Annotated in this window: 49 protein-coding genes (1 of these 49 cut by a window edge); 22 read left to right on the top strand and 27 right to left on the bottom strand. The window is 68.0% G+C overall.

The annotated features are described in order from the left end of the window. The 3 genes in view from fdhF to JC881_RS15085 are tightly spaced (at most 39 nt apart) and all read left to right on the top strand, a layout consistent with a single transcriptional unit that may run on beyond the window. Nucleotides 1-1,770 carry the 3' portion of a formate dehydrogenase subunit alpha gene (gene fdhF, locus JC881_RS15095; protein WP_198786527.1) on the top strand. 1,107 nt of this gene lie to the left of the window's left edge, so the window shows 1,770 of its 2,877 coding nt (coding positions 1,108-2,877); its start codon lies off the left edge, out of view; it ends in the stop codon at nt 1,768-1,770. Between the two features lie 24 nt (nt 1,771-1,794). After that, the gene (fdhD, locus tag JC881_RS15090; RefSeq protein WP_198786526.1) at nt 1,795-2,676 is read left to right on the top strand and encodes a formate dehydrogenase accessory sulfurtransferase FdhD; all 882 of its coding nucleotides are present in this window, start codon (nt 1,795-1,797) and stop codon (nt 2,674-2,676) included. Nucleotides 2,677-2,715: 39 nt separating this feature from the next. Beyond that, a complete protein-coding gene (locus tag JC881_RS15085; protein ID WP_198786525.1) occupies nt 2,716-3,024 on the top strand; it encodes a formate dehydrogenase subunit delta in 309 nt (102 codons plus the stop codon). Between the two features lie 12 nt (nt 3,025-3,036). Here JC881_RS15085 and JC881_RS15080 read toward each other — a convergent pair whose 3' ends face one another. The 7 genes from JC881_RS15080 to JC881_RS15050 all read right to left on the bottom strand — a co-directional run bounded on the left by JC881_RS15080 (nt 3,037) and on the right by JC881_RS15050 (nt 12,495). Continuing rightward, entirely contained in the window at nt 3,037-3,357 is a 321-nt protein-coding gene (locus JC881_RS15080) for a hypothetical protein (RefSeq protein WP_198786524.1), read from the bottom strand. A gap of 105 nt (nt 3,358-3,462) precedes the next feature. Further along, nucleotides 3,463-7,545, bottom strand: coding sequence for a translocation/assembly module TamB domain-containing protein (locus JC881_RS15075; RefSeq protein ID WP_198786523.1), 4,083 nt, complete (start codon nt 7,543-7,545; stop codon nt 3,463-3,465). An 11-nt stretch (nt 7,546-7,556) separates the two neighbouring features. Beyond that, nucleotides 7,557-9,497 carry an autotransporter assembly complex protein TamA gene (locus JC881_RS15070; protein WP_198786522.1) on the bottom strand — a complete coding sequence of 647 codons (1,941 nt, stop codon included), beginning with the start codon at nt 9,495-9,497 and terminating at the stop codon, nt 7,557-7,559. Nucleotides 9,498-9,570: 73 nt separating this feature from the next. After that, nucleotides 9,571-10,758: a vWA domain-containing protein gene (locus JC881_RS15065; RefSeq protein ID WP_198786521.1), complete on the bottom strand. Its 1,188-nt coding sequence runs from the start codon at nt 10,756-10,758 to the stop codon at nt 9,571-9,573. 18 nt (nt 10,759-10,776) lie between these two features. After that, the gene (locus JC881_RS15060) at nt 10,777-11,364 is read right to left on the bottom strand and encodes a GNAT family N-acetyltransferase (RefSeq protein ID WP_198786520.1); all 588 of its coding nucleotides are present in this window, start codon (nt 11,362-11,364) and stop codon (nt 10,777-10,779) included. Nucleotides 11,365-11,392: 28 nt separating this feature from the next. Next, nucleotides 11,393-11,644, bottom strand: coding sequence for a hypothetical protein (locus tag JC881_RS15055; protein WP_093442654.1), 252 nt, complete (start codon nt 11,642-11,644; stop codon nt 11,393-11,395). Continuing rightward, entirely contained in the window at nt 11,641-12,495 is an 855-nt protein-coding gene (locus JC881_RS15050; protein ID WP_198786519.1) for an AAA family ATPase, read from the bottom strand. The genes JC881_RS15055 and JC881_RS15050 overlap by 4 nt, the downstream gene beginning before the upstream one ends. A gap of 162 nt (nt 12,496-12,657) precedes the next feature. On the opposite strand from JC881_RS15050, the gene JC881_RS15045 reads away from it, so the two are divergent. Continuing rightward, nucleotides 12,658-13,353 carry a c-type cytochrome gene (locus JC881_RS15045; RefSeq protein WP_198786518.1) on the top strand — a complete coding sequence of 232 codons (696 nt, stop codon included), beginning with the start codon at nt 12,658-12,660 and terminating at the stop codon, nt 13,351-13,353. 67 nt (nt 13,354-13,420) lie between these two features. Here JC881_RS15045 and pcaG read toward each other — a convergent pair whose 3' ends face one another. Together pcaG and pcaH are read right to left on the bottom strand one after the other, a co-directional pair. Next, nucleotides 13,421-14,032, bottom strand: a complete 612-nt coding sequence (pcaG, locus tag JC881_RS15040) for a protocatechuate 3,4-dioxygenase subunit alpha (protein ID WP_198786517.1) — start codon at nt 14,030-14,032, stop codon at nt 13,421-13,423. Nucleotides 14,033-14,043: 11 nt separating this feature from the next. Next, nucleotides 14,044-14,769 carry a protocatechuate 3,4-dioxygenase subunit beta gene (gene pcaH / locus JC881_RS15035; protein WP_198786516.1) on the bottom strand — a complete coding sequence of 242 codons (726 nt, stop codon included), beginning with the start codon at nt 14,767-14,769 and terminating at the stop codon, nt 14,044-14,046. Between the two features lie 104 nt (nt 14,770-14,873). On the opposite strand from pcaH, the gene JC881_RS15030 reads away from it, so the two are divergent. Further along, nucleotides 14,874-15,857 (top strand): LysR substrate-binding domain-containing protein, encoded by a 984-nt coding sequence (locus JC881_RS15030; RefSeq protein WP_198786515.1) that lies wholly within the window; start codon nt 14,874-14,876, stop codon nt 15,855-15,857. Here the strand turns inward: JC881_RS15030 and JC881_RS15025 are convergent, their stop codons facing one another. Next, complete coding sequence (locus JC881_RS15025; RefSeq protein WP_007838777.1) at nt 15,858-16,292, bottom strand: DUF1841 family protein; 435 nt, start codon at nt 16,290-16,292, stop codon at nt 15,858-15,860. A 195-nt stretch (nt 16,293-16,487) separates the two neighbouring features. Then, the gene (locus JC881_RS15020; protein ID WP_198786514.1) at nt 16,488-16,748 is read right to left on the bottom strand and encodes a hypothetical protein; all 261 of its coding nucleotides are present in this window, start codon (nt 16,746-16,748) and stop codon (nt 16,488-16,490) included. 61 nt (nt 16,749-16,809) lie between these two features. On the opposite strand from JC881_RS15020, the gene JC881_RS15015 reads away from it, so the two are divergent. The 7 genes from JC881_RS15015 to JC881_RS14985 all read left to right on the top strand — a co-directional run bounded on the left by JC881_RS15015 (nt 16,810) and on the right by JC881_RS14985 (nt 29,513). Next, nucleotides 16,810-20,478, top strand: coding sequence for a hypothetical protein (locus JC881_RS15015; RefSeq protein WP_198786513.1), 3,669 nt, complete (start codon nt 16,810-16,812; stop codon nt 20,476-20,478). Nucleotides 20,479-20,573: 95 nt separating this feature from the next. Beyond that, the gene (gene pal / locus JC881_RS15010) at nt 20,574-21,077 is read left to right on the top strand and encodes a peptidoglycan-associated lipoprotein Pal (protein WP_198786512.1); all 504 of its coding nucleotides are present in this window, start codon (nt 20,574-20,576) and stop codon (nt 21,075-21,077) included. Nucleotides 21,078-21,187: 110 nt separating this feature from the next. Then, nucleotides 21,188-24,271, top strand: a complete 3,084-nt coding sequence (locus JC881_RS15005; protein ID WP_198786511.1) for a UDP-N-acetylmuramoyl-tripeptide--D-alanyl-D-alanine ligase — start codon at nt 21,188-21,190, stop codon at nt 24,269-24,271. 20 nt (nt 24,272-24,291) lie between these two features. Further along, on the top strand, nt 24,292-24,546 hold the full coding sequence (locus JC881_RS15000) for a hypothetical protein (protein ID WP_233101807.1): 255 nt from the start codon (nt 24,292-24,294) through the stop codon (nt 24,544-24,546). Nucleotides 24,547-24,636: 90 nt separating this feature from the next. Beyond that, entirely contained in the window at nt 24,637-26,451 is a 1,815-nt protein-coding gene (locus JC881_RS14995) for a peptidase domain-containing ABC transporter (protein WP_198786509.1), read from the top strand. 156 nt (nt 26,452-26,607) lie between these two features. Beyond that, the gene (locus JC881_RS14990) at nt 26,608-27,924 is read left to right on the top strand and encodes an HlyD family type I secretion periplasmic adaptor subunit (protein ID WP_198786508.1); all 1,317 of its coding nucleotides are present in this window, start codon (nt 26,608-26,610) and stop codon (nt 27,922-27,924) included. Next, entirely contained in the window at nt 27,921-29,513 is a 1,593-nt protein-coding gene (locus JC881_RS14985) for a TolC family protein (RefSeq protein ID WP_198786507.1), read from the top strand. The genes JC881_RS14990 and JC881_RS14985 overlap by 4 nt, the downstream gene beginning before the upstream one ends. A 161-nt stretch (nt 29,514-29,674) precedes the next feature. On the opposite strand, the gene JC881_RS14980 is transcribed toward JC881_RS14985, so the two are convergent. From JC881_RS14980 to JC881_RS14905, 16 genes are all read right to left on the bottom strand, one after another. Next, nucleotides 29,675-31,105 (bottom strand): sigma 54-interacting transcriptional regulator, encoded by a 1,431-nt coding sequence (locus JC881_RS14980; protein ID WP_198786506.1) that lies wholly within the window; start codon nt 31,103-31,105, stop codon nt 29,675-29,677. A gap of 44 nt (nt 31,106-31,149) precedes the next feature. Next, a complete protein-coding gene (locus tag JC881_RS14975; RefSeq protein WP_198786505.1) occupies nt 31,150-33,195 on the bottom strand; it encodes a TadG family pilus assembly protein in 2,046 nt (681 codons plus the stop codon). Between the two features lie 14 nt (nt 33,196-33,209). After that, nucleotides 33,210-33,728, bottom strand: a complete 519-nt coding sequence (locus JC881_RS14970) for a TadE/TadG family type IV pilus assembly protein (RefSeq protein ID WP_198786504.1) — start codon at nt 33,726-33,728, stop codon at nt 33,210-33,212. Beyond that, nucleotides 33,725-34,198 (bottom strand): TadE/TadG family type IV pilus assembly protein, encoded by a 474-nt coding sequence (locus JC881_RS14965; protein ID WP_198786503.1) that lies wholly within the window; start codon nt 34,196-34,198, stop codon nt 33,725-33,727. Before JC881_RS14965 ends, JC881_RS14970 begins: the two co-directional genes overlap by 4 nt. A 35-nt stretch (nt 34,199-34,233) precedes the next feature. Then, entirely contained in the window at nt 34,234-34,680 is a 447-nt protein-coding gene (locus JC881_RS14960) for a DUF3613 domain-containing protein (protein WP_198786502.1), read from the bottom strand. Beyond that, the gene (locus tag JC881_RS14955; RefSeq protein WP_198786501.1) at nt 34,677-35,678 is read right to left on the bottom strand and encodes a hypothetical protein; all 1,002 of its coding nucleotides are present in this window, start codon (nt 35,676-35,678) and stop codon (nt 34,677-34,679) included. The genes JC881_RS14960 and JC881_RS14955 overlap by 4 nt, the downstream gene beginning before the upstream one ends. After that, nucleotides 35,675-36,658 (bottom strand): type II secretion system F family protein, encoded by a 984-nt coding sequence (locus JC881_RS14950; RefSeq protein ID WP_198786500.1) that lies wholly within the window; start codon nt 36,656-36,658, stop codon nt 35,675-35,677. Before JC881_RS14950 ends, JC881_RS14955 begins: the two co-directional genes overlap by 4 nt. Further along, a complete protein-coding gene (locus JC881_RS14945; protein ID WP_332875243.1) occupies nt 36,655-37,659 on the bottom strand; it encodes a type II secretion system F family protein in 1,005 nt (334 codons plus the stop codon). Before JC881_RS14945 ends, JC881_RS14950 begins: the two co-directional genes overlap by 4 nt. Next, complete coding sequence (locus JC881_RS14940; protein WP_198786499.1) at nt 37,652-38,968, bottom strand: CpaF family protein; 1,317 nt, start codon at nt 38,966-38,968, stop codon at nt 37,652-37,654. The genes JC881_RS14945 and JC881_RS14940 overlap by 8 nt, the downstream gene beginning before the upstream one ends. Nucleotides 38,969-38,974: 6 nt before the next feature. Continuing rightward, on the bottom strand, nt 38,975-40,264 hold the full coding sequence (locus JC881_RS14935; RefSeq protein ID WP_198786498.1) for an AAA family ATPase: 1,290 nt from the start codon (nt 40,262-40,264) through the stop codon (nt 38,975-38,977). A 32-nt stretch (nt 40,265-40,296) separates the two neighbouring features. After that, the gene (locus JC881_RS14930; protein WP_198786497.1) at nt 40,297-41,733 is read right to left on the bottom strand and encodes a type II and III secretion system protein family protein; all 1,437 of its coding nucleotides are present in this window, start codon (nt 41,731-41,733) and stop codon (nt 40,297-40,299) included. Nucleotides 41,734-41,776: 43 nt separating this feature from the next. Further along, on the bottom strand, nt 41,777-42,772 hold the full coding sequence (gene cpaB, locus JC881_RS14925) for a Flp pilus assembly protein CpaB (protein ID WP_198786496.1): 996 nt from the start codon (nt 42,770-42,772) through the stop codon (nt 41,777-41,779). 81 nt (nt 42,773-42,853) lie between these two features. Further along, complete coding sequence (locus JC881_RS14920) at nt 42,854-43,351, bottom strand: A24 family peptidase (protein ID WP_198786495.1); 498 nt, start codon at nt 43,349-43,351, stop codon at nt 42,854-42,856. Between the two features lie 8 nt (nt 43,352-43,359). Beyond that, nucleotides 43,360-43,536, bottom strand: coding sequence for a Flp family type IVb pilin (locus JC881_RS14915; RefSeq protein WP_198786494.1), 177 nt, complete (start codon nt 43,534-43,536; stop codon nt 43,360-43,362). A gap of 424 nt (nt 43,537-43,960) precedes the next feature. Next, on the bottom strand, nt 43,961-45,472 hold the full coding sequence (locus tag JC881_RS14910; RefSeq protein WP_198786493.1) for a L,D-transpeptidase family protein: 1,512 nt from the start codon (nt 45,470-45,472) through the stop codon (nt 43,961-43,963). Then, nucleotides 45,439-46,530, bottom strand: coding sequence for a nuclear transport factor 2 family protein (locus JC881_RS14905; RefSeq protein WP_198786492.1), 1,092 nt, complete (start codon nt 46,528-46,530; stop codon nt 45,439-45,441). Before JC881_RS14905 ends, JC881_RS14910 begins: the two co-directional genes overlap by 34 nt. A 198-nt stretch (nt 46,531-46,728) precedes the next feature. Between JC881_RS14905 and JC881_RS14900 the strand changes: the two genes are divergently transcribed. The 10 genes from JC881_RS14900 (at nt 46,729) to JC881_RS14855 (ending at nt 56,674) form a co-directional block, all read left to right on the top strand. Then, complete coding sequence (locus tag JC881_RS14900) at nt 46,729-47,691, top strand: LysR family transcriptional regulator (protein WP_198786491.1); 963 nt, start codon at nt 46,729-46,731, stop codon at nt 47,689-47,691. Nucleotides 47,692-47,818: 127 nt separating this feature from the next. Next, on the top strand, nt 47,819-48,340 hold the full coding sequence (locus JC881_RS14895) for a hydroxyquinol 1,2-dioxygenase (RefSeq protein WP_198786490.1): 522 nt from the start codon (nt 47,819-47,821) through the stop codon (nt 48,338-48,340). Between the two features lie 29 nt (nt 48,341-48,369). Further along, on the top strand, nt 48,370-49,377 hold the full coding sequence (locus JC881_RS14890) for a hydroxyquinol 1,2-dioxygenase (protein ID WP_198786489.1): 1,008 nt from the start codon (nt 48,370-48,372) through the stop codon (nt 49,375-49,377). 83 nt (nt 49,378-49,460) lie between these two features. After that, nucleotides 49,461-50,924: an aldehyde dehydrogenase family protein gene (locus JC881_RS14885; protein ID WP_198786689.1), complete on the top strand. Its 1,464-nt coding sequence runs from the start codon at nt 49,461-49,463 to the stop codon at nt 50,922-50,924. Between the two features lie 50 nt (nt 50,925-50,974). Further along, complete coding sequence (locus JC881_RS14880) at nt 50,975-52,228, top strand: ABC transporter substrate-binding protein (protein ID WP_198786488.1); 1,254 nt, start codon at nt 50,975-50,977, stop codon at nt 52,226-52,228. 1 nt (nt 52,229) lies between these two features. Further along, the gene (locus JC881_RS14875; RefSeq protein ID WP_198786487.1) at nt 52,230-52,949 is read left to right on the top strand and encodes an ABC transporter ATP-binding protein; all 720 of its coding nucleotides are present in this window, start codon (nt 52,230-52,232) and stop codon (nt 52,947-52,949) included. Beyond that, entirely contained in the window at nt 52,946-53,665 is a 720-nt protein-coding gene (locus tag JC881_RS14870) for an ABC transporter ATP-binding protein (protein ID WP_198786486.1), read from the top strand. The genes JC881_RS14875 and JC881_RS14870 overlap by 4 nt, the downstream gene beginning before the upstream one ends. Next, nucleotides 53,658-54,521 carry a branched-chain amino acid ABC transporter permease gene (locus JC881_RS14865; protein ID WP_198786485.1) on the top strand — a complete coding sequence of 288 codons (864 nt, stop codon included), beginning with the start codon at nt 53,658-53,660 and terminating at the stop codon, nt 54,519-54,521. Before JC881_RS14870 ends, JC881_RS14865 begins: the two co-directional genes overlap by 8 nt. A gap of 5 nt (nt 54,522-54,526) precedes the next feature. Then, the gene (locus tag JC881_RS14860) at nt 54,527-55,534 is read left to right on the top strand and encodes a branched-chain amino acid ABC transporter permease (RefSeq protein WP_233101805.1); all 1,008 of its coding nucleotides are present in this window, start codon (nt 54,527-54,529) and stop codon (nt 55,532-55,534) included. A gap of 135 nt (nt 55,535-55,669) precedes the next feature. Then, nucleotides 55,670-56,674, top strand: coding sequence for a Bug family tripartite tricarboxylate transporter substrate binding protein (locus JC881_RS14855; protein ID WP_198786483.1), 1,005 nt, complete (start codon nt 55,670-55,672; stop codon nt 56,672-56,674). The last annotated feature ends 233 nt before the right edge of the window (nt 56,675-56,907 follow it).

Raw genomic sequence — 56,907 nt, 5'->3', positions numbered from 1 at the left:
GCCCGCGTGTGCCATTCGCCCACGGGCTACGGCCTGAAGCAGACGCTGGGCGAATCGGCCGGCACGCAGACCTTCAAGTCGGTGGAGAAGGCCGACGTGATCATGGTGATCGGCGCCAACCCGACCGACGGTCACCCGGTGTTCGCCTCGCGCATGAAGAAGCGCCTGCGCGAAGGCGCCAAGCTGATCGTGGTCGATCCGCGCCGCATCGACATCGTGAAGTCGCCGCACGTGAAGGCCTCGCACCACCTGCAGCTCAAGCCCGGCACCAACGTGGCCGTGGTCACCGCGCTCGCGCACGTGATCGTGACCGAAGGGCTCACGGCCGATGCCTTCATCGCCGAGCGTTGCGACACCGCCTCGTTCGCCGCCTGGAAAGACTTCGTGGCGCAGCCCGAGCAATCGCCCGAAGCCACCGAACAGGCCACGGGCGTTCCGGCCGCCGAGATGCGCGCCGCCGCGCGCCTGTTCGCCAGCGCCGCCAACGGCGCGATCTTCTACGGCCTGGGCGTGACCGAGCACAGCCAGGGCTCCACCACCGTGATGGGCATCGCCAACCTCGCGATGGCCACCGGCAACGTCGGCCGCGAAGGCGTGGGCGTGAATCCGCTGCGCGGCCAGAACAACGTGCAGGGTGCGTGCGACATGGGCTCGTTCCCGCACGAGCTGCCGGGCTACCGCCATGTGTCGGACAGCACCACGCGCGCCTCGTTCGAGGCGGCCTGGGGCGTGACCATCGACCCGGAACCGGGCCTGCGCATTCCCAACATGTTCGAGTCCGCCATCGGCGGCGCCTTCAAGGGCCTGTATTGCGAGGGCGAGGACATCGTGCAGTCGGACCCCAACACGCAGCACGTGGCCGCGGCCATGATGGCGATGGAGTGCGTGGTGGTGCAGGACATGTTCCTGAACGAAACCGCCAAGTACGCCCACGTGTTCCTGCCGGGCTCCTCGTTCCTGGAGAAGGACGGCACCTTCACCAATGCCGAGCGCCGCATCTCGCGCGTTCGCAAGGTGATGCCGCCCAAGGCGGGTCTGGCGGACTGGGAGATCACCGTGAAGCTCGCGCAGGCGCTGGGCTACCCGATGGACTACAAGAGCCCCGAGGACATCATGGCCGAGATCGCGGCGCTCACGCCGACCTTCCATGGCGTGAGCTACAAGCGGCTCGATGAACTGGGCAGCATCCAGTGGCCCTGCAACGACGAGGCGCCCGACGGCACGCCCACGATGCACATCGACACCTTCGTGCGCGGCAAGGGCCGCTTCATCGTCACGCAGTACGTGGCGACCGACGAGAAGGTCACGCGCAAGTTCCCGCTGCTGCTGACCACCGGGCGCATCCTCTCGCAGTACAACGTGGGCGCGCAGACGCGCCGCACCGACAACAACCAGTGGCACGGCGAGGACCGGCTGGAGATCCACCCGCACGATGCGGAGGAGCGCGGCGTGAAGGACGACGACTGGGTCGGCATCCAGAGCCGCGCGGGCGAGACGGTGCTGCGCGCGACGGTGTCCGAGCGCATGCAGCCGGGCGTGGTCTACACCACCTTCCACTTCCCCGAGTCGGGCGCCAACGTGATCACCACCGACAACTCCGACTGGGCCACCAACTGCCCCGAGTACAAGGTGACGGCGGTGCAGGTGATGCCGGTGATGCAGCCCTCGACCTGGCAGCAGGAGTACAGCCGCTTCAACAAGACGCAGATCGACCTGGCGACCGCCGGTGCGTTGCCGGAAAAGCGCAACGAGACGATCTCCGCGAAGTAAGCAGGCCAGCAAGAAGCCTCACTCATGGACATCGCCACCCTGCCGGCCGCCGAAGGCGCCGACACCTTCTGCGAAGGCGCGCTGCTCTTGCCCGTGCACGGCGTGCGCGGCGGCGAAGCCTACGCGGTGCAGGACTGGGTGGCCGAGGAAGTGCCCGTGGCGCTGGAGTTCAACGGCATCTCGCACGCGGTGATGCTCGCGACGCCGCTGGACCTGGAGGACTTCGCGCTCGGCTTCTCGCTGAGTGAAGGCATCCTCGATGCGGCGCACGAACTCTATTCGGTGGACATCGCGCCGTCGGAGCTCGGCATCACGGTGCGCTTGCAGGTGTCGAGCGCCGCGTTCACGCGCCTGAAGCAGCGGCGCCGCACGATCGCGGGCCGCACCGGCTGCGGCCTGTGCGGCACCGAGAGCCTGGCGCATGTGTCGCGCGAACTGCCGGTGCTCGGCGATGCCGCCGTGGCGCTGGAGCGGCAGGCCATCGCGCGCGCGATGTCGCAGTTCCAGTCGCTGCAGACCTTGCAGCAGGCCACCGGCGCGGTGCATGCCGCGGCATGGTGCTCGGCCGAAGGCGAAGTGATGTGGCTGCGCGAAGACGTGGGCCGCCACAACGCGCTGGACAAACTCATCGGAGCGCTCGCGAGCAACGACGTCGATGCATCGACCGGCTTCATCGCCGTCACCAGCCGCGCGAGTTTCGAGATGGTGCAGAAGACCGCGATGGCGGGCGTGCCGCTGCTGGCCGCGGTGTCCGCACCCACCTCGTTCGCGGTGACGACGGCGGAACGCGCGCGGCTCACGCTGGTCGGCTTCGCGCGCCAGGACGACCTGGCCGTCTACAGCCACCCGGAGCGCGTGACGACGGCCGGGCTTGAATCTTTATCGACCGGACGCCGCGCGCACTGAAGCGAGCGATCGGCAGTTTCATTTTTTAAAAGGCAGTGCATGCACGACCACGATCCGACGGCGCAACTGGTCAAGATGGCCAACCAGATCGGCAGCTTCTTCCAGGCCCAGTCGCCCGACAACGCGACCATGGCCACGGACGCGATCGCCGCGCACCTGAAATCGTTCTGGGCGCCGAGCATGCGCCTGCAGCTGATCCGCTCGCTCGAGGCGGGCGGCGCGACGCACCTGATGCCGATCGTGGCGTCGGCGGTGCGCAGCCACCGCGCGAACCTGATGCCGGGCGGGGCGCCCGACGCGGCCGACAGGAAAGAGCAGTTTCCGCAGGGCGGGGGCGACGCGGGCTAACGGCCCGTCGGACTAGGTCGGGCTCGTGTGCCGCGTCTGCTGCTGCTCGGCATACGACTTGAGCAGCGCCTCGTAGCAAAGGCACAGCGGCATGGCGATGAACACCATGCCCGCCACATAGATCACCAGGCTCATCACGGGAAATTCCTCGCCGCCCCAATGCGGGATCGAGGTGCCGATCGCCAGGAGCGCGATGGCCGCGATCACCGCGTGCAGCACGCTGCGCACGCGCGTGATCCGTTGCGATGCCGGCGGGTCGTACGTCTGACGGTCCGATGCCAATGCCGAAACCGGAACCGGGCTGTGACCGCCCTTGTCTCCATCATTTTTCATCGTCGCTCCTCGGTGAAGGCGTCGATGAATTGTTAACTCCGTATTTGGCCGGGTCAAGATCGAAGTCCCTTGCTTTTGGAACTGCGTTCTGGCCCGGAGCAGGCCTTAGTCGTACTTCAACGTGTAGATCAAATCGACCCCGCTGGTCTGGCCCGCCTGTCCGCGCAGCGTGAGGCGCTGCGTGAGGTCGTAGAAGATGAAGAGCGTGCCGAAGGTGCCGCCGATGCTGCGTTCGTAGGTCACGTAGAAATCCTTCGACAGCCGCTTGCCCAGCGTGACCGCCGACTCGCGCAGGTCGCCGCCGGTGCCGGGGCCCTTGAAGCCGAGCTCGTCCAGGCCGAAGCGGCTTGCCAGGCTCCCGCCGCTGCCGCCCTTGCCGATCTTGCCCAGCACCGCGAGCGCGGCCTGCTGCAAGAGCGCCGACTCGCCGCCGCTGGTGGCCGATGCGCGCCCAAGGATCACCCACGAGAGCGTTTCCGCATCGGAGAGGGCGGGCTCCGAATAGAGCTTCACGCGCGGCGACTGCGCGCTGCCCGAGATCTGCACGCCCGCGCGCTGCGAGATGTTCGGGCGGATCGCCAGGATGTCCAGCTGCGGGTTGTCGAACGGGCCGTTGAAGCGCGCCAGGCCGGTTTCCACATCGAGCTGCTGGCCGTAGGCGCGGTACTGGCCCTTGACGGTCTTCACTTCGCCCGTGATGCGCGGCGGTGCATTGAGCTTGGTGCTGCGGATTTCCAGGTCGCCTTCCAGGCGCGTGGTGATGCCGCGGCCCTGCACCGCGAAGTCGTCGCCCAGGTCGAAGTTCACGACGATGTCCGGCGGCTTGGCGGTCTGCGGCTTGGCGGCCTGCGCATCGGCACGGGCCGATTCGCGCTGCGCCGTCTCGGCCGTTTCGCGGTCCTTGGCGGCCGAGCGCACCACCACGTCGCTGCCCAGGCTGGGCGCGGTTTCATCGGGCAGGATGATGACGGCGCGGTCGGTCTTGAGCTTGCCGCGCACGGTGAACTGGCCTGCATCGAGCCGCGCCTGCAGGTCGCCCGAGAGCGTGACCTGGCGGTCGGTGCGCACCAGCACGCGCAGCGCGCGCAGATCGCCCTGCAAGGCCATGCGGATGCTCGGCGTGGCGGTGCCCGGTGCAGCGCCCCAGCTCATGTCGCCGCGCGCCGAGAGCGAGCCGCCGTCGGTGTTCGCCTCGCTCGCCGCGGTGCTTCGGTTGCCGCTCTGGCCGCCGATGCGCGCCGAGCTGCCCGCGCCGCCCTTGAGCGTGAACTCGGTGATCTCGATGCGGTCGCCGCCCAGCGTCGCGCGCAGGCGCCCGTCGCGCAGGTCCAGCCCTTCGACCGGTGCGCGCAGCGCGAGCTTGTCGGCGCCGAGCGTGCCGTTCCAGCGCGGCGCGGCGCGGTTGCCCGAGAGCGCGGCGTTGGCGTCCAGCGTGCCGGCGATGCGCCAGCCCGGCGGCGCGAGCATCGACCACACGCCCAGGTTCGGCAGCGTGGCCTTGATGCTGCCGCCCAGCGGCGCATCGGGCGCCCACTGCCAGCCGCCCGCGCGTTGCGTGACGCGTGTGTTCATCGCGGCGTCGATCTTGCCGGCGCGTTCGCTGTCCCATGCGAGCGTGGCGCGCACCGCATCGCCTTCGGCATCCAGGCGCAGCTCGGCCTGGCGCAGGCCCGCCGGTGTGCTGGGCGCTTCCGCGCCGCCCGCCGAGGCGGAGTTCATCGTGCGTTCGCTCGCGGTGCCGGTCCCGGTGCTCGTGATGCGGGTGACCAGCGCGGCCTCGCCGGCCAGCACGCGGATGTCGCCGCTCTGGCGCGCGATGCGGGCCTTGGCGCGCAGGGTGTCGCCGGCGTCGATGTCCCAGTCGCCGTCGAACATCAGGTCGCCGCTGATGCCCAGCTCGCTCAACGTGGAGCTCGCGCCGAACGCGCCGGCCCAGGCCATCGGCAGGCCCTGCATCTGGCCCTTGGACTGCACGCGGAACACCTTGTTCGGCGCCGCGCCGCTCTGGCTGAAGCGCAGCGGCTGCCAGTCGATGCGCACGGTGCCGGGCACGGGGCCGCGCAGCGTGGCCGAGGCGGCCGAGGCTTCGATGTCCAGGCGCGCAGGGCTGCCGCCGGCGCGGATGGTGGCGGTGACTTCGCGACTCAGCTCCACGGTCCACGGGTTGCCGGGGCGGGTGCTGTCCTGCGCCTGCAGGCGCAGGCTGGCGAGCGCGGCGCGCCACTGGTTGGCGCCAGCGATGCCGCCGCTCGCGCGGGTGTCGAGCGTGATCTTCTGGGTGCCGGTGGTGGCCTCGCCTTTCAGCGTGAGCGCGGCCTGCGCGAGGCTGCCGGCGAGGTCGGCCTGCAGTTCGCGCAACTGCACGGCGGTGGCAGCGGCGCCGGCTTGCGCGGCGGGCAAGGTGAGGTCCAGGCGCGGCACGGAGAGCGCGGCCTTGAGCGTGGGTTCGGCGATGCCGCGCTGCGCTGGCGCGTTCGCGTTCTCGATGCGGCGCTGGATGGTCCGCCAGCCGCCTTGCCAGCTCGCATCGAGTCGCGCCGAGCCCTTGGCCGTCGCGCCCGCGAACACGCCCGAGAGACCGGGGAGGCCCTCGACCCAGCGCTGCAGGGTGTCGGCGTCGTCGATGCGCGCCTTGATGTCGCCCGCGCCCGCGTCCGGCGCGATGCGGCCTTCGAGCTGCGCGCCGCCGCCGGGCAGCACGAGGTTCAGCTTGCCGCTCGCGGCCTCGTCGGCCACGCGCACCTGCAGCTTGCCGTCGACGCTCGCGCGCTGGGCTTCGATGCGCAGCGTGCGCAGGTCGAGCACCTGGTCTTTCCACTGGCCCTGCGCGAGCGCGCGGTCGAGCGCGAAGCCCGGCAGCGACTTGCTGCCCGCGCCGCCTTCGGCCTTGAGCGATGCATCGAAGGTGATGGTGTCTTCACGCTGCTGCGCGGTGACCTGCCCGCTGACGGGCGCGCCCGCGAGTTCGCTGTGCAATGCGCCCGGGCGCACGCTGCGCACGGTCGCGCGGATCTGCCACGGCGCGGGCGCGGGGCTCCAGCGGCCTTCGGCATCGATGCGGCCGCCGCCGGCGCGCACGGTGGCTTCGGGGATGGTCCAGTTCGTGCCGTCGAAGCCGACGCGGCCCCGCACCTGTTCGACCGGCAGCTTCGATTGGTCCCACGGGCCGGGCAGGGCATTGCGGATGTCGGCCGAGGCCTTCCATGCGGAGGCGCCCGCGTCCGCATCGGGCTCGACCGAAACGGTACCGGTCAGCTGCGTTTCGGGCGCGCCGGGCCAGAGGCTCGACGCATCGACGTTGCTCAGATCGGCCTTGGCATCGATCACCGGTTGCGGCAGCCACGGCGCGATCTGCGCCTGCAGCCTGGCTTCCATCGGCGCATCGGCGTTCTCTTCGGCGGGCTTGAGTTCGGCGGCGACCTGCAGGCGCGCCGCGGTGCCGGCGAGCGTGCCCTTCACCGTGGCCTGCGCGATCACGTCGATGTTGTGGTCTTCGGCCAGCGGCGCTTTCACGCGGCCGTCGAGCGCCGCATCGATTGCCATCGGCGCGGGGCCCTGCAGCTTGACGCGTGCGCTGTAGTGGCCGTCGGCGATGTCCACGCCCTTCACCTCGAGCGCGTGCTCCGCGTTCTTGTAGGCGTAGCTGCCGGTGAGGTTCGTCGCCTGCAGCACCGGCGGGCCGGCCCAGCGCACTTCGTCGATGCGGAAGGGCACGTCCACATCGACGGGCAGCACGAGCTGCTCCAGCGGCTTGGTGGGCTCTTCGCTCGGCGGGCCGCGCTTCTCGATCAGCACCTGCTTCGCGTGCACCTCGCCCAGCTGCACCTTGCGCTGGAAAAGGGGCGCGAGCTGCCAGCCGATGGTGGCGTCGTTCACCTCGACGGCGATGCTTTCGCTCTGGTACTTGAGCCAGCCGATGTGGCCGCCGGTGCGCAGCGACCCGGTCACGTCGCGGCTCTCGAGCGTCTGGCCCGCGGGCAGGCGCTGCGCGGCCTGCGCGAGCGCGAAGGCGAGCGAGGTGTTCGAGCCCAGCCACCACCACGCGCCCGCGCCGAGCAGCAACACGGCCAGGAAGAGGCCGGCGAATGTCCATGCGAGCGCACGCATCGCACGGCGCGCGCGTGAGCGCCTGGCCTTGACCGCAGGTGGCGTCGGCGTGGGCGTGGTGATGGCTTCTTCGTTCGGCATCGGGCTGCGGGTCAGAAAGTGAAGCCGAGGCGGAAGTGCAGGCGGAATTTCTTCGTGTCCACGCCGTAGGCCAGGTCGGCCTGCACCGGCCCGACCGGGCTGCGCCAGCGCGCGCCCACGCCCACGCCCACCTTGGGCTTGAGCTCGCCGGGCTTGTCGGCCACGGCGCCGGCATCGGCGAACACCACGCTCTCCCATTCGGTGAGCTTGTTGTTGTAGACGAAGGGGCGCTGCCATTCGACGCTGGCCACGCCGAGGTAGCGGCCCGAGACGATCTGGCCGTCGGCGCGCACGGTGCCGATCTGCTTGTAGCTGTAGCCGCGCACGGTGGTGTCGCCGCCGGTGAGGAACATCAGCGTGGAGGGGATCTGCGCCGAGTCCTTGGCCGACACCGCGCCGGCCTCCACGCGCAGCTGCAGGCGGCTGCGCCGCGCGCGTGCCTCGGTGTCCTCGGCCGAGCCGAGCGGCAGGATCCCCAGCCCGCGCACGTAGGTGCGGGTGAAGGGCGTCCGCTCTCCCGTGAGGGTGTAGCCGGCCGCCAGTTCGAGCGCCAGCGCGTAGCCGCGCGTGGGGGCCGAGTTGTTGTCGAAGTAGCGCCCGGTCCAGCCCCAGTTGGCGGTGACCGCCGAGGCCGAGGGCGGCGCGTTGATGCCGCGGTTCTGCGCGTAGTCGTACTGCAGGAAGTAGCTGCGGTCGATGTGGTCGCTCGATTTGTTGCGCCCGCCGCGCAGCCGGCCGCTGTCCACGATGTAGCTGCCCGATTCCTCGCGCTTGAGCTCGGCGCCGGAGAACCAGCGCCAGCCCTTGTCGTCGGGGATCGCGTTCCACTCGGTGCCCAGCGACTTGATGTCGTTGTCCACCGAGAGCCGCGAGACCGCGCGCCAGCCCAGCAGCGGGATCTGGTTGTGGATGTGGTCGATCGACAGGCGCGGGCCGTTGTCGGTGGTGAAGCCTGCTCCCAGCACCACCTTCTGCAGCGGCGCCTCGCGCAGTTGCGCGATGACGGGCGCGGCCAGCGGGTTGCCGCTTTCGGTATCGAGCGTGAGGAACACCGAGTCGTAGTAGCCGCTGCTGGCCAGGCGCTGCTGCGCATCGAGCAACTTCTGCTGGTCGTAGTCGGTGCCGGTGGGCAGGCGCGCGATGCGGCGCGCGCCGTCGGGGTCGTAGCGCGAAAGGCCCCGCAGCATGAGCGGGCCGAATTTGTACGCGGGCCCCGACTGGTAGGTGACGCTCAGGCGCGCCTCGCTGCGGTCGGCATCGACCTCGGCGCGGCTCACCTCGATGTTGCCGGTGGGGAAGCGCTTGGCCGTGAGGCTGCGCAGCGCGGTGGTCTTGGCGTCGTCCCAGGCCTGCTGGGTGAAAGGCAGGCCCGCGCGCAGGGCCCAGCCGGTGCGGATCGAGTCGCGCTGCGATTCGGCAGTGGCATCTTCTGCGATGGCGCCGGCATAGCTGATCTGCACGTTGCTCACCTTGGTGGGCTCGCCGGGCGCGACGGTGATGACGATCTCGCGCGGGGCCTTGGTGCTTGCGGGCGTCTCGTTGAGTTCGAGTGTCAGCGTGGGGGTGAAGTAGCCCAGGGTGCCGAGCAACTCGCGCGCGTTGCTCTCGGCGGCGACCATGAGGCGGGAGATTTCCGTCGCACCGAGGTCGTCGAGCTCGCGGTAGCGCTGGATTTCGAGATGAAGGGTGAGGTAGTCGCGCACCGCCTCGGGCCCGCGCACGTCGACGGTGAAGGCGTCGCGCTTGTCGGCTTTCTTCTCGTCCTTGCCATCCTTGCCGTCCTTGGCGGCGGGCGTGCTGTCGGCATCGCCGCTGCGCACCAGGCCCGCGACGGGCTTGCCTTCGGTGCTTTCTTTTTTCGGCAGCAAGCTGCAGCCTTGCAAAAGAAGGACGCCACAAAAAAGCAAAGCCGGCCACCACGCCGGCGAAGAAACGGAAACCACCCTGACCATGGGCGGATTCTGACAGCAAGAATTGCCGGTTCCTGAAGCTTCCGGATACAGGTCGTTCAGTCCTGCTTGCGCATTACTTGGAGAGCATGCGCATCGCGTCTTCCAGCCCGCGCAGCGTGAGCGGGTACATGCGGTTGGACATGAGCTGCTGCATCACCGCGATGCTCTGCCTGTATTGCCACACGCCCTGGGGCTCGGGGTTGATCCACGCGAACTTGGGAAAGGTGTGCGTCAGGCGCTGGATCCACTCGGCGCCGGCCTCTTCGTTGTTGTATTCGACGCTGCCGCCGGGCTGCAGGATCTCGTAGGGGCTCATGGTCGCGTCGCCCACGAAGATGAGCTTGTAGTCCTTGTTGTACTTGCGCAGGATGTCCCAGGTCGCGAACTTCTCGGAGAAGCGGCGCTTGTTGTTCTTCCACATGAAGTCGTAGACGCAGTTGTGGAAGTAATAGAACTCCAGGTGCTTGAACTCGGTCTTCACGGCCGAGAACAATTCCTCCACGCGCTGGATGTGCTCGTCCATCGTGCCGCCCACGTCCATCAGCAGCAGCACCTTGACGTTGTTGTGGCGCTCGGGCCGCATCTTGATGTCGAGGTAGCCCGCATTGGCCGCGGTCGAGTGGATGGTGTTGTCCAGGTCCAGCTCTTCCTCGTGGCCCTCGCGCGCGAACTTGCGCAGGCGCCGCAGCGCCACCTTGATGTTGCGCGTGCCCAGCTCCTGGCTGTCGTCGTAGTCCTTGTAGGCACGCTGGTCCCACACCTTCACCGCGCTCTTGTTTTTGCCGGCGCCGCCGATGCGCACGCCCTGCGGGTTGTAGCCGCCGTTGCCGAAGGGCGAGGTGCCGCCGGTGCCGATCCACTTGCTGCCGCCCTCGTGGCGCTCCTTCTGCTCCTCGAAGCGCTTCTTGAGCGTGTCCATGAGCTCGTCCCAGCCCATCTTCTCGATCTTGGCTTTTTCCTCGGCGGTGAACTCGCGCTCCAGCGTCTTCTTGAGCCAGTCGAGCGGCACTTCCTTGGTGAAGTCGGTGAGCATCTCCACGCCCTTGAAGTAGGCGGCGAAGGCGCGGTCGAACTTGTCGTAGTGCTTCTCGTCCTTCACGAGCGCGGTGCGCGAGAGGTAGTAGAAGTCGTCCAGGCCGTAGGCGCCGTCGGAGTTGGGGCCCACCACGTCGGCCTGCAGCGCCTCCAGCAGCGTGAGGTATTCCTTGACGGACACCGGCAGCTTGGCCGAGCGCAGGGTGTAGAAGAAATCGATGAGCATGGGTCGCTCCTTGTGTGTTCAGTCGCGCGGCTTGTCCAGCAGGTACAGCAGCTGTGCCTTCACCTCGGGCCACTCGCCCGCGCGCAGGCTGTACATGACGGTGTCGCGGATGGTGCCGTCGCGGCGCATCGCGTTGCCGCGGACCACGCCGTCCTTCTTCGCGCCCAGCCGCTCGATGGCGCGCTGCGAGGCGAAGTTGAAGTTGTCGGTGCGCCAGCCCACCACGTTGCAGCCGAGCGCCTCGAACGCATGCGTGAGCATTAGCAGCTTGCAGGTGGTGTTGACGTGCGTGCGCTGGCAGCGCGCGGCGTACCAGGTGTAGCCGATCTCGATGCGCTTCACGCCCGGCAGGATGTCGTGGTAGCTCGTGCTGCCGAGCACCGTGCCGGTGGCCGCTTCGGTCACCGCGAAGGCGAAGCGATCGGCGGTCTTCAGCGCGGTCTCGATGTAGGCGCGGGTGTTCTCGGGTTCGGGCACCGAGGTGACGCGCAGCTTCCAGAGTTCGCCATCGGCGGCCGCGGCGCGCAGGCCCTCTTCATGGTCCAGCGCGAGCGGCACCAGCGCGATGTCGCGGGCCTTCAGCGTGACAGGTTCGACGAACGCCATCCTTCAAACACCCCTGGGTTCAGTTACTTCAGCTTCTCGGATTGCCGTACTTGCGCACGTACCAGGCACGCGCGATCTGCACCCCGCCGCCACCGCCCAGGCCGATCAGGAGGATGCCGAAGATCTCCTTGTTGCCGTAGCCGCCGGCGCCGAAGGCATCCAGGCCCAGCAGCAGGCCGACCCAGCGGCCGAGCAGCGCGCCCGCGACGAACAGCACCGCCTGGGCCACGCCCAGCTTGAGCAGTTGGCCCGTGGGGTGCGGCCGAGGCGATTCGCTCATCGGTTGTTGCGCTGCATGAAGACCAGCTTCTCGAAGAGCGTCACGTCCTGCTCGTTCTTGAGCAGCGCGCCCACCAGCGGCGGCACGGCGACCTTGTCGTCCTTGCTCTGCAGGGCTTCGAGCGGAATGTCTTCGGCCACCAGGAGCTTGAGCCAGTCGAGCAGCTCGGAGGTCGAGGGTTTCTTCTTCAGGCCCGGCAGGTTGCGCACGTCGTAGAAGGTCTTCATCGCGGCCGTGAGCAGCTCTTGCTTGAGGCCCGGGAAGTGCACCGCGACGATGTGCTTCATCGTATCTGCGTCGGGGAACTTGATGTAGTGGAAGAAGCAGCGGCGAAGGAACGCGTCGGGCAGTTCCTTCTCGTTGTTGGAGGTGATGAACACCACCGGCCGGTGCTTGGCGCGGATGAGCTCACGCGTCTCGTAGCAGTAGAACTCCATGCGGTCGATTTCGCGCAGCAGGTCGTTCGGGAATTCGATGTCGGCCTTGTCGATCTCGTCGATGAGAAGCGCCACCGGCTCGTCGGCCGTGAAGGCCTGCCAGAGCACGCCCTTGACGATGTAGTTCTGGATGTCCTTCACGCGCTCGCCGCCATCGACGTCCGAGAGCTGCGAATCGCGCAGGCGGCTCACCGCGTCGTATTCATAGAGGCCCTGCTGCGCCTTGGTGGTCGACTTGATGTGCCACTGCAGGAGCGGCAGCCCCAGCGCCTCGGCCACTTCCTCGGCCAGCATGGTCTTGCCCGTGCCGGGCTCGCCCTTGACCAGCAGCGGGCGCTTGAGCGTGATGGCGGCGTTGACCGCCAGCATCAGGTCCTGAGTGGCGACGTAGTTGTCTGAGCCCTTGAATTTCATGAGTGAACGAGAAGCGAGGTGGAAAGGCGGGGTGGAGAAAAGAACACACTCGATTCGCATCGCACAGCCTCTTGGGCGGCCTCTGCGGGTTCCCGTGGGACCCTTGCATATAATCGAATGTTGATTCGAAAAACTGTATCTCCACGAGATTGTGCGCGCAAAATGAACAAGCTGTTGACCACGATGTTTGCCCTTGCTGTCGCTTGCGTGACGCTCTCGGCACAAGCCCAACAAGTCACGGGCAACGCCCAGAACGGGTCCAAGAAGGTTCAGATGTGCGTGGGCTGCCACGGCATCATCGGCTACCAGGCCAGCTTCCCCGAGATCCACAAGGTGCCGATGATCGCTGGCCAGAGCGCCACCTACATCGTCTCGGCGCTCACCCAGTACAAGGCCGGCGACCGCAAGCACCCCACCATGCGCGCCATTGCCGATTCGCTCACCGAGCAGGACATCGCCGACGTGGCCGCCTACTACAGCCACCTGGGCGTGAAGGAAGGCGATGCGCCGCCGGCCGCCCTTGCCAAGGCCATGCCCGAGAACATCACCGCGCTGGTCGGCCGCAACGGCCCCGACAACAGCTGCACCAAGTGCCACGGCGCCAACTTCAACACCCCGAACGACGGCACCGTGCCCAAGCTGGCCGGCCAGCACGCCGACTACCTCTTCGTGGCGCTCAAGTCGTACCGCGTCAAGAACAACGCGCACCTGGGCCGCTCGAACGCGGTGATGGCCGGCCAGGTCGAACCCAAGAAGTTCACCAACGCCGAACTCAAGACGCTGGCCAGCTACATCAGCTCGGTGCCCGGCGAACTGAAGACGGTGCCCGAGTCGCGCATCCACCACGGCGAGCAGTAAGCGCTTCGCTTCCCCCAACAAAAAAGCCCGCGCGATGCGGGCTTTTTTGTTGGGGATTTCCCTGAGATCAGACGTCGAAGAACGCCGTCTCGTCCGCGCCCTGCATGCGGATGTCGATGCGGTAGCTCACCGCGCCGCCTTGCTCCACGCGCTCGGCGATGAGCGTGTGACGGCGCTCGGCCGGCACGCTCTGCAGCACCGCGTCCTTCGCATTGGCCTCGGCCTCGTCGCTGAAATACACGCGCGTGAACGCATGCAGCAGCATGCCGCGCATCAGGACGATCACGTTGATGTGCGGCGCTTCGCCGGGCGCCTCTGCGCCGGGCTTGACGGTATGGAACACGAAGCGATTCTCCGCATCGGTGCCGGTGCCCACGCGGCCGAAGGCGCGAAAGCCCAGCGCGCGGGCTTCTTCGGGCGTCTGCGGGTAGCGGCCTTCGCCGTCGGGCTGGCTGATCTCCACCAGCGCGTCGCCGATCGCATTGCCGTCGCCGTCAATCACCCGGCCTTCCAGGCGGATGCGTTGGCCGGCGGCACCGTCGAGCGCCACGACGGCGTCGAAGGGCTGGTCGAAGTCGTAGCCGTACTGCGTGGCGGTGAGGCCGTAGGCAAAGTAGGGGCCCACGGTCTGGGAGGGGGTCTGGCCGAAATCGGCTTCCTGGGCGGTCATCAATGGCATGGGAATTCCTTTCAGCGGTTCTCGAACGGCGTCTCGTCCGCGCCGCGCAGCACGATGTCGAACTGGTAGCCCAGCGCATAGCCCTCTTCGGTGATGTCCAGGCTGAAGTCGGCGATCAGCCGGTTGCGGTAGCGCTCCGGGGTGCCGGTGATCATCGGGTCGTACTGCATCAGCGGGTCGCCGGGAAAGTACATCTGCGTGACCAGGCGGCTCGCAAAGCTCTGGCCGAACAGCGACAGGTGGATGTGCTGCGGGCGCCAGGCGTTCGGATGGTTGCCCCACGGATACGCGCCGGGCTTGATGGTGAGAAAGCGGTAGCGGCCTTCGCTGTCGGTCAGGCACCGGCCCGCGCCGAGGAAGTTGGGGTCCAGCGGCGCATCGTGCTGGTCGACCTTGTGCACGTAGCGGCCGGACGCGTTGGCCTGCCACAGCTCGACCAGTGTGTTGGCGACCGGGCGGCGGCGCTCGTCGAGCACCTGGCCGGTGAGGATCATGCGTTCGCCCAGCGGCTCGCCGTTCTTGCGCGCGTTGCGCGTCAAGTCATGGTCGAACCCGCCAATGCTGTCGTGGCCGTACACGGGCTGCTGCAGCTCGCCGAGCGACGCCTTCAGCGGAATCAGCGGCTTCTGCGGGCCGCGCTTCACCGTGGACTTGTAGCCGGGGTAGACGTAGGCGGGGTGGGCGTCCCAGTCGCGCGGCGTGAGCGTGGGAAGGGTGCCCTTGGTGGGGGTCGTCATGTGCGTTGTCTCCTGTCGTGGGACGAATTCTCGAGCCGCCACTTTAGAAGCGCCGTTCGATGATGTAAATTGAAGATTGCGCCAGTTTTCATAACCAGCAGTCATTGAGCAAGCCCGCCGACCTTCGCCAGGATTTCATCCGCAACGTGCAGTTGCGGCACCTGCGCGCCTTCGTCGCCGTCGCGCAGGAGCGCCACCTGGCGCGCGCGGCGTCGCGGCTCTCGCTGAGCCAGCCGGCGGTGTCCAAGACGCTCTCGGAGCTCGAAGCCATCGTCGGCACGCGCCTGGTCGATCGCAGCCAGGCCGGCCGTCGCGGCGTGCAGGGGCTCACGCCGGCCGGCGAGCAGCTGCTGGCGCACGCGCTGCGCGTGCTCGAGGCGCTCGATGCCAGCGCCGAGGCGGTGGCGCCGACGGCGGGCGGGCGCATCGAGCGCCTGCGCATCGGCGCGCTGCCGAGCGTGGCGCCCGCGCTGCTGCCGTCGGCGCTCGCGCGGCTCAGGGCGCACTGGCCCGCCGCGCAGATCGCCGTGAAGAGCGCCGCCAACGCAGTGCTGCTCGACGAACTGCGCGCCGGCGAGCTCGACCTGGTGGTGGGCCGCATGAGCGATCCGCGATTGATGGGCGGCCTCAGCTTCGAACTGCTCTACACCGAGCCGCTGGTGTTCGCGGTGCGCGCCGGGCATCCGCTCGCGCTCAAGCCGGCGCCCGTGCAGGCGGTGCTCGACTATCCGCTGGTGGTCTACGGCGAGGGCACGATCCCGCGCCACAACACCGAGAGCTTCCTGTCGGCGCGCGGCCTCGTGCTGCCGACCCATGCGCTGCAGACGCTCGACGTGGCCGTGGCGCGCGCGCTGGTGGCGGTGTCCGATGCGGTCTGGATCACGCCGCTGGGCGCCGCGCGCGATGCGTTGGCAGAAGGCCGGCTCGTGCGCCTGCGCATCGACACGGCGGGCACGGAAGAGCCGGTCGGCCTGCTGCTGCGCAGCGATGCCGAAGCGTCGTTGCTGCGCGTTGCGATGACCGCGTTGCTGCGCGAAGGCGCCAAGCAGCAGGGCGCGTTGCCATCGCGAGGTAGGCAGAAACCCTGATCAATCTTTCGTGGCGCGGCGCTGCACGCAGGCCACGTAGCCCTCGCCATCGGGCGGGCGTCCGGCGCGCTGGCTCTCCCACATCATCTGCCCGAGGCAGTCCATCGCCTCGTGATGCGCATGCAGCAGCGAGCCGCGGCGCGCGGCCAGCAGCTCGACGGCCTGGCGGATGCCGCGCGGCTGGTCGATGGAGCACTGCTCGCTGATCGACAGATGCATCGACAGGTGAAGGAACGGGTTCTCGCGCCCGTTCGATCCGTCGTACACGCGCGCCACCGCGGCGTCGGCATCGGCCAGGTCCTCGTGGTACTCGGGGTGCTCGTCGATCCAGCCGGCGGCGATGGTCTCGAGCGCTTCCATCGGAAGGCCCTGCCGGTGCTTGGCGTACACGTCGCAGAAAAAGCGGCGCACGTCTTCCTGGGAAGGATTGAACATATATAGATAGAGGGAGAAGAAAAGCGGAGAGAGAAAGAGCGAGAAAAACAGAGAAGAGGCGCGGTGCGCAAGCCATCGCGATCGGCCTCTTCGGCGACCCGGAACACGCGCGGCGTTCCGGGTACAGGGCGTTACATCGTTACGTAACGAATCGCGAAATGACCTCCTTACGCGATGTTTCGATGTGCCGCCGCGTCAGCGGTTTTCAGAAAAATTTTCATACAAATCAACGACTTGAATCGATGGCGGCGCCTCGTTGGCAAGGCTTGCAAAAAGCGGCACGCAAGTTGCCCCTGTACATGCATCTTTTGTCACAGAGGCTGCCATGAACGCTCCACAAGCATCGACCGATTCGACCGAAGGACTTGCCGCATCCAGCGCAGCTCCTGTGGTTCTCGCCCAAGCCACCGTCACTCCGCTGGGCAGCCCTGCCATGGCGAGTTCGGCGGGCTCCATCGCCCCTTCCGGGCCTGCCAGCATCGGCACATTGTCCAATGCTACGCCCGGCACTGCCGTGATGCGCGACGGTGTCCGCATTCCGGTGGATGGCAACCAGACCCTGATCGCCGGTGACCGCGTGATCGTTCCTCAGGACGGGCATGCCAACGTCATGTTCCCCGGCTCGGCGTCCAACAAGGCGCCGCTGGCCGGCGTCTTCACCGGCGGCACCGATGCGACCATCGGCTCGACCAAGCTGCCCGGCGGCCTCGAGCAAGTGAATGTGGATGTGGCCTCGGGCGACCTGCAGGTCACCCCGCCCGACAGCGATGCAGACGCAGCCGCCCTGGCCGTGACCAAGAAGCTCGCGGCCGGCAGCGGCATCGGCCTCGGCGAATTCGCGCTGGGCGCCCTGGGTGCCGCGGCACTGGGCGCTGCGCTGAGCGGTGGTGGCGACGGCGGCAGCAGCGGCGTGCCGTTCCTGGTTCCTGGCCTGGGCGATGGCGGCGATGCAGATGCCGACGCGGATGCGGACGCCGATGCGGATGCAGACGGTGATGCGGATGCAGACGCGGATGCAGATGCGGACGCCGACGCCGACGCCGATGCCGATGCCGATGCGGACGCTGATGCCGACGCCGATGCAGACGCAGATGCAGATGCAGATGCAGATGCCGACGCCGACGCCGATGCGGATGCAGACGCCGACGCCGACCACCTGCTCGATCCGGGCGACGGCCTCGTCCACGGTGTGGTCGACGCGATCGACGGCACCCTCGGCCTGGGCGGCGCCCTGGCTCCGGTGTCCTCGGTGGTCGACGGTGTGACCGATGTGGTCGACAGCGTGCTGGCTCCGCTACTCGGTTCGGAATTCACCCCGAACGACCCCAACGAGTTCGACCCGGTCGACAACCTCGTGGGCAACGTCCTCGACCCGCTGGGCAACACGCTCAGCCCCGTGGTGGACGGCCTGCTCGGCGCCGGCGTGACCGATGCGCTGCTCGGCTCGCTGCTGGGCCAGGTCGACTACGTGACCGACGGCCTGCACAACCTGCTCGCCGGTGACGGCCCGCTCGGCGGCCTGACCGCAGGCCTCGGCCTGGACGGCCTCCTGGGCGAAGACGGCATCGTCGGCGGCCTGCTCGATGGCGTGCTGGGCGACAACGGCCTGATCGGCGGCCTGCTCGGCGAAGACGGCCTGGTCGGCGGCCTCCTGGGCGAAGACGGCATCGTCGGCGGCCTGATCGGCGACGGCAGCGCCCTGGGCGGCCTGCTGGGCAACGTGCTCGGCGACGACGGTGTCCTGGGCGGCCTGCTCGGTGAAGACGGCGCGCTCGGCGGCGTCCTGGGCGGTGTGCTCGGTGCGGACGGCCTCCTGGGCAGCCTCACCGGCGACGGCAGCGCCCTGGGCGGCCTGCTCGGCGACGACGGCCTGGTCGGCGGTCTGCTCGGCGAAGACGGCGTGCTCGGCAACCTGCTGGGCGAAGGCGGTCTGGCCGGCGGCCTGCTGGGCGAAGACGGCCTCCTGGGCGGTCTCCTCGGTGAAGACGGCATCGTCGGCGGCCTGCTGGGCGAAGGCGGCCCGCTGGGCGGCGTGCTCGGCGGCGACGGCCTGCTGGGCGGTCTGCTCGGCGCGGACGGTCTCCTGGGCGGCCTGCTCGGCGACGACGGATTGGTGGGTGGCCTGCTGGGTGAAGACGGTCTCCTCGGCAGCGACGGCCTCGTGGGCGGCCTCCTGGGCAACGACGGCCTGGTCGGCGGTCTCCTCGGCGACGACGGCCTCCTGGGCGGTCTGCTGGGCGACGACGGCATCGTCGGCGGCCTGCTGGGCGAAGACGGCCTCCTGGGCGGCGTGCTCGGTGACGACGGCATCGTCGGCGGCCTCCTGGGCAACGACGGTCTCGTGGGCGGCCTGCTCGGCGACGACGGCCTGGTCGGTGGCCTCCTGGGCGACGACGGTCTGGTCGGCGGCCTGCTGGGCAGCGACGGCATCGTCGGCGGCCTGCTCGGACCGGACGGCCTGGCTGGCGGCCTGCTCGGCGAAGACGGCATCGTGGGCGGCCTCATCGGCGAAGACGGCCTCCTGGGCGGCCTGCTCGGCGGCCTCCTGGACGGCATCGGCGGCGGCAACCCCGGCACCCCTGGCGGTCCGGCGCTGCTCGATCCGGTCGACAGCATCGTGGGCGGCATCGCCACCGGTCTGAACAACGGCCTGCTCGGCGACCTGGGCCTGGGCGACCTGCTGACCCCGGTGGCCGGCATCACCGATTCGGTGACGGATGTGGTCGACGGCCTGCTGGCCCCGATCCTGGGCGACGTGTTCACCCCGAACAACCCCAACATCCTCGACCCGGTCGACGGTGTGGTGGACCAGGTGACGGACGGCGTGAGCGGCCTTGTGAGCCCGCTGGCCGACCAGCTGCTGGGCGCGGGAACGACGGCGGCGCTGCTGAACGCGGTGGACACGCAAGTGGACTTCCTCACCGACGGCGTGGCGAACCTGCTGAACGGCGACCTGCTCGGTGGCGTGCTGGGTGACGACGGCCTGCTGGGTGGCCTGCTCGGCGGCGACGGCGGCCTCCTGGGCGGCGTCCTCGGCGGTGACGGCGGCCTCCTGGGCGGCGTCCTCGGCGGTGACGGCGGCCTCCTCGGCGGTGTCCTGGGTGACGACGGCCTGCTGGGCGGTCTGCTCGGCGGTGACGGCGGCCTCCTCGGCGGCGTGCTGGGTGACGACGGTCTGCTGGGCGGCTTGCTCGGCGGTGACGGCGGTCTCCTCGGTGGCGTGCTCGGTGACGACGGCCTCCTGGGCGGCGTCCTTGGCGGCGACGGTGGTCTCCTCGGCGGCATCCTGGGCGACGACGGCCTCGTAGGCGGTCTGCTCGGCGGTGACGGCGGTTTGCTCGGCGGCGTGCTGGGTGACGACGGCCTGCTGGGCGGCGTCCTCGGCGGCGACGGTGGTCTCGGCGGCTTGCTCTTTGGGAACGGCGGCTTGCTCGGCGGCGTCCTCGGCGACGGCGGCCTGGTCGGCGGCATCCTTGGCGACGACGGCCTCCTGGGCGGTGTCCTCGGCGGTGACGGTGGCCTGCTCGGCGGCGTCCTCGGTGACGGCGGTCTGGTCGGCGGCATCCTGGGTGACGACGGCCTCCTGGGCGGCGTTCTCGGCGGTGACGGTGGCCTGCTCGGCGGCGTCCTCGGTGACGGCGGCCTGGTCGGCGGCATCCTGGGCAACGACGGCCTCCTGGGCGGCGTGCTCGGCGGCGACGGTGGCCTCCTGGGCGGCGTCCTCGGCAACGACGGCATCGTCGGCGGTCTGCTCGGCAACGACGGTCTGGTCGGCGGCCTCCTGGGCGACGACGGCCTCGTGGGCAACCTGCTGGGCAACGACGGCCTGGTCGGCAGCCTGCTGGGTCAGGACGGCCTGGTGGGTGGATTGCTCGGCGGCGTCCTGGGCGGCGACGGTCCGGTCGCCAACATCCTGGAGCCGATCTCCGGCGTGGCAGGCGGCCTGACGGACACCGTCGCGCCGATCGTCGCCACCGTGACGGGTGCCGCTTCCGGCGCACTGGCACCGGTGACCGACATCCTGGCCGGCGCAACGGGCACGGTGGCTCCGGTGGTCGACACGGTGGTGAACACCGTCGATCACGCGGTCACCCCGCTGGTGACCGAGGTCGTGACCCCGATCACCAGCCTGGTCGAGCACGCAGCGTCGCCGGTGACCAACATCCTGCACGGCCTGCTGGGTTAAGGATCAAGAAGCCAAGAAGAGCGAAGGAGAGAGGGAAGAGGGAAACCGCAGACAGGGACAGGCCGGCCACCGGCCTGTCCCGCGAAAGGATTGATATGAAAAAGAATTTCCGGATATTGGCCATCGTTGCACTCGGGGCCAGCCTCGTGGCCTGCAGTACGCCCAAGAGCGGCCGCGACGATGCGACCTACTACTACTCGAACAAGGGCGCGGCCGCGGTGGCCAAGGTGGAACCGCCGCCGCCCGCGCCGTTGCAGAACGGACCGGCCGGCGTGCCGAAGATCGTGTATTTCGACTTCGACAAATACAACATCCGCACGCAGGACCAGCGCATCGTGGAAGCGCACGCGAGCTTCCTGAAGAACCGCCCGTCGAGCCGCGTGGTCATCGAAGGCCACACCGACTCGCGCGGCGGCCGCGAATACAACCTCGCGCTGGGGCAGCGCCGCTCGGAGTCGGTGCAACGGGCGCTCACGCAGATGGGCGTGCCGGCCGAGCGCGTGGAGGCCATCAGCTGGGGCATCGAGAAGCCCGCGTCCCTGGAAACCACCGAGGAGGGCTACCAGCTCAATCGCCGCGCCGAATTCAGCTACCGCTGAAGCCGGAAGCCAAGCGATGACGTCGAAGGCAACAGTCTCCGGTCAGCGATTCCGTCGAAGCGAGAGCAGATGACGGACGCGACCGGTCTCCCGCACTCGATCGGGGCCGAATGATGTCCTTTTCAGACCAGCTCCACGCCTGCCACGAACGCCTTGCGTCGGTGTGCGCGGCGCTGCCTGCCCCTTACCCCGCGTTCACGCTGTTCTTCTCGGTGAGCGACGGTTCGCAGCGCGCGCACGTCGTGCACGCGCGGGCCGCCGAATTCGAGACCGCGTGGCGCGAAGGCGCCGACATCGTGGAGCGCTGGGTGCGCGACCACGGCGTGGTCTCGCCCTGGCTTCGCATCGACTGGGTCGAGGGCGCGAGCCCGATGGACTGGGCGCAGTTCAAGACGCAGCTCACGGCCGTCAAGCGCAACTACTTTCGCCTCGGCCTGGCCTTCGACAAGGACTTCGAGATCGCGTTCACCGAGCAGGAGCTCAACGCCAACGCGATGCTGGCGGGCGACTCGACCATCGCGCATGCGGTGATGAACCCGCGCAACTTCGAGGCCTACGGCCAGGCGCGTTTCCAGCGCTCGCTCGCGCTGGACATGCCGACGGACCAGCCGGTCTACCTGCTGGCGACCGTGGGCGTTTTCTGCCAGCCCGACGGCGTGGTGCACAAGCTCATCGGCACGGGGCTCGATGCGGGCCGGCGCCAGCTGCCGGCGCTCAACCCGCAGTCGGCGATGGACCTCGTGCGCAGCGGCTCCGCGTACCTGGCGCGCCAGGTGCAGAGCGACGGGCTCTTCGTGTACGGCTACTTCCCGTGCTTCGACCGCCGCATCCCGACCTACGACGCGATGCGCCATGCGAGCGCGATCCACGCGATGCTCGAGGCGTGGGAAGTCACGCGCGACGAAACCCTGCGCTCGGCCATCGACCGCGCGCTCGACCACCTGACCAACTGGCTCATCCGCGACTACCAGCTGGCCGACGGCCGCGAGGTGGCGTACCTGGTGGACACGGGCGGCGAGATCAAGCTGGGCGGCAACGCGGCCTGCGTGCTCGCGCTGGTGAAGTACTGCGAGCTCATGGATACGCGGCGCTGGCTGCCGCTGCTCGAAAAGCTGGCGCTCGGTATCGTGTCGCTGCAGGATGCGGCCACCGGCCGCTTCAACCACGTGCTGCACGCCACCGACCTGGCGGTGAAGCAAGCATCGCGCGTCATCTACTACGACGGCGAAGCGGCCTACGGCCTCATGCGCCTCTACGGCCTCACGCGCGATGCGCGCTGGCTGGCGGCGGTGGAGAAGGCCTTCGATCATTTCATCGCGAGCCAGCACTGGCAGGCGCACGACCATTGGCTCAGCTGCTGCGTCAACGAGCTCACGCACTGGAGCCCGCAGGAGAAGTACTTCCGCTTCGGGCTGCAGAACGTCGCGGGGTATCTCGACTTCGTGCTCGACCGCAAGACCACCTTCCCGACGCTGCTCGGGCTCATGCTTGCCGCGCAGCAGATGCTCCAGCGCCTGGAAGGCATGCCCGCGATGCGGCACCTGCTGGACGAGCTGGACACCGAGAAGTTCTACCGCGCGCTCGACTACCGCGCGCACTATCTCCTGAACGGCTTCTTCTGGCCGGAGGTGGCGATGTACTTCCGGCGGCCGTCCACGGTCGTCGGGTCTTTCTTCATCCGCCACCATGCGTTCCGCGTGCGCATCGACGATGTCGAGCAGTACGTCTCGGGCTTCGCGTCGTACCACCGCTACCTGCTGGAGCGCCGCGTGCCGCTGGGCGCGAGCAGCGCGGCCAGCAGCCCGCGGGACGACGGCGCCGCCTGGACCGCCAGCGAAATGGCCCGCGTGACCAGCGGCGAATGGGTGGTGCGCCCCGAAGACGGATGGCGCGCGAGCGGCGTGACGCAGCGCTCCTTCATGCGCAAGGGCCGCGTGGTGTTCGAGAACCAGACGCGCCCCTCGAAGACGCCGCTCGCGGCGGTCACGCTCAAGGGCGTGCTGCAGCCGGCCGCGGCGGTGCTGTGCACCGACCCCAAGCCGCACCTGGACAAGCGCGTGCCGGTGCTCAAGGTGCCGAATGTGCTGCAAGCCGTGCTGCAACTCGGGGAACATGCGCGCACCGAATTCACCGGCCGCGTGTGCGGCGTGCTGGGCCACGGCACCGGCAGCAGCACCGTGGCCGCGATGATGGCCGGCGCGCTCACCGTGTGGGGCGAGGTCGGCCAGCCCGAAGGCAACATCAGCCTGCCCTCGGGCATCGCGTGGAACCTCACCTGCATGCCGCGACACGCGGCCTATTGGGTGCTGGAGATGGGCACCTCGCACATGCCCGCATCGTCGCAACTGGTGCGGCCTTCGCTGGTGGTGGTGACGGGCCTGTCGGCCGCATCGCAGAAGCACCGCGGCCCTTCGGAAGCGGCCGCGCGCATGGACAGCCGGATCTTCCAGGGCATGGCCGCCGGCGACAACGTGGTGCTCAACCGCGACATGCCCGAGTTCGCGACCTTCGCCGAAGCCGCGATGGCGCATCAGTTGCAGATCGTGACCTACGGCGAGCACAAGGAGGCCGACGTGCGCCTCCTGGCCTTCGACCACGGCGAGGTGCAGGCGCAGGTGGCGGGCGAGCCCTTCCAGCTGCGGCTGAACGCGCCCGGGCGCCACATGGGCGCGAGCGCCGTCGCCGCGCTCGGCGCGCTGCAGGCGCTGCGCCTGCCGCTGGCCGCGGCCGTGGAGCCCTTCGCGCACTTCGAGCCGCCGGGCGGACGCGGTGCGCTGCACACCATTCACATCGGCGGCGGAAGCTTCAAGCTGATCGATGAAACCTATGACGCCAACCCCAGCTCGATGCGGGCGGCGCTCGAATTGCTGTCACAAGCCCCCTGCGAACCTGCGCGACGTGTCGCCATCCTTGGCGACATGCAGGAGCTGGGTCCCGCGGCGCAACGCCATCACCTCGACCTGGAGGAAGAGTTGCTGGCGTCGCAGCCCGACCGGGTGCTGCTGTGCGGTCCGCTCATGCGGGCGCTGCACGCGCGCATCCGTACCAAGGTCCGTTCACATTGGTTCGTGGACGTGTCGGACCTGTCGACCGCATTGGGCGGTCTGCTGCAACCGGGCGACTGGGTGCTGGCCAAGAGTTCCGCGGGCGTCGGCCTGTCCCGGCTTGCCCGGGTTTTGAAAGCACTGCCATGAGATGGAACGCATTGATCCACATGCCCTACGAACGCGACGTGGAGGCGCCGCGACGCTGGTGGCTGGGATGGCTGCAGCTGCTGTTCGCCTGGGTGCTGTGCATGCTGTTGTGCGCCAACATCGCCTTGGTGCTGGCAGAGGGTTTGCCCGCAGTGAGGGGGGAGGCGACGGTGGACCGGCAGGCGGGCTGCACGACCGCGCAAACGACGTTTCAACGCGACATGGGAACCGAGCGACAGGTCGAAGCTGCAAAGGCGCGCGCACCCCGATGCTGAGGTGCACAGCACGCGAATTTTTGCTTTGTAATGTTGCGTAACAGTCGATAATGATTCGAGCGTCAATGCTCGACGGATCGGCCTTTTCTCATGATCAAGTTTCTCTTGCCCAGCCAGCTGGTTGCCGAAACGCCGGACGAGCCGGGTGCCAGTCCTTATGCCAATGCACTGAACACCGCGTTCCGTTCGGCTTACCCGCTCGTGAAGAGCGCGGCATGGCGCTCGCTCCCCATCAGCCTGTTCGGGCTGCTGCCCTCCATTTTTCTGCTGCAGGTGTATGACCGCGTGCTCTCGCGCAGCGGCACCTCCACGCTCGCGGCGCTGGTCAGCGGCATCTTCTTTTTCCTGTGCATCGAGTTCTGGCTGCGCACGCGCCGCTCGCGCATGCTGCGCAACGCGGGCGCGATCATCGACCACGGCGTCTCGGGCGCGCTGCTGCAGTCGATGCTGGCCCGCCCGCTGCGCGCGCTCGAGGCGCGCCCGGCCTCGGTGTGGCAGCAGTACTTTCGCGACGTGGGCTCGGTGCGCGGCACCGTCACCGGGGGCCTCGCGCAATCGATCTTCGACCTGCCGATGGCGGTCTTCGCGCTCGTGGTGATCGGCATCGTCGCCTTGCCGGTGCTGCCGGTGGTGGCCGCGTTTCTCGCGATCATGTCGTTCCTGGCATGGTGGTGGGCCGACGAAGTGCGCGCCGGGCGTGTCGAGGAAGTGCAGCGCGGCCGCGGCCTGGACCGCATGACCTCGGAGATCTGCAACGCGCGCGAAACGCTCAAGACGCAGGCCAACGACGGCCCCATCAGCGACATGTGGCGCCAGACCTACAACGCCTGGCTCTCCGAGAGCTTCAGCAAGAACGGCCAGATCGAAACCGCGCGCGACGGCACCACGGTGCTGCTGACGGTCTTCTCGGTCGTCGTGGTGACGGTGGGCGCCATCTCGGTGATGGAGCAATGGATGACGGTGGGCGGCCTGGTCGCCTCCAACATGCTGGCGCTCAAGGCGCTGCAGCCGGTGGCCGGGCTCGTGTCGAACTGGCGCTCGCTGGCCACCGCGAAGGAAGCCGCCAAGCGCCTGGAAACCGTGCTGGGCGAGCAGGTCGAGAAGCCCCCCACGGGCATGACGCTGCCGCAGCCGCTGGGCCGCATCACCCTGAAAGACGTGAGCTTCAGCTTCACCGAGACCGCGCAGCAGCCGGTGCTCGAGAGCGTCGACCTGGACATCGGCCCGGGCGGGCTGCACGTGATCGTCGGGCGCAACGGCGCGGGCAAGTCGACGCTGGTCAAGCTCCTGTCGGGCCTCTATGCGCCCACGCGCGGCATCATCAGCATCGGCGAATACGACCTGTCGCAGTTCGGCCGCGAAGAGCTCTCGCGCTGGATCAGCTACCTCTCGCAGGAGGTCTACTGGTTCGGCGGCTCGCTGATCGACACCATGCGCCGCGCGGCCCCCGGCCAGAGCGACGAGCAGATCGTCTCGGCCTGCAAGCTCTCGGGCGCGCACGACTTCATCTCGCGGCTGCCCGACGGCTACCGCACCATGGTCGGCGAAGGCGGCACCGGCGTCTCGGTGGGTGAACGCCGCAAGCTCGCGCTGGCCATGAGCTTCCTTCGCAAGCCCTCGGTGCTGGTGCTGGACGAGCCCAGCAACGACCTGGATTTTCAAAGCGAGCGCAACCTTTTGGCCACGCTGCTGGCGGTGGCCAAGGTGCGCACCGTGGTGGTGGTCACGCACTCGCTGCGCATCGTCTCGGCGGCCACGGCGGTCTACCACGTGACGGGCCAGGGCGACGTCGAGGTGGGCACCGCCGCGGTGATGGTGCCCAAGCTCTTCGGCGTGAAGAAGCCGCTGGTGGCAGTGGGCGACGAAGACAACGCGGGGGCCGCGGCCTCCCGCTCCATGGCGTAAGAACACGAATCCGATGAGCTATTCACGATGCATGAGATGGACGCAGCCCCGTCATGGAATGCCGCGGAACCGGCTTTGCCGGGCCGCTGGCATTGCCCCCGGTGAGGGGGTAGGAGCGGCGACACGAAGTGCGCGAAGCCTGGGGGAGAGCTCATTGTGAAATCAGATCTGCCGCAGATTCTTCAGGATGAAGACCAGAAGCGCGCGGCGCGGACCTCGCCGCAAGGGCGGCGGCGCCAGTGGATCATCGGCGGCGCCATCGGCGTGCTGGCGCTGATCGGGCTGGGCTTTCCGATGGAAACCGTGGTCGTCGCGCCGGGCCGCGTGATCCCTTCGGACCGCGTCAAATCCATCCAGCATCTGGAAGGCGGCATCGTCAGCGCCGTGCTGGTGAAGGAAGGCGAGACGGTCAAGCAGGGCCAGTCGCTGGTCGAGATCGACCTGGGCGGCAGCGGCCTGAACCTGGAAGAACTCAGCGCCCGCTACGCGGCCACGCAGGCCACGCGCGTGCGCCTGATCGCCGAGAGCCGCGGCCAGCCGCTGAACCGCCAGTCCTTCGCCACCGACCTGGACGAAGACGTGTTCGAAGGCGAGCTGGGCGCCTACCAGGCGCGCGCGCTCGAACAGCGCGGCGTCATGGCCGGCGCGGTGTCGGGCCTGGAGCAGGCGCGCAGCAAGCAGCTGGAGCAGCAGGCCAAGGTCAAGGGCCTGGACGATCGCCTGGTGCTGATGCAAAAGGAACTCGAGATCTCCGAGCAGCTGCTCAGCGAGAAACTGGTCGGGCAGGTCGAGGTGCTCGAGAAGCGCCGGCAGGCCGAGGGCGTGCGCAGCGAGCTCGCCGTGGCGCGCCAGGGCGTGATTTCCGCCAACGCCGCCATCACCGAATCGCAGGCCAAGATGGCCGAGGCCGAAGGCCGCTACCGCCGCCGCGCATCGGACGAACTGGCCACGGTCGAGCGCCAGTTCGCCAGCCTGAGCGAAGACCTGGCGCGCGCCCGCACGCAGCGCTCGCGCACCGTGGTGAAGGCGCCCTCGGACGGCATCGTCAAGGGCCTGCGCAACTCCAGCCCGGGCTGGGTGGTCAAGCCCGGCGAAGCCATCCTGGAAGTGGTGCCCGACAAGGACGAGATCATGGTGGAGGCGCGCCTCAATCCCAACGACCGTGGCTTCGTGGAGATCGGCCAGTCGGCGCGCGTGAAGATCACCGCCTACGACTACCTGCGCTACGGCGCCGTCGAGGGCAAGGTGATGCTGGTGGCGGCCGACGCCGACCGCGACGCGGCCATCGCGCAGGGCGCGCCTTACTACCGGCTGCTGATCAGCATGTCGCAGTCGCACGTGGGCCGCGAAGAGAACCGCATCACCGCCGGCATGGAGTCCGAGGTCGACCTGCGCGTGGGCACCGACCCGTTCATCTGGTACATCCTGCGGCCAGTGCTCAAGTTGCGGCGCGAAGCCTTCCGCGAGCCATGAAGGACCGCACCGCCACAAGCCGGCGCCGCAGCACGGGCACCGGGGTGCTGTGCGCAGCACTGTGCGCGAGCTTCGCGCTCCCGCCGGCCGCCCTTGCGCAAGAGGTCCGGGAAGTACAGGAGATGCCGGAGGTGCAAGTGCCGCTGCCCTCGCTCTCGCTCGCACGGCGCCTGTCCACGCCGTCCATCGGCGCCGCGAGCTACGCCCAGCGCGTGAAGCAGGCGCTGATCGCGCTCTCGCAGGAATACCCCGAGGTGCAGACGGCGCAGGCGACCGCCACCACCAGCAGCTACGGCGTCGATGCCGCCAAGCAGGCGCGCTACCCGCGCTTCAAGATCGGAACTTCGTCGGGCAACTACAACAGCGGCGCGGACAACGCCAAGACCCAGAGCTACACCGTGCTCACCGCCGAAGCGCGCGTGAGCCTCATCGACGGCGGCGCCATGAGCGCGGCGCAGCGCGCGGCCGAGGCCGGCAACAAGGCCGACGACGAAGCCGTCATCACCACCTCGCAGAAGGTGGTGCTGGACGCGCTCACCGCCTACCTGCAGGTGCAGCGCTTCGACCTGAAGAAGCAGATCGCGCACAAGGCCACCGAGGTGGTGGCCGAGCTCTCGAAGGCCGAGGCCCGCCGCGTTGCGCTCGGCGTCTCGGGCGACAACGACCTGAACATGGCCGCCTCGCGGCGCGCCCTGGTGGCCGCGCGCGAATCCGACTTCGAGGCCCAGCGCGACGAGGCGCTCGCCAAGTTCCGCAACTACTTCAAGTTCTCGCCCAACACCGAGTCGCTGCCCGTGCTCGCGGCGCCCACGCAGTGGCGCATCGCGTCGCAGGAAGAGGCGCTGCGCCGTGCGGAGAGCCGCAGCACCGAGATCGCCGAGGCGCAGGGCCGCATCGACCGCGCGCGAGCCCTGGTCGACCAGCAGGAATCGAGCCTCTACCCGACGCTGGACGCCGTGGTCGTGAAGAGCAAGGACCCGCGCGGCGTGTCGCCGCAAGACCCGACGCGCGCGGCCTTCGAGCTCAACTGGAATTTCGGCAACGGCTTCGACCGGCAGCTGCGCTTGAGGAGCGCGCTCGCCGAAGTCGCCAACCAGGAAGCCAAGCTCGAGGGCGTGAAGAACAACCTGTTCGAACTCACCTCCGCGTCATGGGCCCGCACCGTGTCGGGACGCGAGCGCGAGAAGCAGCTCATGGAAGCCGTCAGCACTTCGGGCCAGGCCTTTCGCGGCCGCCGCCGCCTGATGGAATTCGGCCGCGAGACGCTGCCCAAGGTGCTCGATGCGCAGCTGGACTACTACACGCTGCTGTTCGACTACGTCGACGGCGTCTTCGACCTGCGCATCTCCGAGCTGCGCCTGGCGCGCACCACCGGCGAACTGCGCATCGAACCCGATGTCACGAACAGCTGGATCGACCGCATGTTCGGCCCGCCCAACCGTTCCATGCTCACCGAAGACGGACTGCTCTCGGCGCTGTGCATCTCGAGCAACGCGGCCTGCCCGAACGAGCCGGTCGTCGAGCGCTCGGCGAGCGCGGCGACCAACAACCCGCCGCTGCGCCGCACACCTCGCCTGATGCCTCGCTGAAGCTTGTTGCCGTTCATCCTGAGCTTGTCGAAGGATCGAGGCCGGCTTCGACAAGCTCAGCCCGAACGGTGGTGGTGGTGGTGCTGAGAAAAGAGGAACTACCTCCCGGTCCCCATTCGTCCTGAGCTTGTCGAAGGACTGGGCACCGCCCTCGGCAAGCCTCAAGCGTCTTCAGGAATGCCGGGTTCGCCGTCGAGGATCTGGTACTTGCGCATCTTTTCCCACAGCACCTTGCGGCTGATGCCCAGGTGTTGCGCGGTGTCCTGGCGCTTCCAGTCGTTGATCTCCAGCGCCGCGATGATGCGGTTGCGCTCGCTGCTGTTCCAGCCCTTGCGATCGCCGTTGCTGTCGAGCGCGACGCCGCCGCCGTTGCCGCCCCCGCCGTTTCGCTCGGCCGTCATCGCCGGCGTCGGCGTGCCGCGCGTGAGCGCGATGGCGCGCTGGATCAGGTTCTGGTCCCAGCCATGCAGTTGCCGCGCGATCACGCCCACGCGCTCCGCGAGGTTGCGCAGCTGGCGCACATTGCCGGGGAAATAGGTTTCGGCCACCGCATCGCTGAGCCAGTGCGGCGTTTCGCCCAGCGTCTCGAGCTCGTCGCCGAGCACGTTGCTCAGGAGCGCCTTGAAGATCGCGATCTTGTCGACCTCGCCGCGCTCTTCGAGGCTGGGCACATGCAGCTCGATCACCGCGAGCCGGTAGAACAGGTCGGCGCGGAACTCGCCGCTCGCCACCATCTCGCGCAGGTTGCGGTTGGTCGCTGCCACGAGCCGGAAGTCGACCCGGATCGGCGACGTTGCGCCCAGCCGCGTGACCGCGTTGTCTTCCAGCACGCGCAGCAGCTTGACCTGCTGGTAGCGCGGCAGGTCGCCGATTTCATCGAGGAACAGCGTGCCCCCGGTGGCCTGCTCGAAGTAGCCGCGATGCGCATGCACGGCGCCCGTGAACGAGCCCTTGGTGTGGCCGAAGAACAGCGACTCGAAGAGGCCGTCGGGAATCGCACCGCAGTTCACCGCCACGAAGGCGCCCTTGCTGTACGACTGGTGCCCCAGGTGCAGCTGCTGCGCGATGCGCTCCTTGCCCACGCCGGTTTCGCCGCGCACCAGCACCGGGTGGTTGCAGTCGGCGAAGGCGCCCACTTCGGCGAGCAGCGCCTGCATGGCTTCGGAATGCGCCACCAGCACATCGGGTGCCTGCGGCGCGACGTCGCGCGCGCGCAGTTGGCGCACGAGCTTGGCGACCATCGTGCGCAGTTCGGCGCAGGTGAAGTCGTAGGGCAGCACGTGCAAATACTCGGGCGGGTAGGTGCGCGAATCGCGCTCGCGCGAACCCGCGGCGACCCAGATCACCGGCATGCCCTGCAGGAACTCGGTGGCATGCGCGAGCCCGCCGCTGTCGATGACCGTGACGCTGATGATCGCGACGGAGGGTCGCAACGCGGCGCCGCGCTCCTGCTGCGGCGGCGGCAGCCCGTCGGCCCGGGTGACTTCCACGTCGAAGCTCGCCATGCACCGCGCGATGCGGTCGAGGATGTCGGCTTTGCCTTCCCAGACAAAGAGGTCGAGTTCGTCGAAGTTGGAAGCGGGAGAATTCATCTGGATTTGCAGTCTCTGTACCGGTGAGCGCGCGGCATCTTCTCTCAGTACACCAGCATGGGCAACGCCTTGCAGTCGAGTGACTTGAGGTTCACGTCGATCTGGCCGAGGTTGATGCCGAGCACGTTTTGCAGCAGGGGCGTGAGGACTGTCGCGCCGAGTGCATCGAGGACGGGTTTGAGCAGGCCCGTCAGCACGGACAGGGCGTTGGAGACAGCGCCGCCCAAGCCGCTGCTGCTGCTCGACAGGCCATCCCGGATCATTTTCTTGCAGCCGTCTTCACTGCCACCGCCGAGGCCCAGCAGGCCCGTGCACGGATTCAGCACACCGGCAAGCAGATCGCCGACGCCGTTCAGGAGACCGGTCAGCAAACCGCTTTGCCCCGAGTTCTGTCGAATGGTGTTGACTGCGCTCGCGTACCGCTGGCCCCAGCAGCTTGGCGTGCTCTGGGTGCAGATGCTAGCCGTGTCGTTCCAGATCTTGTCCCTGAGGTTGTCCAATTGCCCGCTGGTCGGGGTGCCTGTCGGTGCCGTCCCGCCGAAGAGCAGGTTGGCCAATTCCGATACGAGCAGCGCCACGGTCGAGCCGATCTGCAGGTCATTGACCGACGTTGTTCCAGTTTCCCCTTCCGCAAGCGTCAGCGAGGAGCTTCGAGAGGGCTTCAGCGCCTCGATATCGAGATGGCCATTCGCTTTCAGCAAACCCAGGATGTTGATGAGCTCCATGTTCTTCAGCGTCGTCGGGTAGTTGCAGACATCGAACTTCGAAAAAAGATCCGCCGAAGCGATCTGCCCGACGCAGATATTCGCGATGCTGCTGTCGACCGTGAATCTCACGCGGTCCTTGCCGCTCACCGGGTCCTGGAGTTCCGGCGTGCACATGTCGGCGATCGTGCCTGTGCCCGTCACTGCATCCAACACGATCGGCAGGTCCAGCTTGACCAACGGCGCGAGCAATGCGCCGAGCAGTCCTGCATCCGTCGTCACGTGAATGAAGGTGCGTACCTGTGCGTTGTAAGCCTTGGCACCGATGCCACCGATGGCGATCGAGGGTGGTTCGATCACCGTCACCTTGGTCGTCACCTTGGCCAGCGACAACAGGTTGATGTTGAGCCCCGCATCGACCGCATGCTGCGATGTGGCCACGCCGATCGAGGTGTAAAGCAGATCCAGCGCGCCCACGTTCACATTCAGCGCGCCGCCACCGCTGCCTCCGGGTGCGATGATTTCTGCGAACAGGCCGCGCGGTCCGTCGGCGACGGAACCCAACTGCACCATGAGATTGGTGAGGCCGAGCTTGGCCTGGATGGCCTGCAGCAGCGCGATATTGCTGGCCAGCAGGCCGTTCTGGCCCGCCACGGTAACGATGGCGTTCAGCAGATCACCCAATGCCACCGAGCGTCCGGCGAGCAGCGTGTTGAGTTCGCCTACGCCGATGTCTGCGGCGACAGGAATGCCCAGCGCGGCGAGCAGCCCACCGGGGGTGACCTTGGCCTGGGCCAACCCGTCGTAAGTCAGCAGCGAGGTGCCAGCGAGATCGAGCCCGATGCCCTTGAGCAATCGCCCGAGCGTGGAGTCGCCGCTGACCGTGATCAGTTTGCTGCCGACGGAGAACTCGGCGAGCGGTGCGCTCAATGCCGCAACTGCGCTCACGCTGATATTCCGATTGCCGGCAAAGAACGCAAGCAGCGTCGGTGAGGGCCGCTGGAAACTCACGCGCACCGCGTTGATGGTGCCGGTCACCGCGGGAAACTGAAAGCTCGTGGTCCGATCCCAGTAGCCGCACTGGATTTCGCCGGCTGCGCCCAACGGCAGAAGTCCCGCGGGCATGTTGCGGCCCGCTCCGCCGGCCGCGCCATTGGCATTGAGCTGCGCGGCGGTCGTCGCCGCGGGGCAGCCGCCGCGAACCTGTTGCGCGCCAGCCAAGGCGGCGAGATCGGCGGTCTTCTGGAACTCGCGCTTCATGACGTACATGAAGCCGATCTCGGTGCCGATCAGCGTGATGACGATCAGGCTCAGCGCAATGGCGGTGTTGATGAGTATCGAGCCGCGATGGCGTCGACGCGTCGTGGTCTGGCGTGCTGGGTTCATGGGACCGACCTTCCTCAGGACGAACGAAGCGCGGCAGTCGTCCGGCTTTGAAGTTGGTCGGGCATCCACCGGCTGGCATCCAGCAACGGCATCGTGGGCAGCAGGCGGTTCGCGCTGTATGGGTAGGTCACCGTGACAACGTAGCGGACATAGGCGCCGGGCCCGCTGGGGGTGCTGCGGGTCACGTCCACAGTCACGTTCGAGACGATCCAGTTGCGCCGGCTCGCTACGCTGGCGTTGGCTGAAGCTGGAACGACCAGTGAATTGGCCAGCGCGTCGTACACCGCATTCTTGACTTCGGGGTCATTGCTTGTTGGTGCGGGAGTGAGCAGGCCAACGGCGCGTGCCCCTTCCTCCGAGGCGCGCGTCACCGTTTGCTGGATGTAGAGCACCGCACCGAAAGTCGCGAGTCCATACAGCACGCCGAAGAGCACGACAAACACGAGCGCGAACTCTATGGCTGCGACGCCGCGCTGGTCTTGCGCTTTGCGGCGTAGACGGGTTCGCCCGCTATGAGCGAAAGCAGTGCTCATGGCGCTCTCCCGTCCAGCAGCATGCTGGCCCTGCCGACTATCTGGCTGGGCATCGCGAAGCTCGGCAGCGGCGGCAGCAAAAGCTGCATGTTGCTTGCCGTCACGGTCACCACCACCTGGCAGCGGGCTGCCCAAGTGGGACCACATGTGGGCGCGCCGCAGACGTTACCGACCACGCCGCAGACCGTGGCTGTCGCGTTTCGCGTGACCACGGCCGGCAGCCAACTGATGCGCTGCGCAGCGATCGCCTGCGCTTGGTCCGTTCGGGCCGCAAGCGTGGACTGGTAGCGCAACGCCGCACGCGCGCCGTCTTCCGCCGCGTTCTGCACGCCCAGGCGAAACGCGAACAGCATCCCGTAGCAGATGGCCCCATAGAGCACCGCGAAGAAGATCAGGAACACCATCGCGAACTCGATCGCATACACACCGCGTTGGCGGCGTGCTGCGGGGCGGGTGCCTGGCGCTTTCATGGCGATGTGGAGCTCGTGCCGGTCCTGTCGCGGGCTTACCTGGGCGCGGCGCCGCTGCCCGAACCCGAGGACGACTTGACCGACGAGCTCATGCGCTCCGGAATCGGAAACTCGAAGCTCTTGAGGTACCGCTCGTAGCTGCGGGTGGCAACGCTGCCCGCGATGGGGCGCGGCGTGGTGGAGGCGATTTCCCCGCTGCGCTGCCAGGCGAGCAGGCCCTGCGTCGCATCGCCGACTTGCAGCGGTTCGTAGACGAAGTCTTCGCCCTCGGCCATTTCTTCCTGGTCCTGCGGCGGCACAGGCGCGGGCACGGGTGCGGACGCTTGCGTGTTCGCAGGCGCTGTCGAAGGCTGGGCCTGCATCGTCGGCGCGGCCGGCTTGGCTTCCTGCGCCAGCACGGCGGGCGCGAAGACCATCAGTGCGACGCTCACGCCGAATGCGGACGAGCGTGCAGCAAGGCGAAAGGCGTGTTCTTTTTTCATGGGGTGGCTCGTGCGGTCGGGTTGGGTGACGCCGCGGAATCCGCGGTGGACGGGTTCAGCTGGCTGGCGGTGCGCACGCCGCCCATGCCGGCCCAGCGCGATGCCTTGAGTGCCAGGGGCGGGGGCGCTGCATCGTCTCGCGCCAGCGTCGTGCCGCTCGGCAGCGGGCGAACGGCCAAGGGAGCGGCCGAAGGAGTGGCCAAAGAAGCTGCCGAAGGAGCGACCAGCGGCGCCGCGCCGGTTGCCGCGAGCGGCGCGCCGGTGCGCAGTTGCTGCGCGGCCTCCCGCACGGCTGCGCGGCTGGCCGCGGGCATGCGGTTGGCTTCCATCAGCCGGTTCGCCTGCTCGCTCTGGTCTGTCGCTTCGAGGTAGAGCGCGAGGTTGGCCTGGGCCTGGGTGTTGTTCGGGCTCAGTTGCAGCGCCTGCATCAGCGGCAGCCGGGCATCGGCGATCTGTCCCGCGCGCAGGTTCGCATAGCCCAGGTCGCTGAGCAGCAGGGCATCGGTCGGGGTCTGGCGCTGGGCCTGCTTGAAGAGTTGCACGGCCTCGGCGTAGCTGCCGCGCGCGCCTGCCAGGAGGCCCAGGCCCCGGTAGCCGGCGCTCTCCAGCGGCGTGCCCATGAGGCGCTTGTAGGCGGCTTCGCTCGGGGCGGCCTGGCCGGTCTGGCGCAACGCATCGGCGCGCGCGCGCGTGGATTCGGGCGACACGCCCCAGCGCTGCTCCAGCGCATCGATGTGGGCCAGCGACGCGAACCACAGGCCTTCGTTCTGCATCTGCTCGACCAGCCGCAGGTACGTGGCCTTGGTGTCGATGGCGGCACCGGCTTTCGTGTCGACGGCCGCCTCGGCCGCCGCGCGTTGCTGCGCGTCGTTGCTGGCCGCGTACTGGTCCTTGAGGGTGCCGCAGCCGGCCATCGCCAGCACAGCGAGCGTCGCGGCCGCGCAGGCCAGCATGCGGCCTGCGCGGCGCGACCGAATGGAAGTGGCAAGGGTTTTCATTTGGTGACGGCTCCCAGTGAACGGAATATCGCGATGAAACCCGGCCCCGCGGTCACGATGACCAGTGCCGGCAGCAGCGTGGTCACCATGACGCCGGTCATCTTCACGGTGATCTTTCCGATGCGCTCCTTCATCTCCGAGCGACGGTGCTCGCGCAGCCGGTCGCTGAAGATGCGCAGCGGCTCCTGCACCGCGCCGCCGTGCCGGTCGACCTGCACCAGCAGCGACACGAGGCCGCGCAGGTTCTCGTTCTTGTGCAGCGTGGCCAGGCGTTGCAGCGAGTGCTCGCGCGTGCGGCCGCGGCTGTACTGGTTGTTGGCCAGCGTCAGTTCGTGGCCGAGCACCTTCAGCACATGCAGGAAGTCGGTGGCCATGATCTGCAGGCTCTGGTCCAGGCTCAGGCCCACGCCCTGCAGCAGCCGCAGCAGGTCGATGAAAAGCGGCAGCTCCTGCGCCGCGCGTTCGCGGCGCCCGGCGGCGATGCGGCCCAGCACCCACTTGGGCGCCATGAAGCCGATCACGAAGGAGGCCGCCAGCACGAGGACCACCGTGCGCTGCTGCGCATGGTTTTCGCCCCAGACCACATAGACCAGGAACGGCAGCACCAGCGCGAGCAGGATGCGCGTGACCAGGAAGACCAGCTGCGTGCGCTTGGACGGCAGGCCGCACTGGTCGATGAGGTTCCTGTCCTCGTCCGCCACCAGCGCCCGGCCCAGCCGCGAATCGAGCCAGTGGAAGGGCAGCTCGAGGTCGGCGTGCGCCGGCGTTTCGGCATCGGGCACGGTCTCGGGGCCGGCCCTGTCGTCTGCCTTGGCCTTGGCCTCGGCCGGCGTGCCGGCCTGGCGGATGGCACGGCCGATGACCTGTCCGCTGCGCGTGCGCCGCAGTTCGGCCGCGATCAGCGCGCCGGCGCCGACCATCAGGCCCATGGCCAGCAGCACCAGGGCGAAGATGGCCAGCTGATTGGGCGTGAACGTCATGCCAGCCTCGCCAGGCGGTAGAGAAGCGCGGCACCCGCCAATTGCAGGCCCAGCGCGGAAAAGATGAGGATGCGGCCCGTGCCGTCGTTCCACATGCCAAGGAAATAGCCCGGGTTGCTCATGATGAGGAAGGCCCCGACGCCCACCGGCAAGAGGCCCAGGATCCAGGCCGAGAGCCGCGTCTCCGCGGACATCGCGACGAGCTCGTGCTCCGCCTGTTCGCGGTCGCGCATGAAGTTGGCCACGCGCTCCAGCAGCAGGTCGGCGCGGCCGCCGTAGCGCACGCCCAGGCCCAGGATGGAGGCCAGCAGAAACAGCTCTTCGACGCGCACGTTGGCGGCGGTCTGGTGCAGCGCGCGGTCCAGGTCCACGCCCGCGCGCACCAGCGCGGCCGAGCGTTCCAGGTGACCGCGCAGCGGCGTCTCGGTGGTGGAAATGGCCAGCTGGAAGGCCGCCTGCGTGGAGTTGCCGATGGTGATCAGCCGCACCATGGCGTCGATGTAGGCGGGCAACTGGCTCACCAGCTTGCGGCGAAATTTCTGCACCTGGAGCCAGAGCACGAAGGTCGCGACCAGCAGCATCAGCAGCAGCACGCCGAAGGCGGCGAGCCAGCCGCCGATGGCGCCGGCCACCACGCAGAGCACCACGATGACGGCCAGCCCCAGCACGACGGTGCGCGGCTGGACGACGCCCACGAGCCAGCCGGGCAACACCTTGTCGAGCACGCCGGTGTGGACGGTGGCCTTCGACGTGGCCTCGGTTTCCAGCCAGGGGTCGGTGGTCAGGCCCAGTGGCGGCTCGTTGGCGGCCATGTCCCGCACGGGCATCGGCACCGGCATGGCCGGCGAGCTGCTGGCCAGGATCTGCTGGCGCAGGTGCCGCTCCGCGGCCTGCCGCACCTGCCGCTTCTTCGCCCACTGCCACAGCAGCAGCCCCGCGGCGGCAGCAAGCAGCGCGATGACGGCCACCATCACGGCAACGGTCGCCAGGCCTTCACGCACGGCCGTCCCCCTGCGCCGCGCGCGTCATCGATTGGCGAAAGCGCGTGATCTTGGGCGAATGCGGCGCGATGCCCAGCGACACCCAGCGGTCGCGCTCCTCGCCGTCGGGCGAGACCACGGGCTCGTAGCGGTACAGCTCCTGCATCGCGACGATGTTGTCGTTCACGCCGGTGACTTCGCTCAGCGAAATGATGCGCCGCTGGCCGCCCGAGAGCCGGCCGATCTGCACGATGAAATCGATCGCATTGGCGATCTGGCGGCGCAGGCTCACCTCGCTGCCCTGGTAGCCCGCGAAGCCCGCGAGCATTTCGAGCCGGTAGAGGCATTCGCGCGGCGAGCTCGCGTGGATGGTGCCCATCGAGCCTTCGTGGCCGGTGTTCATGGCCTGCATCATCTCGATCACTTCGGCGCCGCGCACTTCGCCCACGATGATCCGGTCGGGCCGCATGCGCAGGCTGTTGCGCAGGAGGTCGCGAATGGAGATGACGCCCGTGCCGTCGAAGCCGCCCGGGCGGCTCTCCAGCCGCACGACGTGGCTGGTGCCCAGCGAGAGTTCGGCGGTGTCCTCGATGGTGATGACGCGCTCGCGCGCCGGGATGTAGCTGGCGAGCGCATTCAGCAGCGAGGTCTTGCCCGAGCTGGTGCCGCCGCTCACGAGGATGTTGCAGCGCGCGCGCACCGCGATCTCCAGCAACTGCGCCATGCCCGCATCGAAGGTGCCGAGCTTCACGAGGTCGGCCGGCGTGAGAGGCTCTTTCCGGAACTTGCGGATCGAGACCGACAGACCATCGATGGCCAGCGGCTCGATGATCACGTTGATGCGCCCGCCGTCCGGCAGGCGCGCATCGACCATCGGGTTGGATTCATCCAGCCGGCGGCCCAGCGGCGCGAGGATGCGGCGCACGATGCGCATCACATGCTCGGCGTCGGCGAAGCGCACCGTCTCGCGCTCCAGCATGCCGTGGCGGGAGACATACACGTTCTGGTAGCCGTTGATCAGGATGTCTTCCACCGCCGGATCGTTGAGCAGGTCTTCCAGCGGACCGAAGCCCGCGAGCTCCTTGGTCAGCGCGTCGGAGATGAGCTGCATCTCGCGGTCGTTGATCGGCACGCGGCGAAGGCGAACGAAGCTGTCCACCTCCAGCTCGACGAACTGCTGGATCGAGGCGCGCGACCACCGGCCGAACTCCGCGCCCAGCTCCTCGATGCGGCTCAACAGGTGATCGTGCGTCCAGCTCTTGATGTCCTGGAACTGCTGCGAATTGATGAACGCCTGGTCGTCGTCGGCAAATTCGATATCGTTGGACATGTGGGCTCAACCTTCACTTGGGCTCTTGCGGAAGCGCGAAATCAGCGCGCTCCAGCGAGGATCTTTGGCCGGCGGTTGGCCTGTTGGAGACATGAATTCCTGCTGCAGGCCTCGGGCCAGTCCCGCGACGGCCTGCGAATAGGGGTCGTTGCGCGCGGTGCGCACCAGCATCTCGCCGCGGCTCGCGGCCGACAGCAACGGTGCGCTGCGCGCGGGAATCACGTGATGCAGCGGCAGCTCCAGGCGCTCGGCGATGTCCTTGGCGGTGAGGTCCACGTGGCTGTCGAACTTGTTCACCACCAGCGAGAGATGCGTCGTGTCGACCTCGCGCGTGCGCAGGTCTTTCAGCAGGTTGGCGGTGGACACGATCGCGCCGATGCTCTGGTCGCAGACCACCCAGGTGCGCTGCGCTTCGCGCACGGTCTGCGCCACGAAGTCGATGGTGGAGAAGCCGCCCAGATCGGCGATCTGGAAATCGAAGAAATCGGTCAGGCGCTTGATGAGCGCCACCGAATCGGCATGCGAGATCTCGCGCACCTGCGCCAGGCTCGCGGGCAGCGGCAGCACCGCGACGCCGCTGCTGTGATGCGCCAGCGCCGTGTGCAGCAGCGTCTGGTCGAGCCGGCGCAGGTTGCGCACGCCATCGACGAAGCTGAAGCCGCTTTGCGTATCGAGGTAAAGCAAGCCGTCGCGTGCCGGCAGGCCCAGGTCGAGCAGTGCCACGCCGTGGCGCGCGGCGCGGGCCGCGCCACGTGCAGCTTGTGCCTGTGCCTGCGCTTGCGCGAGCACGTCGTTCAGCGTCAGCGCGAGGCTGGTGGCCAGCGTGGTGACGCCCAGGCCCGCGCGTGCGCCGAGCAGGGCCAGCGTGCGCCCGCGCGTGCTCACCTGCTGGGAGCTGCGCCGCTCGATCAGTGTTCGCAGCGTGCTCACCGCATCCGCGGGGGCGGCCGACATGTCGACGAAATCGTCCACGCCCGCACGCAGCGCGGCGAGCATGGCAGCGGGCTCGGACGAGACGCCGGTGGCGAGCACCGGCAACGCGGGCCAGTCGCGCTTCAGGCGCTGATGCAGCGGGCCGGCGGCCTCGCTCTGGTCGAGCGAAAAATCGATGAACACCGCCACCGGACCGAGCAGCGCGATGCGCTCGTCGATCGACTTGGTGTCCGGGCCGAGCACCACCACCGAGCCCAGGCGCGAGAGCGCATCGGTGAGCCAGGTGATGTGGCTGCCGTTGCCCGATGCGAACAGGTAGGTTTCTGCGCCCACTTCAGGCATGTTGTCGCGTGGAGCGTTCATGGGGTTGCCTGGCGAGGATGGGGCTGTCGCTGTCAACGCGAGAAGCCCGGGACCGCTGTATCGATCGCGCCGCCGAGGAAATACGAGCGCCACACGGCACCGTCGCGCTGCTCGGCCGAGCCGGGCAGGTAGGGCGCCAGGTCGGTGCCGCGCGCGATGGGCTTCACGAGGTGCGGCGTGACCATGATCACGAGCTCCTTCTCGTTCATCTGGTACTTGTTCTGCTTGAAGAAGGACCCCAGGATCGGCAGGTCGCCCAGCAGCGGCACTTTGTCCGCATTGGACGTGGTGGTGCGGCTCACGAGGCCGCCGATGATGAAGCTCTCGCCATCGCCCAGCTCCACCGTGGTGTCCGCGCGCCGCGTGGAGATGGCCGGAACCGCCACGCCGTTGATGCTCAGCGAATTCGTGTAGTCCAGGTCGCTGGCTTCGGGCGCCACCTTGAGCACGATGCGTTCGTTCGACAGCACCGTGGGCGTCAGCGTAAGGCCGATGCCGAAGGGCTTGTATTCGATGCTGGTGGTGCCCAGGCCCTGCGGCACCGGCACCGGCAACTCGCCGCCCGACAGGAAGCTCGCGCTCTGGCCCGACATGGCCACCAGCGTGGGCTCGGCGAGCACGCGCGCCATGCCGTTGCCTTCGAGGAAGCCGACGTTCAGGCCGATGCCGGCCTTGCTGAAATTGAACAGGAGGCTGAAGGCCTGCGCCAGCGGATTGTTCTGCTCGGTGGCGATGCCGCCGTTGGACGCAAAGGTGGCCGATTGCAGCGACGAGGGCGTGAACACGCCGAAGCTGAAGCCGTTCGAGTTGGTGCGGGTGCTGAAGATGTTCAGGCCCGCCTGCTTGAGCACGCTGCGGTTGAACTCCACCACTTTCACCTCGACCTGCACGGTGTTGCTTCGCACGTTGACGACCGAGCGGTCGACCAGCTCGGCCTTGTCGGCGGTGCTGGCCAGCACGGTGTCGCGCGCCTGCTGGTGTGCGGGCATGCTGTCCATGGTGCCCGCGAGCGTGGACGACCGGCGGCGCACTTCGAGCGTGTAGGTGGTGGCGGCGCTGTTGCCCTTTTCCCAGACCATGAGCGTGGTGCGCCCTGCGGTCTTGCCGGTCACGATGAGCCGGGCGGCGGGCGAGTTGGGCGTCTTGCGCGTGATGGCGACGCCGGCGACGGCTTCATCGCCGATCGCCATGCGGTCGATGCCCTTGTCGATCAGCAGTTCCTGCTGCGTGCCGGCGCCCAGGGTGAGCGTGCGCGGTTGTTGCAGCTGCAGCGGTTGCATCGTTTGCAGCGGCTGTGGTTGCGTTTTCTGCGAGCGCCCCGCCTGCGCGTCGGCGGCGGTGGATGCCAGCGGCCAGACGGCTTGCGCCATCGCGCACAGGGCGATCAGGGACGGCCGCAGCAGCCGCGATGAAACTTCCCCGGGGCTGCGAGTGGCGCTGGTCGTCGGCTCGCTGGGCGTGTGGTGCATTTGTTTTTCCTGGATGACGGGTGTCGTGCTGCGCGATCGGCAATCAGTAGTTCACGGTTTCGCTTTTCTCGCCGCGAATGACCTCGACCTGCAGGCCTGTGCGGGCGGGGCCGGCGGCGCGCGGGGCGCCGCTGGCGACGCGCGCCTGCGCCGCTTGTGGCCGCAGGGCCGGGCCGTTGCCGCCGGTGACGAGATCGGCGGCGGTGAGGCCTGCCTGGGCGCGGTCCAGGCCTTCGAGCGGTGCGCGGCGCGGCTCGCCCGCCTTGGCCAGCACGGGCTGCAGGGCGGTCGGCAGGTCGGCGAAGAGCTTGGGGTCCGGCTCCGACAAGTCGGTCGGGTTGCGCAAGGCCAGCAGCAGCTTGCCGCTGGCGTCGCCGATGGTCAGGCGGTTCACTTCATCGACGGGCACGGCGAGCACCGCGGTGCGGGCCGGTTCGGCGCGCTGCGCCTGCTGCGCGCCGGACTTGTCGGCCGACTTGGACGGCAACCCGTCGACGGATGCGTTGCCGAATGCGAGCACCCGCTTGCGCGACAACAGCAGGCGCGCCTGGCTGCGGTCCACATCCTTGCCGTCGGACTTGAGCGTGATGAAGACGTCGACGAAATCGCCCGGCTGCAGCTTGTTGCCCACGCCCATGACCTCGTCGGCCTTCACCGCGACGGCGCGCTCGCCTTCGGCAATGCGCAGGGCGAGGCCCGAGACCAGCTGGTTTTCCATCACCGGCGTGCCTTCGGCGAGGTCCAGCACGGGGACGCGGCCGGCGGCGACGGTCAGGTCCTGGAACGCGCCAGCCGGATTGATCGTCAGGCGCTCCACGCGCAAGGCATCGGCGGGAATCGCCTGGCCCGCGGGCAGAGGCTTGGCGGCCACCACGACCGGGTAGACCTGCGCCTGCTGTGTCTTGGTGGAAGCGGTCGAGGGAGCGGTCGTCGCCGCGATCGGCGCGGGCGCCTGCCGGCTCAGCATCCAGGCATAGCCGCCCAGTGCGATGGCCAGGAGCACCAGGATGGCTGCGAGGATTTTGGTGAGATTGATCATGGGCGGCGGGCTGAGGAGTGAGAGCAAGCAATCATGGAAAGTGAGGAATGAATGGCCTGCGGTGACAGAGGCAGGAAGCTGCTAGCTCTGTCGCTCCCACGCCATCCATGCCGCCGCGGCCAGTGCGAGATAGGCCGCGTAAGGAACGAAGCGAGCCCGGCGCGGCGCGGCGCCGCCGTTGGCTGCGAAAGTCGGGCCCGCCAAGATCGAGATGAGCCACGGAGAAAAGGGCCAGCGTTGCAGGAGGTGCCACAACGCGCTGTGCGCGCCGGCCAGGAGGCTGGCGACGATCCAGATGGGGGCCATGGCGGTCAAGCCAAACCAGAGCCCGAGAGCACCTGCGAATTTCACGTCGCCTGCTCCCATGAGGCCGAAAGCATAAAAAAGCAGAAGAAGGCCGAAGCCGGCGCCCGCGCCGAGAAGTGCCGAAGTCCAATTGATTCCGAAAGGCTGCATCCCGAGGGCGAGTGCGGCAAGAGCCACAGCGGCTCCTGCAAGCACAAGCCAATTCGGGACGCGGCGTTGTCGGAAGTCATAGACGGTGACGAAAAGAAGCCAGAGCAGGCATCCCAATGCCACGGCTGTACTTAAGGAGCGACAGCAGGGAGTGCGGTGGTGATCCGTGTAAAAACTCCTTCGAGTCGGTCGCCAAGTCCAGGAAGCACAGTCACGATTGCAATTGAAATAAGCCCCGCAATAATTCCATATTCAATTGCGGTTGCGCCTTCTTCGTCGCGCAGAAAACGAGTAATAGAGCTGAGCATGATTTACCCCTTGAGGAGAGTTGAACAACGACTGACGATGTGGATGTTATACAGCGTAACTCCGTGTATCAACAAGACAAACCCGGGTGGGTGAGGTCCTTCGTGTGATATTGGAGAAGTACGTAGCAGGATGGCGGCCAGCCTCCTGCCACCCAGTCCAGAACGATCTTGGTCAGGTTAGTTAACAATCGAGAGACGTATTTTTCCCTCTGTAAACCGGCCCCGGCCTCCCATGAAGATGGGAGGGGGCGTTACGGTGTCGGGAACGCGCGGAAGGGGGGTGTTACGGGAACAAACGTGTTACGTGTTACGTAGCACGGGGTCCGGAAAGGCGAGTTGTAACACCCAAAATAGGCGCTGGGCATGCGCAAAAAATCACAGATTCGAGGGGTGCCCTCGTCACAGAGAGGGCCTGAACTCAGGTTCAGCCAAGGATTTCTTCGTGGAAGAGCTTCCACTCGGTACCCTGCCGCAGCCAGTACTGGCGCCGGGTGCGTCCGCTCTTCTCGCCTTCGAAGACCTCTCCGAAGGTGGCGACCATGGTGTCGTCGCCGTCGCGCCAGTGCAGGTACGACATGTCCTTGAACTGCACGCGTTTACCTTGTGCATATTCCACTTCGTCGTGGAGCACCGAAATACCTTCGGTCGATTTTTTGCTATTGCGCTGGAAATCGGGCAAATAGAATTTCTTCAATTGCGCTTCATTTCCGCTGGCTCTTGTATCTTTCCAGGCGGTAATTGCGCTGGTAAATGTCTGGGCTTCTTTTTCGGCCTGCGGGGGCGATATCCATTGCAGGCTGCGCGCGGTGACCACCGGCGTGGCGCCGATCTGCACCTTGCGCAGCAGCTGCTTCAGGTCGGGGTTGGCCATGACCACGCAGCCGTCGCTCGCCAGCGGCGCCCGCGCGAACTGCTGGGGCGGCGTGCCGTGCAGCCAGATGCCGCCGCCGGTCTTGCCGCGCCGCACGTCGTACGGGTTCGGGTAGTTGATGGGCAGGGCGCCCGCACCGTAGAAGTCCTTCAGCGACTTCGGATCGAGGCTGCTGGTGATGTAGTACACGCCCAGCGGCGTGCGGGCATCGCCCTCGGTGACCTTGTCGGTGCCCGACTTGCCCACCGAGATGTAGTAGTCGGCCACCAGCTTCAACCCCTTGTCGGAGTTCTCCAGCAGGTACAGCCGCGAGCGCGAGGCGTCCACCGCGATGGCGTAGCGGCTGCGCGTGGAGAGCGACAGGAACTGCGAGGGCACGGTGCCCGCGGGCGGGCGCTCGCGCAGAGCCTGCAGGCGGCGGCGCGATTCCTCGTGCAGCTCGGACATGGCCGGGTTGCCGCGCAGGCGCGCGATGCTGGCGTTGTCCGGAAGCGAATTGGTGGGCGGCACCTGTGCCGCGAGCAGGTCGCCGTAGACGAGCTGCGCGAGCTGGAAGTTCGGATAGTCCCGCACCAGGTCGCGCGCCTTGGCCAGCGCGGGGCGGGCCTGGCCGCGGCCGAACATCTCGTAGACCGAAATCAGCCGGGCTTCGGCGCTGCCGGCTTCCTGGATGGAGGCGGCGGGCGCGGACCTGCGGCTGGGTTTGGCGGCGGTTGCGGCGGAAGCGGTCCGCGTCTCCGCCAGCGATGCCTTCTTGCCCTTGGCCTGTACCGACTTACTGGCCCTGGCTTCCTTGGCGGAAGACCGGCTGCCCGCCGCATGCGCAGCGCGGCGATTGCCGGCGGCCTTGTCGGCACTCTTGCCGGCCTTGACGCTGCTGCTGGTCTTTGCGCTGCCCGGCTTGTTCGATGCGAAGGCGGCGCCGGGCGCCGCCAGCATCAGCGCCGACGCGGTCATCAGCACTGCCAGCAGGTTCCCGCGGCGCGGGAACGGAGGATTCTGAAGCCGGCCGCGCCGGACGATGTCTGTCACTAGCCGCCGACGCTTTCCTTGCGAATGTGCCATTGGTTGCCCGAGCGCTGCAGGTCCAGCGTCTTGCGGCTCGAAATGTTGAGGCTGTCCGCGCGATAGATCTGGCGGAACTTAGCCGTGGCGTTCTGGCCGTCGACCTTGATCACGAGGTTCTCGATGTTCACGCTGATGCTGGACTTGCCCACGATGCGCGCGCGCCGGTCTTCTTCCCAGGCCTTGCGGCTCTGGCCGCCGCCGGGGGTGAAGTCGGGGCCGTAGGCGGCCAGGTAGCGGTCCATGTCCTGGCCGGCCCAGGCCGAGGCCCAGCCGCGGACGGCGGTTTCGATCTCGGCGGTGGCGGCCGGTGCGGCGGCAGGGGCCGGAGCCGGTGTGGCTTCGGGCGCCTTGGCCGGTGCGGCGACAGGTGCGGGCGCGGCGGCCACCTTGGCGGCCGGTGCGGGCGCGGGCGCGGGCGTCGGCGCAGGTGCTGGCGGTGCCTTGGCCGCGGGTGCGGGACGCTCCGGCGCGGCCGCGGCGACCAGCACCGTGGGCTTGGCGCCCGGCGGCGTCGGCGTGAAGAGCGTGCGGATCACGGCCAGCTTGGGCTGCACAGCGGTGTTGTTCTGGTCCAGTTGCAGCGCCTTGCTGTAGGCCTGGCTCGCGAGCCGGGCGTACACGTCGCCGAGGTTTTCCTGGGCGGTGGCGTAGCTCGGGTTGGTGCGAATGGCGCTTTCCAGCGCGCCGCGGGCCTTGTCGAACTGGTTCTGGCTCGCGTAGATCACCGCCAGGTTGTTGTACGGCTCGGGCAGTTCGGGCGCGTCCAGCGTGAGCTGGGTGAAGGCGGCGATCGCCTCGGCGCGCTTGCCGGTGTCCAGCTGGATCACGCCCTTCAGGAAGCGCATCTGCGGATCGCGCGGCTTGTCCTTCAGGAATGCATCGGCCTTCGTCATCGCCTCGTCGAGCTTGCCGGCCTGCATGAGGCGGTCGACGTCCTCATGCTCGACCGCGGCCAGTGCCGGGAGCGCCACGCCGCAGGCGGCGACGGCCAGCAGCAGTGCGCGCACGGTGGGAGAAAAAGGAAAGCGGGCGCGAGGCCGGGGGCTCTTGGGCATTGCGGACAAGACCTCGTAGGGGGTGGATAACGCAGCGGGTTGGCGGCAAGGATTGTAAGTGGGCCAGTTAACCTTCAGACACAGGGATGACGGTCTTTCGTCTTGCCCGCAACGGCCCGGCCCCGGGCTTTCCCCCATGGGGTGCCGGGCGCCCCGCTGCCGGACGCAAAAAGCAGGCCCGCGCAGTACAGTGCCGCCGTGGACCGCCTCCAAAGCATTGAAACCTTCGTTCGCGTCGCGCAGACCCAGAGCTTCGCGGAGGCCGCGCGCCAGCTGCGGGTGGCCAATTCGGTGGTCACCACGCGCGTGAAGCAGCTGGAGGAGTTCCTCGGCGCGCCGCTGTTCCACCGCAGCACGCGGGTGGTCCGGCTCAGCGACATGGGCCAGGCATTCCTGCGCGACTGCACCGAGCTGGTCGGCCGCGCCAACGACATCGTCGACCAGATGCGCGACGCGCGCGGTACACCGTCGGGCACGCTGCGCGTCCATGCGCTGACCGGCATGGTGCTCGGCCGCTTCGCATCGCTGCTGCACGAGTTCCACACCACCTACCCCGACATCCACCTGGAGCTGATCGTGAGCGATGCGGTGGTCGATCCGGTCAAGGCCGGCGTCGATTGCGCGTTGCAGATCTTTCCGGCCGCCTCGCAGGAGCTGGTGTCGCGGCCGCTCTTCCCGGTGCGGCGGCTGCTCTGCGCCACGCCCGCGTACCTCGAGGCGCACGGCACGCCGGCCACGCCGCGCGAGCTGCACCGACACAAGCTGGGCCTCTATTCGGGCTACCCCACGCGCGACCGCTGGACCTTTCACCACAAGGGCGAGCAGACCACCATCTACCTGGCCGCGGCGCTGCTCACGAATAGCGTGCACCTGCTGCGCGAGTACGCGCTGGAGCACGCGGGCATCGTGTGCCTGCCGACGCTGGTGGCGGGCGATGCCATTGCGAGCGGCGAGCTGCGCGTGGTGCTGGCGGAGCACCAGCTCTCGTCGTTCTCGCTGAGCGCGGTGTATGCGGGCACCTCGCGCAATGCGCTCAAGCTGCGCCTCTTCATCGAGCACATCGCCACGCGTTTCACGCGCGTGCCGCCCTGGGACGCGACGCTGATCGAGCGCGGAATGATCCCGGCGGAGCTCATCGAATTCAGCCGATCCAGCGGTTAGGGACGGAATAGCGTTGCCGGGTAAACCCGGCCGATTGTTCGGAGACTCCGAATAATCCTCTTCCAAACTGGTCCCTACCGGCGGGACGGCATGACTCCTAGAGTTCGCTCATTCAAGGAGACAAGCCATGACAGCCCCCGCTTCCACCGCCTACCAGACACGCTTCGGCTCGCTCAAGCATTTCGAGAAGGGCCACGTCGAGCCGATCGACGACGACGTGCGCCACTACGCGTTCTCCAACTGCTTCGAGATCGCCAGCATCAGCCGGCCCTACGAGAAGGTCGTCTTCGGCCAGAACCAGATCTACGTGCTCGAGACGCTGCGCGCCGAAGGCACCTCGCCCTGGTTCACCTGCGCGCACGACGAGTTCGCGCTGGTGATGGACGGCGAGGTCGAAGTGCACCTCGTGCAGCTCGATGCGAGCCAGGCCGTCGCCGACAAGGAGAAGAACGGCGCCGTGCTTGTGAAGGGCGAACCGCAGGGCAAGAAGATGGGCTGGATGAAGCTCTCGCGCGGCCACCAGGGCCTCTTGCCGAAGAACACCGCCTACCAGTTCCGAACCGCCGGCGAGCCGGGCGTGATCGTCCTGCAAAGCTGCAAGGGCGATCTCTCGGTAGAGAAGTGGGCCGACATCTGCCAATCGCATTGAACGCAGCACGCACCCAGGAGCCACACACCATGAACGCCCCCGCAGAACTCGCCCGCGTGATCGCATCGCAGCCCGACGCCACGCTCGGCTACAAGGACTTTTCGCTCGGCAGCTTCCGCTTTCGCCGCGACGAATATTTCGTGCACATCGGCTGGAAGACCCGCGACGGCCGCCCCATGAGCCACACGCTGGACGCCGGCAACTACCTGCGCGCACTGATGCGCGACGTGGCCTGGGGCTTCTTCTACGGCTGGGTGAATTTCGACGACGTGTTCGGCACCGTCAACCACTACGACTCGGTCGACCTGTACGCCGGCAGCTTCAACGGCACGATGAAGGACGCGGGCATCGACCTGCTGGAGAACTTTCCGACCGCGCAGATCCGCGCCACCTTCGAAGCGATGCTGGACGACTGGACCAACGAGGCGTTCGATCCCTTCAGCGCGCCGCAGGAAACCGGCTCGCCCTATGGCCGCAAGAGCGGCAACAACACCGCCAAGATCACGAGGGCGCGCGAGCTCGCCAAGCGCTGCGTGGGCCTGAAGGGCGACCTCGATCTGCGCAGCGATGCGCGCGGCGCGCCCATCAACCGCGCCTTCGCCGACGTGCCGCAGGGCGAGCCCGCGCTGCACCCCGAGCCCGGCTTCGAGAACGAGGTGCACGCCTTCAACCTCTTCGGCTTCCTGAGCCGTTCGCAGGTCACCTGGAACCCGAGCTTCACCTCGGTGGTCAAGCACAGCTACATGTGCCCGACGACCGAGGAGCACATCCTGCCGATCATCCACGGCAACGACCGCGTCGAGTGGTTCTTCCAGATGACCGACGAGATCCATTGGGACTGCGGCGACAAGAACACCGGCAAGCCCATGGCCCGCGTGATCATGAAGGCCGGCGACATGGCCGCGATGCCCGCGTATTGCCGCCACCAGGGCTTCAGCCCCAAGCGTTCGATGCTGCTCGTGTGGGAGAACGGCTCGCCCAGCCTCGTGTACGAGATCCAGAAGGGCGAGAGCCCGGAGATTCCGGTCCAGTTCTGACCGGCTCCTTTCTTCCTGCCGAACGCCCCCCATCCAACTCTCCCCGCGCGGGGAGGGAGAGGAAACTCATGCCTGCTTCGTCCATCCGTCACCAGCTCTTCATCGACGGCCGCTTCGTCGACGCCGAATCCGGCGAGACCCTCGCCACGCTCAACCCGCACGACAACACGCCCATCGCGGATGTCGCGCTCGCGGGCAAGGCCGACGTCGACAAGGCCGTCGCCGCGGCAAAGCGCGCGTTCCCCAAATGGAGCCGCATGGCCGCCGCCGACCGCGGCCGCATCCTGCTGAAACTCGCGGACCTCATCGAGGCCAACGGCGAAGAGCTCGCGCGCCTCGAATCGCTCGACACGGGCCACCCGATCCGCGATTCGCGGCGCCTCGATGTGCCGCGCACCGCCGCGTGCTTTCGCTACTTCGGTGGCATGGCCGACAAGTTCCAGGGCGAGACCATTCCGGTCGAAGAGGGCTTTCTCAACTACACGCTGCGCGAGCCCGTGGGCATCGTCGGCCAGGTGGTGCCGTGGAACTTTCCGCTGATGTTCACCAGCTGGAAGATGGCGCCCGCGCTCGCGGCCGGCAACTGCATCGTGATGAAGCCGGCCGAGATCACGCCGCTCTCGTCGCTGCGCATCGCCGAGCTGATGGCCGAGGCGGGCCTGCCGCCCGGCGTGGTCAACATGCTGCCGGGCCTGGGCAGCGTCGCGGGCCAGTACATCGCCGAGCACCCGGAAATCGCCAAGATCGCCTTCACCGGCAGCACCGCGACGGGCCGGCGCATCGTGCAGGCGAGCGCGGGCAACCTGAAGAAGGTGCAGCTCGAGCTCGGCGGCAAGGGCCCCAACATCGTGTTCGAAGACGCGAACCTGCAGGCCGCCGTCAACGGCAGCGCGTGGGCCATCTTCCACAACCAGGGGCAGGCCTGCATCGCGGGCTCGCGGCTCATGCTGCACGAGAAGATCGCCGATGCGTTCCTCGAGCAATTCATTCCGCTCGCGAAATCCATCCGCCTCGGCAACCCGCTCGACGACAACACAGAGATGGGCCCACTCACCAGCGCGCAGCACCGCGAGCGCGTGTTGAGCTACGTCGAGGTCGCGCAAGGCGAGGGCGGCGAACTGCTCGCGGGCGGCAAGTCGCCCGGCGGCGATCTTGCCAAGGGCTGCTACGTCGAGCCCACCGTGATGCGCGCGAAGTCGTACAAGGACCGCGTCGCGCAGGAAGAAGTCTTCGGCCCCTTCGTCACCGTGCTCACTTTCAAGAACGACGAAGAGGCGATGCAGATCGCCAACGGCACCGACTACGGCCTGGGCAGCGGCCTGTGGACAAACAACCTGCAGCGCGCCCACAAGGTCGCGCGCGACCTGCACGCCGGCATGGTCTGGATCAACAGCTACAAGCGCGTGAACCCCGGCTCGCCCTTCGGCGGCGTCGGCCAGAGCGGCTACGGCCGCGAGATGGGGTTCGATGCGATGCGCGAATACACACAAGTGAAAAGCGTGTGGGTGAACGTCGACGCGCAGATACCGCCGCACTTCGCGCGCTGACTCCCTGGCCCCCGCGGCAAACGACATACATACAAGAGACGGAGACAACCATGACATTCAATCGCAGGCAATTCACGCAGGCCACCGCCGCGCTCGTGGCCTCGGGCGCGGCACCTTTGGTGTTCGCGGCCGACACGCTCAAGATCGGCTACGTCTCGCCGCAGACCGGCCCGCTCGCGCCCTTCGGCGAGGCCGACAAATGGGTCATCGAGCAGATGAAGACCGCGTTCAAGGACGGCATCAGCGTCGGCGGAAAAAAGTACGCGGTGCAGATCGTGCTGAAGGACAGCCAGTCCAACCCCAACCGCGCGGGCGAGGTGGCCAACGACCTGATCCTGAAAGACAAGGTCGCGCTCGTGCTCACGGCCGGCACGCCCGAAACCGCCAACCCGGTGAGCGATGCGTGCGAGCTCAACGAGGTGCCCTGCATCTCCAGCGTGGTGCCGTGGCAGCCGTGGTTCTTCGGGCGCAAGGGCGATCCGGCCAAGGGCTTCAACTGGACGTACCACGTGTTCTGGGGGCTCGAAGACGTCATTGCCAACTACACCAACGGCTGGAAGACGCTTGCCACCAACAAGAAGGTCGGCGGCCTGTTCCCGAACGATGGCGACGGCAATGCGTGGGGCGACAAGGAGCTGGGCTTTCCCAAGCCGCTCGCGCAGATGGGCTTCGCGCTCACCGACCCGGGCCGCTTCCAGAACGGCACGCAGGACTTCAGCGCGCAGATCGCCGCGTTCAAGAAAGAGGGCGTGGAGATCGTGACGGGCGTGGTGATTCCGCCCGATGCCAAGACCTTCCTCACGCAGGCGCGGCAGCAGGGCTTCAAGCCGAAGGTCATCACGCTCGGCAAGGCACTGCTGTTCCCCGGCGCGATCGAGGCGCTCGGCGACCTGGGCGACGGCCTCTCGACCGAGGTGTGGTGGAGCCCGTCGCATCCGTTCACCTCGAGCCTCACGAAGCAGAGCGCGAAGGCCTTGGCCGAAGCTTATGAAGCCGGCGCGAAGAAGCAGTGGACGCAGCCCATCGGCTTCGCGCATGCGCTGTTCGAAGTTGCGGCCAATGCGCTGTCGCGCGCGAAGTCGCTCAAGGCGGGCGACGTGCGCGATGCCGTCGCATCGACCTCGATCGATTCGGTCGTCGGCCCGGTGAAGTGGGGCGGGCAGGGCCCGTTCAAGAATGTCAGCAAGACGCCGCTCGTGCTCGGCCAGTGGGGCAAGGGCAAGAAGTACAAGGTCGAGCTCACCATCGTGAACAACGAGGCGGCCAAGGGCATTCCGACCGGCGGCACGCTGCGGCTGCTCTGACATGGCCCTCTTGGCACTGCATGCCGTGAGCAAGGCCTATGGCGCGCTCAAGGTCACCGACGACATCTCGCTCGCGGTGACCGAGGGCGAGACGCTGGGCATCCTCGGGCCGAACGGCGCGGGCAAGACCACGCTGTTCAATTTGATCTCGGGCGACGTGCGCGTCGATGCGGGGCGCGTGGAATACGCGGGCCGCGACGTGACGCGGCTCAAGCCCCACCAGCGCTGCCACGCGGGCATCGGGCGCAGCTACCAGGTGCCGCAGCCGTTCGGGAACATGAGCGTGTTCGAGAACCTCGTGACGGCGGCGTGCTTCGGCGGGCAGCAGACCGAGCGCGAGGCGTGGCGCACCGCGCATGAAGTGTTGGAGCAGACCGGCCTGCTGGCGCATGCGAACAAGCCCGCGGGCGGCCTCACGCTGCTGGACCGCAAGCGCCTCGAACTCGCGCGCGCTTTGGCGACGAAGCCGCAACTGCTGCTGCTCGACGAGATCGCGGGCGGGCTCACCGAGCCCGAGGCCGCGGTGCTGGTCGATGAACTCAAGCGCATCAAGGCGCGCGGCGTGACGATGATCTGGATCGAGCACGTGGTACATGCGCTCTTGTCGCTCGCGGACCGGCTGTTCGTCATCAACTTCGGGCAGAAGCTGGCCGAGGGCGAGCCGCGCGCGGTGATGAACGATCCGGAAGTGCGGCGGGTGTACATGGGGATGGAAGCATGAGCGCGCCACTGCTCACGACGCATGGCCTCAAGGCCTTCTACGGCGACGCGCAAGCGCTCTTCGGCATCGACTTCGCGCTCGCCGCCGGCGAACTCGTCGCCATCATCGGCGCCAATGGCGCGGGCAAATCGACGTTCCTCAAGAGCCTCACCGGCCTCGTGCGCGCGCCCCGCGAAGCGATCCATTTCAAAGGCGAGCCCATCGGCGGATTGCCGCCCGGCGAGATCGTCCGCCGCGGCCTCGCGATGGTCCCCGAGGGTCGCCGCCTCTTCCCCAGCCTGAGCGTCGAAGAGAACCTGCTCATGGGCGCCACCGCCAACCGCAAGGGTCCGTGGAACCTTCAGCGCCTCTACGCCCTGTTCCCCATCCTCGCCGAGAAGCGCCACCACCCCGGCACCTCGCTCTCGGGCGGCCAGCAGCAGATGGTCGCGCTCGGGCGCGCGCTCATGAGCAACCCCGAAGTGCTGCTGTGCGACGAGCTCTCGCTGGGCCTCGCGCCCATCGTCATCCGCGAGATCTACGCGGCCATGCCGACCATCACGGGCGAGGGCATGACGGTGGTCATCGTCGAGCAGGACGTGACGATGGCGCGCCAGGTGTCCCAGCGCATCTACTGCTTCCAGGAGGGCCGCGTGTCGCTCGAAGGCAGGTCCGCCGACCTCACGCGCGAGCAGATCTCGCAGGCCTATTTCGGCATGGAGGCGGCCCATGCTTGAAACCCTCGTGCAAGGCGTGTTGCTCGGCGGCCTCTACACATTGTTCGCGCTCGGCCAGTCGCTGATGTTCGGCGTCATGCGGCTCACCAACACGGCGCAGGGCGACTTCATCATCCTGGGCGCGTTCGCTGTGATCGCGGGCGTTTCATTGACAGGCGATGCGGTGCCCTGGCTCGTCGCGCTCGCGGTGCTGCCCATCGCCTTCGCATTCGGCTATGCGCTGCAGCGCTACGTGCTCAACGGCACGCTGGGCAAAGACCCGCTGCCTTCGCTGGTCGTCACCTTCGGCCTGTCGATCGTCATCCAGAACCTGTTGCTCGAACTGTTCTCGGCCGACCCGCGCGCCATCGAGACGAACGGGCTCAACACGCAGGGCGTGGCGCTCGGCGATTCGCTCTCGCTGGGCGTGCTGCCGCTGATCGTGCTGGCCATCGCGGTCGTCGCGACCGGCGCGCTGCAATGGCTCTTCGCGCGCACGGCGCTCGGCCGGTCGTTTCGCGCCGTGTCCGACGACCGCGAGATCGCCGAGCTCATGGGGCTCGATGCGAAGAAGGTCTACGCCTTCGCGACCGCCATCGCCTTCGTGCTGATCGCCGTCGCGGGCGCGCTGCAGGGCATGCGCACGACCGTGTCGCCCTCGGACGGCCCGCTGCTGCTGCTCTTCGCCTTCGAGGCCGTGATCATCGGCGGCATGGGCTCGTTCTGGGGCACGCTCGCGGGCGCGATGATCCTCGGCATCACGCAGCAGATCGGCTTCAGGCTCGATCCGGGCTGGGGCATCTGGTTCGGGCACATCGTGTTCCTGGTCGTGCTGGTGCTGCGGCCGCAAGGCCTTTTTCCAAAGACACGTGGATGACCACCATGCCCCCACCCCTCATCGACGTCGAGCGCGCCACCGCCGCGAGCCGCGCCGCGCTCATCGCCGGCATCGCGCTCGTGCTCATCGCCGCGAGCCTGCCGTTCTGGGGCGAGTCGAGCTGGATGCGCGAGTTCGTCGAGATCGCCTGCTACTTCATCTTCGCGATGATGTGGAACCTGCTCGCGGGCTACGGCGGCATGGTGAGCATCGGGCAGCAGGCCTTCTTCGGCTTCGGCGGCTACGTGATGCTGATGCTGGGCAACTTCGCGGGCGTCAATCCGTTCGTCGCGATCCCGTTGGGCGCGCTGGCCGCGGGGCTCATCGCGGTGCCGGTGTCGTTCGTCGCGTTCCGCCTGTCGGGCGGGTACTTCGCGATCGGCACCTGGGTCATCGCCGAAGTGTTCCGCCTGAGCTTCGCCAATGTGTCGGTGGTGGGCGGCGGCTCGGGCACCACGCTCACCGCGCTGCGCGGCATCGAGAAGGCCACGCGCGAGCGCACCACCTACTGGATGGCGCTGGCCTGCGTGGTCGCGGCCATCGCGCTCGTGTACCTGTTCCTGCGCAGCAAGCGCGGGCTCGCGCTGCTGGCCATTCGCGACAACGAAGTGGCGGCCGAGTCGCAGGGCATTCCGGTCGCACGCATGAAGCTCGCGGTGTACGTGGTCGCGGCCTTCGGTGCGGGGCTCGCAGGGGCGCTCTATTTCGTGGGCAACCTGCGCATCAGCCCCGATGCGGCCTTCAGCGTCAACTGGACGGCCTTCGCCATCTTCATGGTGGTCATCGGCGGCATCGGGCGCATCGAGGGGCCGCTGGTGGGCGCGCTCATCTTCTGGGCGCTCAACAAGTTCCTGAGCGACTACGGCACGTGGTACCTGCTGGGCCTCGGGCTCCTGGCGATCGTCGTCACGCTGTTCTTCAAGCAGGGCCTCTGGGGCTACGCGCAGCAGCGCTGGGGCTGGTCGCTTTTTCCGACGCAGCGCCGGCTGCTCGGTGTGCCGGCGAGGAAATGAAAGGGCTGTCGCATCGATGCGAAAAGCCCCGGCGCGAACCTCCTTCTGACTTGCGCGGTGCAGCATGATCCGGTAACGTTATGAAACAAAGTGGTGACAATTCATCGCTTCTTTTCATCGCTCTGGAGTCTCCCCTTGAAGATCACCAAACGCCGCTTGCTGGAAGGCGGTGCTGCAGCCATTGCCACGTCGTTGTTCACGCCCGGTGCGTGGTCCCAGCCCAAGCCCGCTGCAGAAGCCGCCTGGCCCACCAAGCCCGTGCGCATCCTCGTGGGCTTTCCCGCCGGCGCATCGCCCGACCTCGCGGCCCGCGCCATCGCCGAGCCGCTTTCCAAGATCCTGCGCCAGCCAGTCACGGTCGAGAACAAGCCCGGCGCGAGCGGCAACCTCGTGGCCGACCAGGTGGCCAAGGCGACCGACGACCACACCATCGGCGCGCTGATCAACGGCAACCTCACCATCGCCAAGCTGCTCAACCCCGCGATCCCGTTCGACCCCGAGAAAGACTTCGCGCCCGTCGGCATGGTCGGCACCGCGCCGCTGGTGCTCGCGGTCTCGGGCAACGCGACCGGCAAGACGCCGGCCGACCTGCTGCTGTGGGCGCGCAACCTGGGTACCGGCGGCAAGTACGGCACGCCGGGCGTGGGCACGGTGGGGCACCTGGGCATGGAGCTCCTCAAGAGCCGCGCCGCCATCACCGCGCAGCACAAGCCCTACACCGGCAACCCGCAAGTGATTGCGGGCCTGCTCGCCGGCGAGATCCAGCTGGCGCTGCTGCCGCCGGGCCTGGCGCTGCCGCACCTGAAGTCCGGCAAGCTCAAGGCCATCGGCGTGACATCCCCCGAGCGCAGCCCGCTCGCGGGCGAGCTGCCCACCATCCGCGATGCCGACGTGCGCGGCGCCGACCTGGAGATCTGGACCGCGCTGGCCGCACCCGCGGGCATGAACAAGAACGCCGTCGCCAAGCTCAGCGCGGCGCTGGCCGAAGTGACCAGCCTGCCCGACGTGGCGCAGGCGCTTTTGAAGACCGGCTGGCAGGCGCAGCCCGGCACGCCCGAGGCGCTGGCCCGCCGCATGCGCGCGGACACGGCGCGCCTGGGCGGCGTGATCATCATGAAGGGCATCCACTCGGAAGCTTGACTCGCCCCCAGGCTGCGCGGCACTTCGTGTCCGCTTCGCCTACCCCCTACCGGGGGCACACCGCAGGCCCGGCGAAGCCGGTTCCTCGGTGTTGACTCGCCCCCAGGCTGCGCGGCACTTCGTGTCCGCTTCGCCTACCCCTGCCGGGCGCACACCGCAGGCCCGGCGAAGCCGGCTCCTCGGTGTTGACTCGCCCCCAGGCTGCGCGGCACTTCGTGTCCGCTTCGCCTACC

It is taken from the genome of Variovorax sp. IB41, from assembly GCF_016405905.1.
Lineage (GTDB): Bacteria > Pseudomonadota > Gammaproteobacteria > Burkholderiales > Burkholderiaceae_C > Variovorax.
This window is presented reverse-complemented; position numbering and strand designations above follow the sequence as displayed.

What these genes read in the sequence shown, in the direction of transcription:
- fdhD (WP_198786526.1), top strand. Translation starts at nt 1,795, where the DNA reads ATGGACATCGCCACCCTGCCGGCCGCCGAAGGCGCCGACACCTTCTGC.
- JC881_RS15085 (WP_198786525.1), top strand. Translation starts at nt 2,716, where the DNA reads ATGCACGACCACGATCCGACGGCGCAACTGGTCAAGATGGCCAACCAG.
- JC881_RS15080 (WP_198786524.1), bottom strand. Translation starts at nt 3,357, where the DNA reads ATGAAAAATGATGGAGACAAGGGCGGTCACAGCCCGGTTCCGGTTTCG.
- JC881_RS15075 (WP_198786523.1), bottom strand. Translation starts at nt 7,545, where the DNA reads ATGCCGAACGAAGAAGCCATCACCACGCCCACGCCGACGCCACCTGCG.
- JC881_RS15070 (WP_198786522.1), bottom strand. Translation starts at nt 9,497, where the DNA reads ATGGTCAGGGTGGTTTCCGTTTCTTCGCCGGCGTGGTGGCCGGCTTTG.
- JC881_RS15065 (WP_198786521.1), bottom strand. Translation starts at nt 10,758, where the DNA reads ATGCTCATCGATTTCTTCTACACCCTGCGCTCGGCCAAGCTGCCGGTG.
- JC881_RS15060 (WP_198786520.1), bottom strand. Translation starts at nt 11,364, where the DNA reads ATGGCGTTCGTCGAACCTGTCACGCTGAAGGCCCGCGACATCGCGCTG.
- JC881_RS15055 (WP_093442654.1), bottom strand. Translation starts at nt 11,644, where the DNA reads ATGAGCGAATCGCCTCGGCCGCACCCCACGGGCCAACTGCTCAAGCTG.
- JC881_RS15050 (WP_198786519.1), bottom strand. Translation starts at nt 12,495, where the DNA reads ATGAAATTCAAGGGCTCAGACAACTACGTCGCCACTCAGGACCTGATG.
- JC881_RS15045 (WP_198786518.1), top strand. Translation starts at nt 12,658, where the DNA reads ATGAACAAGCTGTTGACCACGATGTTTGCCCTTGCTGTCGCTTGCGTG.
- pcaG (WP_198786517.1), bottom strand. Translation starts at nt 14,032, where the DNA reads ATGCCATTGATGACCGCCCAGGAAGCCGATTTCGGCCAGACCCCCTCC.
- pcaH (WP_198786516.1), bottom strand. Translation starts at nt 14,769, where the DNA reads ATGACGACCCCCACCAAGGGCACCCTTCCCACGCTCACGCCGCGCGAC.
- JC881_RS15025 (WP_007838777.1), bottom strand. Translation starts at nt 16,292, where the DNA reads ATGTTCAATCCTTCCCAGGAAGACGTGCGCCGCTTTTTCTGCGACGTG.
- JC881_RS15020 (WP_198786514.1), bottom strand. Translation starts at nt 16,748, where the DNA reads ATGGAGCCCGCCGAACTCGCCATGGCAGGGCTGCCCAGCGGAGTGACG.
- JC881_RS15015 (WP_198786513.1), top strand. Translation starts at nt 16,810, where the DNA reads ATGCGCGACGGTGTCCGCATTCCGGTGGATGGCAACCAGACCCTGATC.
- pal (WP_198786512.1), top strand. Translation starts at nt 20,574, where the DNA reads ATGAAAAAGAATTTCCGGATATTGGCCATCGTTGCACTCGGGGCCAGC.
- JC881_RS15005 (WP_198786511.1), top strand. Translation starts at nt 21,188, where the DNA reads ATGATGTCCTTTTCAGACCAGCTCCACGCCTGCCACGAACGCCTTGCG.
- JC881_RS15000 (WP_233101807.1), top strand. Translation starts at nt 24,292, where the DNA reads ATGCCCTACGAACGCGACGTGGAGGCGCCGCGACGCTGGTGGCTGGGA.
- JC881_RS14995 (WP_198786509.1), top strand. Translation starts at nt 24,637, where the DNA reads ATGATCAAGTTTCTCTTGCCCAGCCAGCTGGTTGCCGAAACGCCGGAC.
- JC881_RS14985 (WP_198786507.1), top strand. Translation starts at nt 27,921, where the DNA reads ATGAAGGACCGCACCGCCACAAGCCGGCGCCGCAGCACGGGCACCGGG.
- JC881_RS14980 (WP_198786506.1), bottom strand. Translation starts at nt 31,105, where the DNA reads ATGAATTCTCCCGCTTCCAACTTCGACGAACTCGACCTCTTTGTCTGG.
- JC881_RS14975 (WP_198786505.1), bottom strand. Translation starts at nt 33,195, where the DNA reads ATGAACCCAGCACGCCAGACCACGACGCGTCGACGCCATCGCGGCTCG.
- JC881_RS14970 (WP_198786504.1), bottom strand. Translation starts at nt 33,728, where the DNA reads ATGAGCACTGCTTTCGCTCATAGCGGGCGAACCCGTCTACGCCGCAAA.
- JC881_RS14965 (WP_198786503.1), bottom strand. Translation starts at nt 34,198, where the DNA reads ATGAAAGCGCCAGGCACCCGCCCCGCAGCACGCCGCCAACGCGGTGTG.
- JC881_RS14960 (WP_198786502.1), bottom strand. Translation starts at nt 34,680, where the DNA reads ATGAAAAAAGAACACGCCTTTCGCCTTGCTGCACGCTCGTCCGCATTC.
- JC881_RS14955 (WP_198786501.1), bottom strand. Translation starts at nt 35,678, where the DNA reads ATGAAAACCCTTGCCACTTCCATTCGGTCGCGCCGCGCAGGCCGCATG.
- JC881_RS14950 (WP_198786500.1), bottom strand. Translation starts at nt 36,658, where the DNA reads ATGACGTTCACGCCCAATCAGCTGGCCATCTTCGCCCTGGTGCTGCTG.
- JC881_RS14940 (WP_198786499.1), bottom strand. Translation starts at nt 38,968, where the DNA reads ATGTCCAACGATATCGAATTTGCCGACGACGACCAGGCGTTCATCAAT.
- JC881_RS14935 (WP_198786498.1), bottom strand. Translation starts at nt 40,264, where the DNA reads ATGAACGCTCCACGCGACAACATGCCTGAAGTGGGCGCAGAAACCTAC.
- JC881_RS14930 (WP_198786497.1), bottom strand. Translation starts at nt 41,733, where the DNA reads ATGCACCACACGCCCAGCGAGCCGACGACCAGCGCCACTCGCAGCCCC.
- cpaB (WP_198786496.1), bottom strand. Translation starts at nt 42,772, where the DNA reads ATGATCAATCTCACCAAAATCCTCGCAGCCATCCTGGTGCTCCTGGCC.
- JC881_RS14915 (WP_198786494.1), bottom strand. Translation starts at nt 43,536, where the DNA reads ATGCTCAGCTCTATTACTCGTTTTCTGCGCGACGAAGAAGGCGCAACC.
- JC881_RS14910 (WP_198786493.1), bottom strand. Translation starts at nt 45,472, where the DNA reads ATGGCACATTCGCAAGGAAAGCGTCGGCGGCTAGTGACAGACATCGTC.
- JC881_RS14905 (WP_198786492.1), bottom strand. Translation starts at nt 46,530, where the DNA reads ATGCCCAAGAGCCCCCGGCCTCGCGCCCGCTTTCCTTTTTCTCCCACC.
- JC881_RS14895 (WP_198786490.1), top strand. Translation starts at nt 47,819, where the DNA reads ATGACAGCCCCCGCTTCCACCGCCTACCAGACACGCTTCGGCTCGCTC.
- JC881_RS14890 (WP_198786489.1), top strand. Translation starts at nt 48,370, where the DNA reads ATGAACGCCCCCGCAGAACTCGCCCGCGTGATCGCATCGCAGCCCGAC.
- JC881_RS14880 (WP_198786488.1), top strand. Translation starts at nt 50,975, where the DNA reads ATGACATTCAATCGCAGGCAATTCACGCAGGCCACCGCCGCGCTCGTG.
- JC881_RS14875 (WP_198786487.1), top strand. Translation starts at nt 52,230, where the DNA reads ATGGCCCTCTTGGCACTGCATGCCGTGAGCAAGGCCTATGGCGCGCTC.
- JC881_RS14870 (WP_198786486.1), top strand. Translation starts at nt 52,946, where the DNA reads ATGAGCGCGCCACTGCTCACGACGCATGGCCTCAAGGCCTTCTACGGC.
- JC881_RS14865 (WP_198786485.1), top strand. Translation starts at nt 53,658, where the DNA reads ATGCTTGAAACCCTCGTGCAAGGCGTGTTGCTCGGCGGCCTCTACACA.
- JC881_RS14860 (WP_233101805.1), top strand. Translation starts at nt 54,527, where the DNA reads ATGCCCCCACCCCTCATCGACGTCGAGCGCGCCACCGCCGCGAGCCGC.